Origin of the sequence: Glycomyces sp. L485 (assembly GCF_022548875.1) — a bacterium.
Taxonomy (GTDB): domain Bacteria; phylum Actinomycetota; class Actinomycetes; order Mycobacteriales; family Micromonosporaceae; genus Glycomyces.
On the sequence record NZ_JAKZEW010000035.1, the window covers coordinates 725 to 48,939 of the forward strand.

Sequence of the window (48,215 nt, forward strand, 5' to 3'; positions counted from 1 at the left end):
CGCAACGTGCTGGGGAACAAGGTGCTCCCCGCGCGAGCGGGGATGAGCCTTCAGTAACGCGATTGAAGGGAAGGGGCGCGCTGTGCTCCCCGCGCGAGCGGGGATGAGCCCTTCATAAATCGGACATCCTGAAGCGCGCTCGGCGTGCTCCCCGCGCGAGCGGGGATGAGCCGGGAGTAACCCATGGCAATACCGATCGTTACACGTGCTCCCCGCGCGAGCGGGGATGAGCCCGTAGCGACCGCGATCACGGTAGACACCGCGATGTGCTCCCCGCGCGAGCGGGGATGAGCCGTGTCTGCTTGAATGCGTAGTTGCCCGCGATTAGTGCTCCCCGCGCGAGCGGGGATGAGCCCCAATGCGATCCCGCCGCATCCGCTGCACGGATGTGCTCCCCGCGCGAGCGGGGATGAGCCTCGCCATAGCACGCGCGCGGTTAGGCACGTATTGTGCTCCCCGCGCGAGCGGGGATGAGCCACGGACAATCGACGCAAGTGATGAGCAAATTCTGTGCTCCCCGCGCGAGCGGGGATGAGCCCGGCTCCGGATTGCGAGTGTGCTGTCGGACTGGGTGCTCCCCGCGCGAGCGGGGATGAGCCCCTCGGGAAATACCCAATAGCCCGCAGGTTTCAGTGCTCCCCGCGCGAGCGGGGATGAGCCCCGTGCGGTAGTCGTCAACCGGATACACGTTCTGTGCTCCCCGCGCGAGCGGGGATGAGCCAGAATCTTACCGTCGTCCTTTTCGTACTGTCCAGTGCTCCCCGCGCGAGCGGGGATGAGCCCCAAACCATCCATTCATCCGCGCGCACTGTAGTGTGCTCCCCGCGCGAGCGGGGATGAGCCGGTTGCTAGCTAGTAGTGACCGGCCGGACCCTTGTGCTCCCCGCGCGAGCGGGGATGAGCCCGCAATTGCGCCTTGCTTAAGCAACCGTCTCCCGTGCTCCCCGCGCGAGCGGGGATGAGCCCGCTGGTCTTGACGTCCAAGCATCGGATGTCGTGTGCTCCCCGCGCGAGCGGGGATGAGCCCATCCATATGCAACGGGTTCGAATCCCGTACATGTGCTCCCCGCGCGAGCGGGGATGAGCCTTCTGCCCCAGTCATCATAATCGTCGTCATGCCGTGCTCCCCGCGCGAGCGGGGATGAGCCCATAGATATCCGCGCCACACGCAGAGAAACCCCGTGCTCCCCGCGCGAGCGGGGATGAGCCGCTATCCCACTCCTCTAGATAATTCATTAGCCTGACCGATTCATGAGTTTGAGTCGCGTTGGCGTGTCGTGACGCAAGAAGTGCCTTTCTACCTGCGATGATACTGGTTCTGAAGCCATAGTAGACATCGCCAAGAAAGGCACTCTGACGGTGAACGGTACCGGAATACGACCGCGGCTGCGGGTAGGCGGCGAGGTTGACGGCCTCGTTGGGCGTGTCGGGACGCGTCTGGTGGCCGAGGTCGCCGACCGGATCGGGTTGACCGGCGGCCTGATAGCAGCGCTCGATCCCGGTGGCAGGCAACGCGATCACGCACCGGGCCGGGTGATGTGCGATGTCGCGGTCGGCCTGGTCGACGGGGCCTCATGCATCGAGGACCTGGCCGCTCTCAGAGCCGAGCCGGACCTGTTCGGGCCCCTCGCCTCGTCCTCGACGATCTGGCGGACCCTCGACGACATCAATGGTGCGGCGTTGGAGCGGCTGCGCGCGGCGCGGGCCGCCGCGCTGGAGCGGGCGGTGTCCCTGGCCGGGTACGCGGCCATGCCCCCGCCGGTGACCGCGGCCGGAGCGCCGATTCGGGCGACGGTCATCGATCTGGACGTGACGATCACCTGCTGCCGCTCCGAGAAGGAAGGCGCGGCCCCGACCTGGAAGCGCACGTACGGGTTTCATCCGCTCCTGGCCAGCCTCGCGGACCTGGACTGCTTCCTGTCCGGGATGCTCCGGAGCGGCAACGCCGGCTCGAACACTGCAGCCGACCACATCGACGTGCTCTTCGACGCCCTCGCCGCGGTCCCGAAGGCGTGGCTCGACCACCCGGTCCGCGTCCGGGGCGACACCGCCGCCTTCACCCACGACTTCCTCGCCCAGATCCGCGCCCTCCGCCCCGACACCGACACCGACACCGATGAGCGTGCGGGGCTTGACATCCGGTTCTCGGTCGGATGCCGGGTCGACGCGGTCGTGCAAGCGGCGATCAGTGCGGTGCCCGAGGAGGCGTGGAGCGCCGCGACCCGATCCGACGGTACCGAATCGCAACGCGGCCAGACGGTCGAGATCACCGACCTGGTCCGCGCGGCCTCCCCGGCCTGGTTCAAGCCGTGGCCGACCGGGATGCGGCTGATCGCCCGCCGCGAGCGCCCCCACTCGGGCGCGAAACTCACCTTGTGGGAAGCGGCGACCGGCTGGCGCCATCAGGTGGTCGCCACCGACTGCCCCGCCTCCGAGACCGTTCCGGTCCCGCGCGAGGAAGCCGAGCACCGCCAGCACGCATGCGTCGAAGACCGGATGCGTCAAGGCAAGCAGATGGGACTGGCTCTGCTGCCCTCCCGGATCTGGGACATCAACGCCGCCTGGCTCGAACTGGTCATCTGCGCCGACCAACTCACCGCACTGACCCGGCTGCTCGGCTTCGACGACCACGACCCCATGCGACGGACCGAAATCAAACGCCTGCGCTACCGGATCCTCCACGTCCCCGGCCGCATCACCCGCACCGGCCGACAAGTGTTCCTGCACCTGCCCCGCTCCTGGCCATGGATCGAAAGCCTGCGCACCGCATGGGCCCGCATCACCGCCATTCCCATCCCGGCCTGAGCGACACCGCACGCGAACCCACCGTCGGAAACGGCCACGATCCCCTACCCCGCAAGCAAACCACCCGATGAAAGGCCACACCAGACAACCCCGCCACGGTTCCTCCTGCCCCGCAAACGAAAACGACGAACAGGAACAAACCTCTCAACCTTCATGAATAAGGCAGGTTAACAGCGCCAGAGCTACTTGAGCGAGACAATTCGGACCGTCGCGCCGAGCCCTGCCAAGGTCTCCTGGGCTTGAGCCGCGGTCGCGTGATCGACTCCAGACAGGAAGGTTGAAGGGGTGCTGTCAGCGACCGTGGCAGCGGGCTTGAATGCCATCCCCGTCAATGAGCGAATCGCTGTGATGACGCGGATTCTCGTGACACCTGCGCCCGGGTCGTCGAGAACTACCGCATACAGGCCTGAGCTGCGAGGGCGGGTGGATTCATTTGGTGATTCGAGAATCCGTTGCTTCTGTCGATCGAACTCGTCGCGGGTGATGAGGTCTCGGTCAAGAAGCTCAGCGAGTTTGGCGAGCTGATCGATGCTTGAGGAGCTGTGGGTCTCGTCCGGTGCCTGCGGGGTGGGGACATTCGGGTCGGCCGGGGTGCGAGGGAGCATCCGGCGGAGTTCGACTTGCTCTTTATGGCCGAATGTGGCCCGAAACTGCACGACTTCCCAGCCCTGAGCGCCGTACTTTCCCAGCTCTCGGTCGCGCTTCCGATAGTCGAGACCGCCTGTCCATTTTGCGCTTGGTTTTGGCACCATGACGGTTTTGTACTCGTAACGGGGCTCATTCATTGTGAGCCTCCTTGATGTCGTGCGCTGAGCCACTTGGTCTCCGTCAGGAAGCCCATACCCCCGGCGATAGCACCCGATCCCATATTCCTATGGTCGCGCGACGACGGCCATGGTGGTACCGAACGCCTCATCACGCTCTGAAATGAGCGCCAGTGGGAAACACCTCGCGCATACAAGGGCCAAAGCCTCTGTCAGGGCAATATGGCTAGGCGGTGAGTTCGGCGAGGAGCTCCTCGCCGGTCCAGTCCCGCCGCCCTCCTGCCTCGGCGTCGCGGACGAGCGCGACGAGCTGCTCGTTCGCAGGAGCCCGCGTCCCGTACCGGTCCGCCAGCGCGACGATCTCGCCGTTGAGGTAGCCGACCTCGGTGGTCCGGCCGGCCTCCAGGTCCTCCCACATCGACGAGCGAGCGAGCGGATCGATGGCGAGCATGCGGGCGGCCACGCGGGTGAAGAGCGCGTCGGGCGCGCTGAGCAGGGCGGGCATCCAGCGCGGCGGCAGCGGCGTGAGCCGCTCGGGGGCGACGCCGGCGGCGTCGAACGCCGCCAGCGCCTCCCGCTGTGCGAGCGCCAGGCATCGCCGGTAGGCCTGCTGCGAGAGCTCTTCCTTCAGTGGCAGGCCCGACAGTGCGTTGACCGCGTTGTTGAGATTGAGCAGGAGCTTGGCCGCCAGCACGGCCTCCATGTCGGGGCGCAGAACCAATCCCAGCCCGGCCCGTTCGAACGCCGCGGTCCAATCGTCGAGCGAGGGATCCGACTGGACTTCGAGTTCACCGGTGGTGGCGGCGTGGAACCAGCCCGCGCCCCGGTCCACCACGTTGAACCCGACCATCCCCGGCAGCACGGTCACGCCGGGGAGTCGGTCGTGCAGTATCTGGGCGTTGTGCAGGCCGTTCTGGAAGCTGACGACGACCGCGCCCGGTTTGAGGCGGGAGGCCAATTCGTCGCCTGCGTCGGCTGTGGCCGCGGACTTCACGGTGACGAGTACGAGATCGGCCTCGGCGGCCACGTCGGCCGCGGTCTCGTACCGCGGGGCGGGCACGTTGAGTTCGAGGCCGTGCAGGTCGGTGAGGGTGATGCCGTGCCCGGCGATCTGCCGGGCCAGCCGCTCCCGGCCGACGAACGCGACGTCGCTCCCGGCCGCGGCGAGTCGGCCGCCGACGAAGCAGCCGATGCTTCCCGCGCCGTATACACAGATCATCATGGACGGATGCTACCGCCGCCGAGGCGGCGTTCGACCGCCTCGCGGCGAGATCGGCAACCGTTTCCTATGCCGCCGCGTGTTAGCGGTGACCAAAGAATGGAGAGGGTTTGCGAATGATCGAGTCGCGAGGCAAGACCACCGAGGAGCGGTACCAGTCGGGGGAGAACTACACCGGCGCCGGCAACCTGAAGACCAGGCAGAGCCTCTACGCGTACAAGACTCCCCGGTACGACCTTCCCGCGATCGTGGCCGACCGGATCGGCGGCGAGCCAGAACGCGTCCTCGACATCGGTTGCGGCAACGGCAACTACACCCGCCACTTGCGTGAGCGGTTCCCGGTCGCGCAGGTCGTCGGTGTCGACCTCGCGCCCGGGATCATGGCGGATCTGGCCGAGCCCACGATCGTCGCCGACGTGGCGGACCTGCCGTTCGACACCGGCAGCGCCGACGTCGTCCTGGCGATGCACATGCTCTACCACGTGCCGGACATCCCGGCCGCGCTCGACGAGCTCGGCCGCGTCCTCACTTCCGGCGGGGTCCTGTTCGTCTCCACGGTCGCCGACGACGACAAGCCCGAGTTCGCCGAAGTGTGGCGCGAGGCCGCGGCCGAGGCGCTCGGCATCGACGTCGGGGACAACCGCGCGGCCGTGCTCGACCGGTTCTCACTGGCGAGCGCGGAGGCGATGCTCGCCGAGCGCTACGCGTCGGTGCGGCTGCACGACCTGCCGGGCGTCATCGACCTGCCCGAGCCGGGCCCGCTCGTGGACTTCTACCGCTCGATGAGGTCGTTCGTGGAACTCGACGAAGCGGAGTTCGAGGCGGTCCTCATCTCGGTCGAGTCGCGACTGATGCGCTACTTCGAGACCCGGGACACGTTCCGGATCACCAGCCACCCGGGCATCCTCGAGTGCCGGGACCCGCGCTGCTGAGCCGTACCGCTCCCGGTGGCTGCTGAGCGTGGACGAGGCTCGCCGCCGTGTGCTAGGGTTCCCGGCATGTCTACGGCAGTTCGTTGGTATACGCGCTTTACGCTGGCTCCGGGTGGAGCCGGTAGTCACGCGCGCTGACTAGACGAACACCCGGAGCCAGCAAGGCAGAGACGACCGTCTCTGCCTTTCGTCGTTATGGCGGGCCGGCCCGGTGTGGTAGTCCACGAGTGGATGCGGACCCGCCTCGCAGAGAAGATGGGATTCCCGCTCAATGTCAACGTCCACAGACTCCTCCCCGCAGACCAACGACCTGCACGTCGTCGGATTCCAGCCTCTGGTCTCCCCTGCCGCTCTCCGTGACGAGCTCCCCTTGGGCCAGGACCGGGCGGCGCTCGTGCAGAACGGCCGCCAGGCCGTCAAGGACGTTCTGACCGGGGACGACGACCGTCTCCTTCTCGTCGTCGGCCCCTGCTCCGTCCACGACCCGGACGCGGCCGTGGACTACGCGCACCGGCTGGCCGCGGCCGTCGCCCCGCTCAGCGACGACCTGTGCGTGGTCATGCGCGTGTACTTCGAGAAGCCCCGCACGACCCTCGGCTGGAAGGGCCTGATCAACGACCCGCACTTGAACGGCACCCATGACGTGGAGCTCGGGCTCCGTCTGGCGCGCCGGGTCCTGCTCGACGTGCTCGACGCGGGCCTGCCGGTCGGCTGCGAGTTCCTGGAGCCGACGAGCCCGCAGCACATCGCCGACGCCGTCTCCTGGGGCGCCATCGGCGCGCGCACCACCGAGAGCCAGGTGCACCGCCAGCTCGCTTCGGGCCTGTCGATGCCGGTCGGCTTCAAGAACACCACCGACGGGGACTTGACGTCGGCCATCGACGGCTGCCGGGCCGCGGCCGGCGACCACGTGTTCTTCGGCGTCGACGAGGAGGGCCGCGCGTCCATCGTGTCGACCAGCGGCAACCCCGACTGTCACATCATCCTCCGCGGCGGTCGCGGCGGCCCCAACTACGGGGCCGCGGACGTCCGCGACGCGCTCGCCCTCCTGGCCAAGCACGAGATGCCCGAACGTCTGGTCGTCGACGCCAGCCATGCCAACAGCGGCAAGGACCACGTCCGCCAGGGCGAGGTCGTCCGCGAGCTCGCCGACCGGATCGCCGCGGGGGAGCGGGGCATCGCGGGCCTGATGATCGAGAGTTTCCTGGCCGAGGGGCGGCAGGAGCCGGGGCCGCTGGAGACGCTCGAGTACGGCAAGAGCGTGACCGACGCCTGCGTCGGCTGGGAGCAGACCGAGGCCCTGCTCGGCGAGCTCGCCGCCGCCGTCCGAAAGGGACGTGCCGCGCGCGGCTGAACCGTGGCCCGACCGGGGTGCAAGGCCACTCGACTTCGTAGGCGCCCGCTGCTTGCGTTGAAGCGGGCGCTCACGAAGTCGGCACGCACCTGAGACGAGAACCGGCGGATCCGGCGCCGAGCACTACCGGCGGCCCTCGGCGAGGCGCACGAGGTGGGCGTGCGCGTACTCGCACACCACCGCGTGGCGGTAGACCGCCGCGGGCACGTCGGTGTTCGAGTCGGCGCGGATGGCCAGGTCGCCGCACTGCCACCGCAGGAACGTCGGATCACCGGTGAGGTCGGTGAGGATCGACAGGATCGAGTCGTCGAAGCGCATGGAGTGGACGGCCCGCCGGTACTCCTCGGGCGTCAAGCACAGCGCGAACGGCAGGTTCATCAGGCACAGCGCGGTCTGGATGTCCAGGTTGAGCACGCGGCGGCGGTGCGGCTCCGGGTCGAGCGGCGGCATGTCCAGGCCCGAGAAGTCCAGCCCCCGCGCCCGGACCGGCCCCGGGCCGAGCGCAGCCAGGACGTCGTAGACGTTGATGTCGTGCTCGATCACCGCCCTGTCGCCGAGCCCGGCGAGGTCGAGCGGCCGCAGCCCCACCGGCTCGATCCGGGTCCCCTCGGCGTTGCGGACGATGAAGTTCAACAGGTTCGTCTCGATGACGAAATGCCGGATCAGCAGCTCGACGGCGAGCGGGGACACGAAGCGGCGCAGGAACCACAGGCACAGGACGTCCATGGCCGTGTGCGCGGTCCAGCGGATCGGCGTGAGCCGCTTCGCGATCACGATGAGCACCGCGAGCACCCGCGAGACGGGCCTGGCGACCGGGTAAAGCCAGGTGCGGGTCCAGCGGCGCTGATCGTCGGCGACCATGCGGGCCACCGCCGGGTCGAGCGGCTTGGCCGGATCGGCGACGACCGCGTCCCACATCGACGGGTCAGACATGGTCGAGCTCCTCCAACTGGAGGGCGTAGAGCCGCGCGACGACCTTGGCGGTCTTGACGATCGCGTCGGCAGCGGCCTCGTCGACACGGTCGGAGGCGAGGATCGCCTGGAGCTTCGCGAAATGGTCGTCGTCGGCTTCACCGTGATAGGCGAGGAAGGCGACCTGGTCGTCCCCGAGGCCCAGCAGGTCCTTGAACCGCCGCGCCCACTCGGCGGCCTTGCCGGTGCCGAGGCCCTCGATGATGAACATCGCCCCGAGCAGTCCGACCGGGTCGGGTGCGCTCGCGGTGTGGAACATATAGGCCGACAGGGCCTCCGAGCCGATGTTCTTCTCGCCCGAGCGGATCTCGTCGAGCGAGCCGCCGCAGGCCACGAAATCCCGTTCGATCATCATGAAGTCGCGGTGCTCCTCGGCGGCGTGGCCGATCGCGGCGCTGCGCAGATCGAAGTTCTCCACCGAGAAGTTCGACGCGGCCCGCGAGATCCACCGCGCGCCGTCGGCGACCTGCTGGCGCAGGTTGAACAGCAGCCTCCGGTAGTCCTCGATCGTCGCCGATCCGTCGGCGAGGCGGCGCATCACCGGGACCTCGTCGAGCCGCCGCTCGAAGTCCTCCCATACCGCCTCCAGCCGGGCGAAGACGGTCCCGCGCGCAGGAGCGGCCTCGCGAACCGGCGCCGGGGCCGGCGCCTCCCGATCGGCGTCCACGCAGGTCAGGTGCGCGAATGCGAACGAGAAGCGTCCCGACTCGGGCACGGCCAGCAGGATCGTCTGGCCGGGTTCGAAACGACCCGTCCGCCAGCACTCCTCCAAGGCGATGAAGATCGAGGCCGCCCCGGTGTTGCCGCGCGACTCCAGATTGGAGAACCACTTGTCGGTGTTCAAGGCCGAGCCGGAGGAGGCGATCTGGTCGAAGATGATGTCGCGGAAGGCGTTCGTGCTGTAGTGGCAGAGCACGTGGTCGAGCCGGTCGAGGTCGACCAGGCCCAGACGCGTCAGCTCCTTGAACTCGCGCAGCCCCGCCTCGGCCAGCGCACCGAGCGCGGCGGTGTCCTGGCGCAGCCGCATCATCCCCGCGTTCTCGGCCGCCGAGGCGGTACCGAGGTCCTGCCAGGTCTGCCCGGCCACCGGCTCGCCGCCGTCGCCCATCCCGGCGCGCATGCACACTTGGTGCTCGTGCGCGAGGGAGACGCCGCGGACCCAGTCGACGCGCAGCGACGGCCGGTCCGGGCGCGGCCGGGGCTCGACGACTACCGCGCCCGCGCCGTCGGAGAGCATCCACCGCAGGAAGTGCGCGTCGGCCTCCCCACGGTTGAACCGCGAGTGGCGCAGCCACCGGCTGGACAGCTCCGAGCCGACCACCGCGGCGCGGCGCAGGTCGCCGAGCCGGACTTTCGCGGCGGCCGCGTCGAGCGCAGCGAGACTCGACGCGCACACCCCGGCGGCCGACAGCAGCTGCATCGGGCCGCCGCCGAGCCGCCCGTGCACCATCGACGCGAAGCCCGGCACGAGCAGGTCCCCTTGGGTGGTAGCGGTAGCGAGCATGTCCAGCTCGCCCGCGCCGAGACCGCGGTCGGCAAGTGCTTCGCGAAGCGCCGCGGCGGCCAGCTCCTCGTTCAGCTCGGTCGTGCGGCCCTGCGCGTCGAGCGCATAATGGCGCGAGGTGATCCCGTTGGCGGCCAGAATTCGGCGGCGCAGCCGGTCGCCGCGCTCGTCGACGCCGCCGAGACGCCCGGCGATCTCGTCGTTCGCGACCGGCGGCCCAGGAAGGTACGAGCCGGCGGCGGTGATGAAGGCGGTCTCAGTCATGCCTCCATTGAGCACCTCTGGAAGCGCCCGCGGCATCGGCTGAGGTACTCAAACCGGTGCGCGAACGTACTCAAATCCCGCCGTCGATCCCGTGCTCGATCGCATAGCGCACCAACTGGGCCCGGTTGTGCAGCTGCAGCTTGCTGAGCGTGCGCTGCACATGGTTCTGGACGGTCCGGTGCGACAGGTACAGCCGCGCCGCGATCTCCTTGTAGGTCAATCCCTTCGCGACCAGGCGCAGGACCTCGGTCTCCCGCTCGGACAGACTCGGATGCCCCTCGGGCGCTTCGGCGTTCGCCAACCGCCGATACTCGCCGAGGACCATGCCCGCCAGGCCCGGCGTGAACACCGCGTCGCCGGCGGCGACCCGCTCGACCGCTTCCACCAGCTCGGGGGCCGACGCCGACTTCACCAGATAGCCGCGCGCGCCCGACTTCACCGCCTCCAGGACGTCGGCCGACTCGCCGCTGGCCGACAGCACCAGCACCTTTGTCGGGCAGTCCTCGCCGAGCCCCCGCAGAACCTCCACACCAGACAGATCCGGCAGCTGCATGTCGAGGATCGCCACCTCGGGGCCCATCCGCCGGATCGCTGCCAGCGCCGCGCGCCCCTCGCCCACGCTCGCCAGCACCCGATGCCCGGCCTCGGTCAGGTCCCGGCTGATCGCCTCCCGCCAGATCGGATGGTCATCGACCACTATGAGCGTCGCCATCGGTCCTCCCCCGCGAGCGCGGCACCCGCATCTCGACTTCCGTTCCCTGACCGGGAACCGACTCGACGGCGACCTTGCCGCCGAGCTCGGTTACCCGGCCCTCGATCGACTGGGCCACGCCCAGGCGGCCTTCGGCCTCGGCCTCGGCGAGGCGCCCCGGCTCGATCCCCGGGCCGTTGTCCCGCACCGTCACCGTGACCGACTCGGCGTCATCCTCGACCAGCAGCCACACCCGCGTCGACGGCGGACAGTGGTCGCGCACGTTGTCGAGCGCGCTGGCGACCGCCGCGGCGAGCTGGTGGGCGGCGTGCGCGGGCAGCCGCACCGGCACGGCCGGGGCGGCGATCGTCACCGCGTCTGCGGAGTGGCGGCCGAGCAGTCCGCGCACGTCGCGCTGCCCGTCGAGCGGGTGGCGGTAGGACTCGGAGGTGATGAGCGAGCGCAGCGACGCCTCCTGCTCCCCCGCGAGGCGGCCCAGTTCGGCGGCTTCGCCGCCGATCGCGTTGCCGCGCCGCTGGACCAGCGCGAGCACCTGGAGCACCGAGTCGTGGATGTCGCGCGCGAGCCGTTCGCGTTCGCGTGCGGCGGCATTGCGCGCGGCGGCCTGGCCCAGGCGCTCCTCGGCCTCGACGCCGAGCCGCGTCAGGTGGCCGACCATGAGTCCGGTCAGGACGAGAAGCACCGCCTCGCTGAAGGTGTTCTCGCTGACGCCGCCGCGGAAGACCGTGCCGACGCCGGCGACGATCGCCCCGGCGACGACGCCGCTGCGCCTTCCCCGGGCCACCGCCCAGGCCAGTACTGCGCCGGCGAGCCACGGCCCCACGGAGACCGGCGTCGTCCGCCCCTCGACGGCGAACACCCAGGCCGAGGCGATGACCGCGGCGACCGTGACCGCCAGGTCGATGTAGAGCAGAGCGGGACGGTAGCCGCGGTGGGTGTACAGGTAGCCGACCGACCCGGTCCATGCCGCGATCGCCGCCACGAGCAGGAAGGCGAGGGCCGGACGCGCGAGAGAGTCGAACATCAGAGCGCAGAGGACCACCGGATAGCCCAGGGCGGCGAACCGGAAGACCGCGATCGCGCGCCGCAGTTGCGTCTGAATGCCCACACTGAGATTCTTTCAGTCCGCTCCCGCGGAGCTTGGACCGGACAAAGCAGCCTCGAACGGTTATCATGTGACAGAACTGGTTCCGCCGCATCAGCCCTCAGCCGAGGAGGCCGCGTGCGCGACATCTACGACCCGATGGCGGATCGATACTGGGCCGACGACCACCCGGTGCTGGAGCTCCTCCGCTGCCGCGGGCGATCGGGCGCCGGCCCCGGCGGCCACGGCGACGGCCACCGGCTCGGACTCGCCGTAGAAGGCGGCGGCATGCGCGGGGTCGTCTCGGCGGCTATGCTCACCGCGCTCGACGACCTGGGGCTCCGTTCGGCGTTCGACGCGATCTACGGCTGCTCGTCCGGCGCGGTCAACGGCGCCTACTTCACCGCGGGCGACACCTGGTACCCGCTCACCATCTACTTCGACGACCTGCTCACCAGGCGCTTCGTCGACAAGCGGCGGTTCCTCAAGGGCCGCCCGGTGCTCAACCTCGACTACGTCTTCGAAGAGGTCCTGGAGACGGTCAAGCCCCTCGACTACGAGAGGATCCTCGAAGACCCCGTCTCGTTCCAAGTGTCGGTCACACTCGTCGACGAACTGGAGACCCTCAGCGTCGACGACTTCGCCTCCAAGGACGACCTCAAGGAGGGGATCCGGGCCAGCTGCTGGCTCCCCGTCGCCGTCCCCGGCGCCGGGAGCTTCCGCGGCAGCCGCGCGATCGACGGCGCCGTCCTCACCGCTCACCCCTACGCGCTCGCGCTGCGCGACGGATGCACCCATGTGCTCTCGCTGAGCACCAAGCCGCTGCGGCCGCCGCCGAAGCGGGTCACGGCGGGCAAGCGCTTCTCCGCGACCTACATGGAGCGCATCCGGCCCGGCCTCGGCAAGGGCCACCTCGAATCGCTCGACCGCTACCGGGGCCAGCGACGGCAGCTCCAGGAGTGGATGACCGAGCCCGGCCCCGGCCCGTACGTCCTCGACTTGGCCCCGCTGCCGTGGATGGCCGAGGTGGGCCGCCAGGAGCTGGCCCTCGACAAGATCATGGCGGCGGCGCGGCAGGCCCACGCCGTCATGGCCGCGGCCGTCGAAGCCGTACCCGTCTCCGAGCTGCGCGACGGCCGCTTCGCCTCCCTGCCCAGGTTCGTGAACGTCAGGGAGAACCGAACAGAAAGCCGAGATTGAATCCCGCACCAAAGCGGTCAAGTGCGGCTACGAGTTCCCGTGGCTCCGTATCGGCCTCAGCCGTGCCGTCCTGGCAGCCGAACGCCTCGACCACCCAGAGGCCGCCGGGCGGGCGCTATGGCGCTTCTCCAACAGGTTCCGATCGACTAAGGCCGACCCCGGCTCGCGCGGTCTCAGCGCATGCGCAGCTGTTGGATCGTGTTCGGGTAGTCGCCGAAGGCCCGCTCGACGTCGCCGGTGGACAGGCCGTACCGCGCCAGCTCGTATTCGTGGGCGCGGCCGATGCCCGGGCCGGCCAGGGCCGCGTCGAGGTTCGCGGCGTCCGCATCGGTCCACCGCGCGCCGATCCGCTCGTACAGCATCGGCGTGCCGCCGAACGGGTCGGCCATGAGGCTCGCGTACGGGATGTCGATGATCGACTCCCGAGGCAGGACGGTCCGGGCCTTGCGGGCGCGCTCGATCGAGTCGGCCGTCAGCTCCAGCCAGGTCGATCCGATCCGGTGCAGGTCGGGGCCGCGGACGTGGAGCGCCATCGACGTCTCCACCAGGCTGCACAGCGAACCGATGACGGTGACCGGGTCGCGGTGGATCCACACGATCACCGCGTCGGGGAACGTGGCGCGGATGAGCGGGAGGTGGTCGAGGTGGGCGGGCGAATCGAGGATCCAGCGGGCCGGGGCCCGCCCGTGCTGGAGGACTTGGAGGGCCCGCTTGAGGTAGTCGTAGTCGGGCGCGAAGTCGTGTCCGGCGAGCCGATCGCGGTAGTCGGGCATGTCGGCGCGCCTGAGGTGGTGGGTGCCGTGGGGGAGCAGGTGGATGCAGTCGTCGGGCTTCGCGGGGTCGAAGCCGTGGGCGGCCGCGTACTTCGGCGCGAGGCGCCGCGTCGACTTCAGCAGCTGCGCCAGCGATTTGACGCGCTGCTTCCGTTCCCGTTCGGGCTGTTCGAGGTCGGTGTGGAACATCTCCCACAACAGCGGCGCGCGATGCCCGGCGGCGCGTGCGATGACCTCGCGGGTGAGTGTGGTGGCGGTGCGGGGGAGGCCGACGATGAAGACCGGGCTCGCGATGGGCTCTTCGCCGATGGCGGGCCGCTCGCGCAGGAGCCGCATGACGCGCAGCCGGTTCTGCACGCGCAGTTGGAGGTCGGCCAGGGCGGTCTGCCAGCCGACGGCGGTCATGTTCTCCACTTTGGAGTAGGAGTGCAGGAGCGCGCGGAAGCCGTCGAGGAAGGCCTCGTCGCCCTCGACGGTGCCGCCGCCGGCCTGCTCGGCCTTGGAGAGGAGGAGGTCGAAGACATGTTCGGGGGTGCGCTGGCCGGCGACGGTGGGCCCCAGCAGGGCGTTGAGGAGTCGGGTGCTGGTCGGTATGCTCGGCATACGTTCCTCCATGTCTGCCGATAGTCGGGGATCGGAGACATTCTCTCACAACACTCTGTAGTGGTTCGATGTCCGAAAGGTTGCCGAAAGCGGCGCAACGGCGACGCTGCGGGTCTGCAATGAGCATGCAAGCCTGGTTGCGGGGTCGTGTTCGCGCACCGGGACACCGAGTTTGTTCGGGTGGAGCGGGTGTACGCGCTCTGGGCCGGAGCTACGCGGAGGTGACAACCGCGCCCGCGATGAGCTGTGCGATGCCGTCGCGCTCCGCTTGCCCCGTGAGCATGGCGGGCGTCGGTCGGTCCATATCAGTCTCTGCCTCAAGGAGGCGGTGATCGGCTCAGGCGGCCTCACAGGGTCGGGAGGATCCGTTCGAAGAACTCCCGGTCGCCCTCGAAGATCGGCACCATCGCGAGGAACTCCTCCGGAGTGACCCACTGGGTCTCACTCACTTCGCCCGGATCGGGGACCACCTCGCCGGGCTCGGCCTCGGCCGTCCACCAGTGCAGGACGAACGAACCGTCGTCGGTCGACGACTCCCAGACCTTCGCCGAGGGCGCCACTTCGAGTCCGACCTCTTCTCGGACCTCGCGGACGAGCGCGTCCGACTGGGATTCGCCGGGCTCGATCGTGCCGCTCAGCGGCGCCCAGTATCCGGGCCTGCGAGCCTCAGGGCCGCGCCGGATGACGAGCACTTTCCCCCCGCGCCTGAGGACCGCGACGATCGCCTCCCGGTTCGAGGTCACCACCTCTTGCGCTCCTCCCGCCAGGAGCGCATCGGCTCGGGCAGCTCCATGCGGGCGAACTTCCCCGTCCAGTCGGCCGCCTTGTAGCCGATGTCCAGGTCGGTGTGGTGCAGTTCGACCTCGGTCAGGCGCCGGGGGAGGAGCAGCGCTGCGCTGAACAGCGGGCCGTCGAGGACGCGCACCTCGGTCCGCCAGGCGGCGTCGGTCAGCGACTCGGCCTCAGCGGCGAAGGCCTCGGCGGACTCGGCGACGTCATCGCGCAGGTCGTCCGCCGAGCGCCCGGCGCCCGCCTCGATGTCCGCGTCCCGCGCTTCGGCGCGCACGTAGGCCGGGGTCTCGATTCCCGTCCGGGCCCAGTCGAGGAGGTTCCGCATTGCGTCGGCGTTCCTGGCGACGTGGGTGAGGAGGTGGCCCCGCGTCCATCCCGGCAGGAGCGACGGCCGGCGCACCTCGTCATCGGTCAGGCGCCCGACTGCGGCGACCAGTCGGTTGGTCGCGACTTGCAGTGCGCTCAGCAGCTCGGCTCGTTCGGTGGTCATGATCGCATCGTATCGACCTTCCGGCCTCGCAGGGAAGTCCAGCTCGACTCCAGCCCCGCGAGGTCGCGTCGGGCGACCCGCCCACGCCGATGCCGTGCGGGGTGAGTTTCGCGGCGATGACCGCGCCCGACGTGACCGCTTCGAGGCAGCCGGTGTTCCCGCAGCTCAGCCGTGCCAGCGCCGCCACAGCGCGGCGTAGGAGCCGCCGCGCGCGAGCAGTTCGTCGTGGGAGCCGAGCTCGGTGATGCGTCCGCGCTCGACGACCGCCACCCGATCGGCGTCGTGAGCGGTGTTCAGCCGGTGTGCGATCCCGACCACGGTGCGACCGGCGAGGATCCGGCTGAGCCCTTGCTCGATGCCGCTGGCGGCGTTGGGACTGAGCATCGAGGTCGCCTCGTCCAGCACGATCACCTCCGGCTTGGCCAGGATCACCCGCGCCAGCGCGACCTGCTGGATCTCCGCGGGTGTGAGCGCGTGGTCGCGTCCGCCCACTTTGGTCTCCAGTCCGTCCTCCAGCCGCCCGGGCAGATCACCGGCGCCGACGGCCTCCAGCGCTTCGAGCAGGTGGCCGTCCTCCGCATCCGGCGCGCCGAGCCTCAGGTTCGAGGCGAGCGTGTCGTTGAACAGGTGGTACTCCTGTGTCGCGAGGATGATGAACCGACGCAGCGTGTCCTCGTCGATCGTCCCGGCCTCGGCCCCGCCGAGGTGCACGGCCCCGCGATCGGGCCGGTGGATCCCCGCCATTAGACGCGCCAGTGTGGACTTGCCCGCGCCGGTCGGGCCCACCAGGGCCAACCGCTCGCCTCGCCGCAGTACCAGGTCGACGCCGTGTAGGACCGGCCGTTCGGGGTCGTAGCCGAAGCCGACGCCTTTGAGTTCGATGATCTCCTCCGCCTCGCGGTCCGGCAGCCCGCCGCCCTCGATCGCGTTCTCGGCCTGCACGCCGACCAGGCGCGCCAAGGAGACGCCGCCGATCTGGACCTGCTGCAGCGAAATGATCATCTCTACGGCCGGGGCGACCGCGAGCTGCATGATGAGCACGACCGTGGTCGTCTCCGCCAGTGACAGCCGCCCGGTCGCCGTCAGGTACCCGCCGACGACCAGTACCGTCAAGCACGGCAGGAACGCCGAGAAGTCCAGGACTGGAAACAGCACCCGCTGCAGTCTCATCATCCGCATCCGTGCGGCGTACTTGCGGTCGATGGCCTGGTCGGTGAGGGCGACGCGCCGCCGTTGCCAGCCGAACGCCTCGACGGTCTTGATGCCGTCGATCGTCTCGGCCACGGTCGCGGTCAGGTCGGCGCCGGCCGCCTGGACGGCGTGGAACGCCTCGAATGCACGCTTGAAGTACCAGCGCAGCACCAGGAGCATCGGTGGCACCGCCACCAGGATCGTCAGCCCCAGCACCGGCGAGACGACGAACGCGCCCGCGACGTAGACCAGCACCGAGACGAAGCCGGTGAAGAACTTCGGCGCGGCCGAGGTGATCGAGTGCTGGAGCTGGCCGACGTCCAAGTTGGTCCGTCCCAGCAGGTCACCGGTTCCGGCGGCCTCGATCTGCCCGGGAGGCAGCGCGAGGACCCGCTCGAGGAACTCCTCTCGCACGTCGGCACCGACCTGCTCGCTGAGCACGGCCAGCTGCCGGTGGGCGGCCCAGGCCAGGCCTGCCTGGACGAGCACGGAAGCGAGGATCAGACCCAGCTGCCACGGCAGATCCGAACCGGGGTCGGGGCCGCCGGCGGCCCAGGAAGCGAAGCCTTCGGTCATGATGCCGACGACATAGGGCGCGCCCATCGCCGCGAGCGCCGCCATGATCGTCAGCGCCACGATGAGTGCGAACCGCCATCGGTGACGGCCGACGAGCTCGCGCAGGTAGGCACGGGTCTGCTTCGGAGCGGCGACGGGCAGCTTCTGGATGATCATCGGGTGACCGCCTCTCGGTACTCGGCCTGCCGCAGCAGCTCGGCGTGGGTGCCGGCCGCGACCCCGTCGGCGACGAACTGGACGCGGTCGCAGACGGCCAGCAGCTGGGGGGAGTTGGTGGCGATCACGGTGGTCCGACCGCGACGGTGGCGCACCAGGCGTTCGGCGATGCGCGCCTCGGTCTGGGCGTCGCAGGCGCTGGTCGGATCGTCGAGGAGGAGGATCTCGGGCGCGGCCAGCAGCGCGCGGGCGAGCAGCAGTCGCTGGCGTTCGCCTCCGGAGAAGTTGCGTCCGCGCTCGCCTACCAGTGTTTCGAGGTCATATCCGCTGTCGGGGACCTCGTCGCTTTCGACCAGGGAGAGGTCGACGCCGACGATGTCGACAGCAGAGGCGGTGTGGACGGCCCGCATGATGTCCGCGTCGGTCTGCTCGCCGTCCACGTCGAGCTGCTCGCGCAGCGGCCCGCTGAACAGTTGAGCGTGGGTGTCCAGCAGGTGGATGCGCGAGCGCACGATCGCGGTGTCGAACTCGCTCAAGGGGATCCCGCCGATCGTCGCGGGCGTTGCGTCGCCGTGGCCGCCGAGCCGGTCGAGCAGGTCGTCGGCGCCCATGCCGTCTTTGACGGCGACGCCGGTGACGAGCCCGGCCTCGGCGGTGACGCCGGTGCCCGGATCGTGAAGCGTCGCTTCGCTCGGCCAGCCCCGCATCCCGGATGCGACCGGTCCGTCCTCCTCGGGGATGCCGTGGACCCGGCGGGCGGCGACGATGGCGCCGGTGAGCGCGTCGACGCTCATGATCGCGAATCCGAGGGGGCGGGCGAGCGCGACGAGGTAGCCGAACAACGCCACGAACTGCCCGACGGAGATGACGCCGTCCAAGGTCATGCGCGCGCCGAGCCAGAGGATAACGAGCAGGAGCGCACCGGGCAGGGCCAGTCGCGTGAATTCGAGCCAGGCGGCCGCCGTCCCGACGCGCACCCCCGCCAGGCGGGTCTTCTGGGAGGCTGCGCGGTAGCGGCCGGTGAAGTGGGCCTCGCCGCCGATGCCGCGCAGTACCCGCAGCCCGGCGACGGCGTCGACGCCGATGCCGGTCTGCTCGCCGAAGCGTTGGCGGCGCACGCCGCCGCGCGACTCCAGGAGCAGGAACAGCGGGCGCAGGATCATGAACATGGCCGGCAGGCCCAGGCCGACGGCGAGGACGAACCACCACGACTGGGTGGCCAGGATCGCCAGCGCCAGCGCGAATGCGAAGACCGAGGAGATCAGCCGGCCGGTCATCATGGACAGGAAGCTGAGCGAGGTGGCGTCGGAGGCCGAGACCGAGACGAGCTCGCCGGCGTCGGCGCGCTGCTTGAGCGGTGCCCCTACGGCGACGACCGCGTCGACCAGGCGCCGTTGGACGCGGAACTCGGTGTCCATGAAGGCGTACATCATGTAGATGAAGCTGATCACGCCGGTGAGCGTGGTGAGGCCGATGAGGACGGCCAAAGCGCCTGACCACCAGTACAGGGCGGCGCGGTCGTCGGCGACGAGGCCGTCGTCGACGGCGCGGCCCACGACGTAGGGGATGAACTGCTGGCAGCCGAGGAACACGCAGGTGACGATCGTGTTCACCAGGACGAGCTTCCGCTGGGCGCGCAGCAGCCAGCCGATGACGGCGAGGGCGGGCCTGGAGTGGCCCAGCGGCTTCCCGGGGTCGCGGGGTGGGGTGAATCGTGCCATGCGCTCCGCTCTCACAATCGCCGTCGAGGGCGAGCGAACGCTATCAAGACTCGGTGGCCGCTGGGAATCCGTTTTTCGGCACGTGGACCGCTGGGCCCGTCCAGGCAGAGCTGCGCACTACGGACGCGTAAACCCCGGCCGATCCGCTCAGGCGAGTCTCGGGATGACTGCGATCGCGCCCTCCCTGTCGTCGACCACCTCAAGATGATCAAACCTCGAATTTCTAAGAAGGCTCCTGATCCAATGACCCGATCGGGAGCCGACTCCGATGAGATGTCGGAAAAATGCAGGTGCGGCACGCCCGCGACTATGGGAAGCTCCAGCCCGTGGAGTACTCGCGAATAGACGGCGTCGACGGCATCCGGTACACGAAGCGCTTGCGGCTCGAACCGGTCGGCCCCGTCAAAGCCCGCGACCTGTGGCTTGTGCAAAGCGACGACGGAGTCTGGCCCTGGTACGCCGGCGAGAAGCCGGGCTTGGAGCAGGCGCAGTAGCGGGCGAAGCATATGGGCGAATCGTGGTGTCTCCACGGCGTGCACAAGTGGATCGCATACGACCGGGCGAACGGCGAGGCCGTGGGCCGAGGTGGACTGTCCCGCACACCAGTCGACAACGACTGGGTTCGCGTTCGAGGTCCTTGGGATGCAGGCCGTGGTCTCGTGCACCGCCAGGCACAACATTCGATCGCGCGCCGTCATGGAGCGCATCGGTATGCGGTACGCAGGCGAGATCCGGACGCACGGCAGGGTAGAGGGGATGGAAGGGGAACAGGAGGACGCGCCGTTCACGGTGCATATCCTGCTGCGCCAGGACTGGGCCCGAGCGGTCGAGGCGGCGACGTGCGGTCTCGGCCTGTGACGCCCAAACCACACGTCTTCCGATGGTTGCTAGAGATTTTTACTGATGCCGCTGGTCAGGTCCGTGACCGTGATGTCGGAGAATTCGACGGTCATGGGCGGCGAGCAGTTCGGCTGGAATGAAGCGGTCGTCGTCAGCGAGAAGACCGCCTTGCCGTTCTGCACGGTGAAGACGCCTTCGGCGAAGACGCTCGTCTTGTTCGAGGCGTTCGGGTTCTTGCCTCCGTTGTTGACGCATTCGGCCGTCGCGGAGATCTGGACTTCCACCTCCGGCTCGTTGCCGAGCCCGGCGATCTTTCCCGAGACGGTCAAGGTGCCGTCCGACACGATGGCCGAGGCGCCGACGAAGTGCGGGTTCCCGGCCCACGCGGCGGATGGACCGGCGAACAGCAGCGCAGCCGCGGCGAATGCCACAATGATGAACCTTTGCATGATGTCGTCCTTTTAGGTTGTGATTGCGACGGCCGTGCGCGGTCGCCGGTCACCCGCGGAGACCGACGGACTCCAATGCAGAGAACAGCGGCCGCAGACAGCTCTGGCATCAGAGGTCGCTGGACGAGGCGCAGGCGCCGTGCGGCCTGGTCGGTCTCGGTGCTCACGCGCCCGACCTGTTCGCGACTCCGATCAGCGGACAGAATAACACTGTCGGTGATCTTTATCTCTCTGATAGTGACGATGGCGAGTCGACTTCCGCACGCGATTGCAGTGCCGGCGAAAGCGAGCCGAGCAGCACTGGCATGCACCACAAGCGAGCCGAAGCCCCTTCGGTCAGGCGAGCTTCGGTACCGCCGCGGCCAAGAGCTCGCGGACCTTGCCGAGGTTGGCCTCGAACACCTTGAACACGGCCTCCTGCGTGACCGCCTCGACGTCGGGGTCCTCGTCGAGCCCGGCATCGTAGTCGGTGACCAGTGCGATGCCCGCGAACGGGATGCCCGCCTCGGCCGCGAGAGGGGCCTCGGGGGACTGGGTCATGTTGACCACGTGCCACCCGGCGGCGCGGTGCCAGGCGGACTCGGCGCGGCTGGAGAACCGCGGGCCGTTGACCACCACGACTGTGCCGCCGTCGTGCGCCGTCACGCCCACCTCGGCCGCCGCGTCGAGCATGACGCGCCGCAGCCGCGGGTCGTACGGTTCGGCGAACGGCGCATGCACGGGCCCGTCCTCGAATTCATCGTAGAACGTGGACGCCCGCCCCCACGTGCGGTCGACGACCTGGTCGACCACGACGAACTCGCCCGGCCTGATCTCCGGGCGCAGCGACCCGGCCGCGAACGGCGAGATCAACGCCCGCACACCGAGTTGCCGCATCGCATCCACATTCGCTCGGAAGTTGACCTTGTGCGGCGGGAAGCGGTGGTCGGCGCCGTGCCGCGGCAGAAACGCCACCCGCACCGAGCCGAAAGCGGCGATGGTCACCGGCGCCGACGGCGCGCCCCAACGGGTGTCGACCGCAACGGTCTGGGCACCATCGGCGAAGGCGTAGAAACCGGTGCCGCCGAAGACGCCGATGTCAGCGCGGGCCTGGGTCTGGTCGTTCAACGAACACTCCTCAACGATTGACTGCGGATTCGCGGGCGCGCGCCAGTTGCACCCGCATGTCCTTGACGGCCCTCAAGGTGCCCCCGACCGTGCCGGTCACCTTGCTCCTGCCGACCCTCGGCCGATACGGGACCGGGGTCTCGGCGATGCGCCACCCGTCGAGCCCGGCGCGCAGCACCATTTCGAGCGGCCAGCCCGAGCGCCGGTCGGCCAACCCCAGACCGAGCAGCGCCTCGCGGCGGGCGGCCCGCATCGGGCCGATGTCGGTGACCTCGGCGCCGCACAGGCGCCGCACCCGCCGCGCCAAATACCGGTTCGCGAGGCGGTTGTGCAACGTGATCGCCCCGGCCTCAGGGTCGCGCGCGCCGAGCGCCAGATCGGCCTCGCCCCCCAGCACCGGTTCGCAGACCCGGCTCAGATCACCCGGATCGAGCGAGGCGTCGCAGTCCATGAACGCCACGACCGGCGCGGTCGCGGCGGCGAGCCCCGCATAGCAGGCCGCGCCGAAGCCGCGCCGCGACTCGGACACCACCTCGGCACCGAGCGAGGCCGCGACCTCGGCCGAGCCGTCGTCCGAACCGTTGTCGACCACGATCGGCCGATAGCCCTCGGGCATCCGCTCCAGCACCCACGGAATCCCCTCACGCTCATTGAGCACCGGCAGCACCACGTCCACCCTCGCCGTACTGAGCAACTCCCCGACCCGCCGCGCGGTGCGCGTGCGCGGCGCGAGCCCGGCGACCGCCAGCGCGTCCTCGGCCTCGTCAAGGTCGCGCAGCACCGGCAGGTCGGCGACGGTCAACCCCAGGGCGTGCAGCTGCTTCCGCTGGATCAGACCGGTGTCGTTCCTGCTCATCGGCACGTTCCGGAACGCATCGGGATGCGGCCGGGCCATCGCCAGCGCCCACCAACCGCCGTCCTCTGCCAGCCCCAGCGCCGCCTCGTACCCGCCGTCGACCACGACGGCCAACGACTCGTCGAGCAGCTCGGGCGTCACCTGCGGCGTGTCCATACCGATCTGCAGACCGGGACCGCCCGAGTGCGCCCACGCCGCGGCCAGCCGCTCGTTGAACGTCCCGCTCACCTGCGCCACCACCTCGAAACCCTCGGGGAGCCAAGGCCCCGGCTCGCCCTCGAGCGCCACGATGCGCCTGTCGGCACCGCAGGCGGCGACGGCTTCGAGCGTGTCCGCGAGCGACGCCTCCGCGACCGACGCGGCCTCCACATCGGTCAGTGGGGGAGAGAGCCTGGTCTTCACCCGGCCGGGCACCGGCGACTTGGCCAGGACGAGGAGATGGGTCCGCTGCATGCGACCGATGGTACGTTTCGCTCCAGTACAGCGGGGCCGGCAGAACCTTACGGTCCGCGAAAGTCTCGGCCCAAAGGATGACGGGGGGACCGGCGATCGGTCATCGTAGGCATATGAGTTCTGACGCCGACCCGCGTGTCCTGGTCGTCGACGACGATCCCGCGCTGGCCGACGTCGTCGCCCGCTACCTGCGCCGCGAGGGCTTCGAGGTCGACTACGCCTCCGACGGCGCCACCGGTCTGCAACGCGCCCTGTCCACCCTCCCCGACCTGGTCGTCCTCGACTTGATGATGCCGGGCATGGACGGCTTCGAGGTGTGCCGCCGCCTGCGCCGGTCCACCTCGATCCCCGTGGTCATGCTCACCGCCCTCGGCGAGGAGAACGACCGCATCAGCGGCCTCGACCTCGGCGCCGACGACTACATCACCAAACCGTTCTCGCCGCGCGAACTCGCCGCCCGCGTCCGCGCCGTACTGCGCCGCGCCGGCGGCGCCACCGGTCCGGCCGAGCTCCTCACCGGCGGTGGCATCGAGATCGACACGTTCGCGCACGAGGTGCGCCGCAAAGGCGAGCCCGTCACCCTCACCAGCAAGGAATACGACCTGCTCGTGTGCTTCCTGACCAGCCCCGGCCGCGCCTGGAGGCGCGAAGAGCTCCTGGAGACGGTGTGGGGTTGGCGCATCGGCGACACCTCCACCGTCACCGTCCACGTCCGCCGCCTGCGAGAGAAGGTCGAAGACGACCCCTCCGCGCCCCGCCACCTCAAGACCGTGCGCGGCGTCGGCTACCGCTGGGAGGACTGATGCGACGCTACCTGGGTTCGGTCCTGTTCCTGGCCATCGCGATCCTCGGGGCCGGGGCGATCGCGGTCGCCTTCGAGTTCCCCGCCGGCGACATCATCGTCCTCATCTCCATCGCCGCGGTCGCCTCCGCGGTCGCCAGCCTCATCGGCGGCGTCGTGCTGCGGCTGCTGCGCAGCCGCCCCGCCCGCGTCCAGACGATCACCGTCGCGCTCTCCTCGGTCCTGGTCGCCGCGACCGGCGTCGTCACCGCCGCGCTCGCCATGTTCATCTCCCTGCACGACCTGGTCGTGCTGTTCGTCGTCCTCATCGTCGCCTCGGGCGTCGCCCTCGGCGCGGCCTGGCAGCTCGGCGACGACATCGGAGCGGGCGCCAAGCAGGTCGGCGACTACGCCCGCACCATCGTCGGCCGCGACGGCAGCGTGAGCGCCGAGCGGGCCCCGTCCGTCACCGGACCCGGCGAGCTCGCCGCGCTCGGCGCCGAGCTCGCCGACGTCTCCAGGCGCCTGGAGGAGTCGCAGCGCCGCGAAAGAGCCCTGGAAGCTTCACGACGCGAACTCATCGCCTGGGTCTCCCACGACCTGCGTGCACCCCTGGCCACGATCCGCGCGATGACCGAGGCCCTCGACGACGACGTGGTCGACGACGACGCCACGGTCAAGCGCTACCACTCCCAGATCCGCACCGACGCCGAACGCCTCACCGCCCTCGTCGACGACCTGTTCGAGCTCTCCCGCATCAACAGCGGTTCGCTCCGGCTCGGCACCGAGAAAGTGGACCTGTGCGACGCCGTCGCCGACGCCCTCGCCGGCGCCAGCGCCGCGGCCGAGATCAAGGGCGTCAACGTCCGCGAGCGCATCGGCGCCGCACCGCCGGTCGAGGTCTCGGCCCGCGAGTTCTGCCGGGCCTTGGACAACCTCGTCGACAACGCCATCCGGCACACCAGCCCCGGCGGCACCGTCGTCATCGAAGCGGCCGGAGACGGCGACGCCGCCCTCGTCCACGTCACCGACGAATGCGGCGGCATACCCGAGACCGACCTGCCGCGCGTGTTCGACATCGCCTTCCGCGGCGACGAGGCCCGAGGGCGCGACGACCGCGGCGGCGGACTCGGCCTCGCCATCACCCGCGGCCTCATCGAAGCCCACGCCGGGACCGTCTCGGTCGCGAACTCGGGCCGCGGCTGCCGGTTCACCGTCCGCCTCCCTGCCGGGAGCAGCCGGTGACGGACCGACGCAAGGCGGCCCTGACCGCCGCCGCCCTGGCCGCGTGGGCGCTGCTCCTGGTCGCAGCGTGGCTGCTTGGCCAGTACAAGGTCGCCATCACTGAAAAGAGCCTCAAGCTCGGCGCGATGCCCCTGTTCGGCCGGTGGGAATGGCACTTCGAGCCCCGCCTGCTCGTGCCGGTCGCCGTAGGCGCGCTCATCATCGCGGTACTCCCGGCTATAGCCCGGGACCGGCGCTGGCGCCTTGCCGTCGCCGCCACCGCCCTCGCCGGGATCGCCATGAGCCTCGCGCTCGCCTACGCCCACTCACACCCAGGCACTTGGGAGGACCTGCACCACCACTACGGCGACCCGATCCACTTCGTCGACGACGCAGGGGGCGTCCGCCCGTTCCTGGAGACCTACACCGACATCCAGCGCACCGGTGCGTTCCCGATCCACCTCCAGTCCCACCCGCCGGGCCTGGTCCTGTTCCTGTGGGCCGCGGCGCAGATCGGCCTCAAGGGCGTCCTGTTCGAGAACACGGTCACGATGCTCGCGGTCGCCGCCGCGATCGTCGCGGCACTGGCCATCGCCCGCGACGTCGCCGGTGAACGCCTCGCCCGCAGGGCCGCGCCGTTCCTGGTCGTCGCCCCCGCCGCGTTCTGGCACACCAACGCCGACATCGTCTTCGGCGGCGTCACCCTCACCGCGCTCGCCTGCCTCATCCTCGCGACCGGCCGCGAAGGGCCCAAAGCCGTCTGGCTCACCGTCGTCGGCGGCCTCCTCGCGGGCGCCGCACTCATGCTCTCCTTCTCGATGGTGCTCCTCGCGATCCCCCTCGTCGTCGTCGCGCTCCGGCGCCGGCGCTGGATCGTCCTCGCCGCGGGCGGCGCGCTCGCCGCACTCGTCGTCCTCACACCGCTGGTGTGGGGCTACTGGTGGCTCGACGGCCTCCAGGCCACGCGCGAGCGCTATTACCACGGCGTCGCCTCCGTGCGCGGCTACTGGTACTTCCTCATCGGCAACCCCGCAGTGTTCGCGCTCGCGCTCGGGCCCGCGACCGCCGTCGCGCTCGCCCGCCTGCGGGACCGGCGCATGTGGATCGTCGTGGGATCGTGCCTCGCCGCGGTCGCGCTGGCCGCGCTCTCGGGCATGTCCTCTGCCGAGACCGAGCGGATCTGGCAGCCGTTCATGCCGCTGGTGCTGCTCGCCGGATGCGCCCTGAACCGGCCGAGGGCCTGGCTGGCCCTCCAACTGGCCGTCGCCGTCGTCCTCGCCGCCGCCCTGCGCGTGCAGTGGTGACCCGAGAGAAAGGCAGAAACCCATGCGAGTACTGGTGACCGGCGGGGCCGGATTCATCGGGGGTCAGATCGTCGAGCAGCTCGCCGCGCGCGGCGACCAGGTCGTCGTTCTCGACTCCCTTGCCGCGCACGAGGAACCGCCCGAGCACTTGCCGGACAGCGTTGAACTCCTCGTCGGGGACCTCGGCGACGAGCGAGCTCTTCGCCGGGCGGTCGAGGGCGTCGACGCGGTCTGCCACCAGGCCGCCCGCGTCGGCCTCGGCGTCGACTTCGACGACGTGTCCGACTACGTCGCCGACAACGACCTCGGCACCGCGAATCTCCTGCGCGCCTTGTGGCGACGCTCCTTCACCGGCCGCCTCGTAGTGGCCTCCTCGATGGTCGTCTACGGCGAGGGCCGCTACCGCTGCCCCGAGCACGGCGACGTCCGCGCCGAACCCCGGCGCAGGGACGACCTCGACGCCGGTCGCTTCGAACCCCGCTGCGGATGCGGCGCGGACCTCGAATGGGCGGCGGTCCGCGAGGACGCCCGACTCGACCCCCGCAACGTATACGCCGCCACCAAGGTCCACACCGAGCACCTCTCGTTCCTCTATGGACGGGAGTCCGAGGCCACGGTGTGCGCCCTGCGCTATCACAACGTCTACGGCCCCCGCATGCCCCGCGACACCCCCTACGCCGGAGTCGCCAGCATCTTCCGCAGTGCCCTCGAAGCAGGCAAGGCCCCCCGCGTCTTCGAAGACGGGAACCAGACCCGCGACTTCGTCCACGTCCGCGACGTCGCCCGCGCCAACCTCCTCGCCCTCGACTCCGCGTGGACCGGCGCGGCCAACATCGCCAGCGGCGAGCCCCACAGCGTCGGCGACATGGCGCGCGCCCTCGCCGCCGGGTTCACCGAGGCCACCGAACCGGTCGTGACCGGCGAATACCGGCTCGGCGACGTTCGCCACGTCGCCGCCTCGCCCGATCTCGCCGCGGAAGCGCTCGGCTTCCGCGCCGAGACCGGGTTCGCCGAGGGCATGGCCGACTTCGCCCACGATCCCCTCCGCTGACCGTTCCACAGTTCTCACCGGCCGGGGGTCTCCCCTCTCGCCCGGGGAACCCACGCGCCGTGGCGGTCACTCGTCGGGAACGAAATCGCCTGCCATGGCGAGGATCTGGACCGCCGCCTGTCCCCACTGGGCGATCTCGTTGGTCGCGATCCAGTACCAGGTGCTCGGGTTGAGCGTGTCGGCCACCTCTTCGGCCTGCCGGTCGGGGTCCGGGAAGATCTCCCAGCTCTTGATCGGGTTCCGGAACCGGTGCCAGGCGTGCTCGGCCTGCGACTCATCGCCGGTCCGGAGGTAGACGAACGCGTTGGCGCGCGCATAGGCGTACAGGAACAGGTCGGCGAACCGGCCTCCGTACTCGGCCTCCTGCTCTTGGCGGCTGGCGGTGTAGAAGCGGGAGTAGCGCAGCCAGTCCGCCTCGAACTCGGGCATGTCGACAGTCAAGATGAGCTCGGCGCAGATCTCGATGCGGCCGAACGCGTTGGCGAGGTTGCTGCGCTCGACGACCGGCTGCTGGGCGATGGCGTACCGGCGCGTCTCCATGTTGTACTTGGCCGATCCCTGCGCGAAGCCGTTGGGCTGGGCCGCGATGGTCTCCATGGTGCCGAGGACCTTCTCGCGGCAGGCCTCCCAGTCCGGTCCGCGGCGCTCCCACTCGGTGAGCCAGGCCGCGGCCAGGGCCGCCCAGCTGGTGCCGAAGCTGATGTCGAGCGCCGTCGGGTCCGGCACGTAGTCGTCCTCGGGGTCGCGGATCTTGCGGCCGGTGTCGAGGACCAGCGCGGTCTTCTCGCTGTCGGAGAGCAGGTGGAGCAGGTCCCCGGTGCGCTCGTCGGCGGTGAGGTAGTAGAAGTACCGCCGGTAGTTGGCGTTGGAGATGCGCACCTGCTTGGACGAGTCGCCCCAGTGCTGGACGCCGTGCCGCGTGCCCAGGCCCGCCCACTCGCCCAGGTGGTAGACGTTGACCTCGCTGGTCTTGCGGGTCATCGCCTCGGCGAATCGGAAGACGTCGGCCCGGTTGGAGTGCAGATAGGCCTGCCACAGCCACATGTCCGGGGAGATCTCGGAGTTGTCCCAGGCGTAGCCGCCCACGTCGTACTTCCAGGTCTGCCGGTCGGGGTCCATGGAGTGCATGACGTCGCCGTAGTCCCAGAACCCGTACCAGTGCCGCTCGTCCTGCTGGCTCCGGTAGTAGTCGAAGAAGAAGTCGAGCGAGTCCTCGACTTCGGCTTTCACCGGGTGCGAGCGGTCGACCGGGCCGAACATCCCGCCGAAGGCGCCGGCCGCGGCCATGTGCTCGGTCGGGGCGATCACCTGCGGCTGGGCGCGCACGACGTCGGCCATGTGCCCGAGACGTTCGCGACTCGGGGTAGCCTCGGTCACCCAGAACTGGAGCTCGGTCGTGCGGGCGACGCCGTACGGGGTGCCGAATCCGGGCTCGTAGTCCTCATAGGTGATGTCGAGGGCGTCGAGCTGTTTCTCGTAGGTGTCTTGGCCCATCCCGTCGTGGTAGAACCGGTTGTCCATCGGCTGGGCCTCGGGCGACCACATCCACAGCGTGACGGTGGCGGTGTCGGTGTGGGCGTCGCGGATGTCGAGTCCGGTGGGGTGACGCTGCCAGAAGTCCTTCATGCCGAAGGCGAAGCCGCCCCATGGGCCGCCGAGGTAGCCGAAGCCCGAGGCGCGGCCTCCTTGGTCGACAGGGACCCAGCCGTGCCCGGCCTTGGTGCGCTTGCGGATCGAGAAGCCCTCGCTGGTCAGTTGGGAGAGCGAGTAGTCGCCCCAGGTGGGGATCCAGTGCAGGCGCGCGGTCACGCGCTGGTCCCATGTGGAGGGATCAGGCAGGGCCTGTCCGGCGATCTGGGCCCGGCGCGGCGCGTCGCCGGGGTTGCGGCGCAGGCCGGTGATGCCCTTGACGGCCTCGGTCAGCTGGCCGTGGCCCTCGCCGACGAAGCGGACGTGCCGGTCGTAGAGTTCGTCGGTCAGTGCGACCTTGAAGCGGACGCCGAGACCGGCGATGAACGCCTCTGACCCGTCGGAGTCGTATATGAAGTTGTGGACCATCCGGAAGGACTCGCCGCCGGCGTAGAAGTACAGGCGGACGGTGAACGGCAGCCAGGACTTCTTCCCGCCCTCGTTCTTGCGGTGGTGGCCCTCGACCCGCACCACGGCCCGGACCGGGCCGTCCTGCTCGACGGTCACCTCCTCGACCTTGCTGGTGTATCGCTCGCGGGTGACCGAGGAGGTCTCGGGGTCCGGGGCCTCGGCCTGGGTGATGTTGACCAGGTGGCCGCAGGTGACGATGGTGCGGTCGCCGCGCTTGACGTGCTTGATCAGGTCGGTGCCCCACTTGGCGATGCGGGCGGTGATCACGCCGGTGTCGATGTCGATGTGCTTCCAGGACTCAGAGACGGTGACCGGAGTCGAGGGCGATGCGGGCTCGCCGGCGCTGAGCGTGAGGTGTTCGGCGGTGGCGTCGGGTCCGACGGCATGGCCGGTCCACTTCAGGGACCCGTCGGGCCAGTAGGCGAGCGGCCAGGTCTGTACCGGGACGTCGGCGCCGTCGTCGCCGACGAGTTTGAACTGCTGGTCGCCGGGGAACCGGCCCCGCCCCCAGGGAACGCCCCAGGTCGAGCCGGGGGTTTCGGCGGGTTTGCCTTCGAGCCAGGAAAGGTCGGCGAAGTCGGGGCCCTGCGGCGCGGATCCGCCGCCTCCGGCGAGTTCTTCGGCGCTCGCGGGCGAGCCGTCGAGCAGTGAGGCGGCCGCGGCGACTCCTGCCGTCGTCGCGAGTACGTTGCGACGGCTCATGCCGCCGAGGGAGTCGTCGGATGAGGGTGGCGGTCGGAGTGGTTGCGAAGGGTCGGACATGGTTCCTCCAGACCAGGACCGGCATCACTGCCGGTTAAAACGTTTGAACACTTGGATATCTCAATATAGTGATCCATCGATCAGTGGTCAAGCGATTGCCGGAGGCTGGTCGCGGACTTGCCCATGGCGGCCTCGAACTCGGGTTCGAAGTGTCTTCACTCGATCGTTTGAAGCCTCTTGAAAATGTCAAAGACCTGGTTAAGGAGGCATTGCCATCGAGAAGAGTCTATGTTTGAATATTTAGGACCGAGATTCTACGAGATCCGGCGCAGGCCGTTCTCCGCCCACTGACCGGCGCTCGATCGGGGCCCGGGGCGCAGCGGCAACTCATCAGCATAGCAATGTGAGAGCCAAGATCGGGAGCAGCAGTGAAAACGTTTACGAGATTTCGGGCCGTGGTGGCGACGGCCGCAGCGGCCGCCGTCGCCGCGGCGACGACATGGGTGCTGGCACCCCATGGACACGCCCAAGAGGGCCGACACGAGGCGGAGGGCCCGTCGGCCGTCTGCGAAGGAACCGTCGATTCGAACCACTCCGGCTACTCCGGAGACGGGTTCTGCAACACCCCCAACACCGCCGGCACCGCGGTCGAGTTCACCGTGAACGCCCCGGCCTCGGGCGCGGCGAGCCTCGAGATCAGGTACGCCAACGGTGCGAGCCAGAACCGTCCGGCCGACGTCTCGGTCAACGGCACTGTGGTGCGAACCGGGGTGGCGTTCGCGAGCACCGGTGCGTGGAGCTCCTGGTCCACGAGCACCGTGACGGTGCCGGTGTCGGCCGGGTCCAACACCGTTCGGATCGCTGCGACCGAGTCGTCCGGCCTCGGCAACATCGACTACCTCGACTTCGCGATGAGCGACGACCCCGAGCCGTCCGAAGGCCGCCGGATGGAGGCACTCGACCGGGGTGTCGTGGCCGTGCGGTCCAGCAGCACCGACGTCCTGGTCAGCTGGCGGCTGCTGGGTCTCGACCCCGAGGGCATCGCCTTCAACGTCTACCGCTCGACCGGCGGGGGCAACGAGGTGAAACTCAACTCGAGCCCCCTGACGGGAGGCACCAACTACGTCGACTCGGCCGCGAACCTGTCCCAGTCGAACACCTACCGGGTCGCCCCGGTCGTCGACGGCGTCGAGCAGGAGCGCAGCCCCGGGTTCACGCTGTCGGGCAACCACGCCCAGGAGCCGGTGGTCCGCGTTCCGCTTCGCGACGGCGGCCCGATCCAGTTCGTCTGGGTCGGCGACCTCACCGGTGACGGCGCGTACGACTACGTGATCGACCGCCAGACCTCCCCGCAGAGCATCGAGGCCTACTCGAGCGACGGCGACTTCCTGTGGGAGGTCGACATGGGGCACAACAGCATCGACCAGAACAACATCGAAGGCGGCTCGTCCACCATCGACGTCGGCCACAACGACGGCGTCACCGTCTACGACTTCGACGGCGACGGCCGCTCCGAGGTCGCGGTCAGGATCGCCAACGGCGTCACCTTCGGTGACGGAGCCAGGTTCAACCACGGCAACGACACCGAGCAGTTCATCGCCTTCCTCGACGGCCGGACCGGCGCGCTGCGCGATGCGGCGCAGGTTCCGACCGACTACATCTCCGACGGTCCGATGTACGCCCGGTTCGCCGCCTGCTACCTCGACGGCACCACCCCGAGCCTGGTCGCCTACATGAAGAACCGGGTCGGCAACGGTGGCTTCAACCTGATGGTGACCGCCTGGAGCTTCGACGGCGCCAATGCCGACATGCAATGGAAGTGGCTGCGCAACGGGAACCACCCCGACGGGCACAACAGCCGCTGCATGGACGTCGATGGGGACGGCACCGACGAGTTCATCGAGATCGGATTCGTCCTCGACGGCGACGGCACCCTGCGCTACTCACTGGGCGGCCAGGGAATCGTCCACGGCGACCGGTTCCACATCGCCGACATCGACCCGTCGCGACCGGGCCTGGAGGGATACGCCGTCCAGCAGGACAATCCCAGCGGCCTGCGCGAGTACTACTACGACGCCGCGACGGGCGAGATCATCTGGCGGCACACCCGAAGCGGCACCGCCGATGTCGGCCGCGGCATGGTCGGGGACATCGACCCGCGGCACCCGGGCATGGAGGTCTGGTCGTTCGACGGCCTCTACAACGCCCCGAGCAACCAGCTCACCGAACCCGACACCAATCTCCAACCATGGCCGCAGATGGGCCTGTGGTGGGACGGCGATGTCACGATGGAGCTGTTCAACGACGGCAAGATCGAGAAGTGGAACCCGAACAGCCCGACCCCGACCAACAGCGTGCCGCGGCTGGTGTCCACCTGGAACTACGGCGGGGTCGTCGGACCCCGCGGCCAGCCCGGCATCATCGCCGACATCTTCGGCGACTGGCGGGAGGAGGTCGTGCTTCCCAACGGACAGTCCAACGAGCTGGTCGTTTACACCACCGACCGGCCGACCGACATCCGGCTGTACACCCTGGCGCACAACCCGGCCTACCGGAACGATATGACAGTCAAGGGCTACATGCAGTCCCATCATGTGGACTACTTCCTCGGCGCGGGCATGAGCACGCCGCCAAGGCCCGACATCTTCTACTGAACGAACGGGGCCGCAGCGACCCGGCTCGCTGCGGCCCTTTGATCAAACGTTTACGGAAATCGACGATTCTCGAAGTGGAAATGTCGCGAGAGGATCTTGACAGTACTGGAAGACGCGCCTTACCTTGACAAAGGCAAGGAGTTGAAACGGTTTAAGTCTCTTCATTCGGAAGTCGACGCCACCGGCCGACTTCCCCGGCAGGGGCCGAGACGACGACCGCGCACAAGGCCCGCGCAAGCGGGACCCCTCAAACAAACGGGAGACGATCAACGGTGATCCGCAAGACGTACCAAGCAAGACGAAGGACGATCCTGACCGGGGCCGCGGCTGCGGCGACCGTCGGTGCGGCCGCCGCCTGCGGCGACGGCGACGGCCCGGCCGGCACGGCCGACGATCCGATTACCATCGGATTCGACTGGTGGGGCAACGAAACCCGCGCCGATCTCACCACGCAGGCGCTAGCCCTGTTCGAGGAAAAGAACCCCGGCATCAAGGTCCGCCCGAACTTCTCCGACTACGCCCCGCACTGGGAGAGCCTCACCACCCGGATGGCCTCCCAAGACCTGCCCGACGTGTTCCAGATGGACTACCCCCGCCTGCTCCAATTCGGCGGCACCGGCATGCTCACGCCCCTCGAAGGCCTCGTCGACACCTCCGACTTCCGCGGCAACCTGCTCGACACCGGCATGGTCGACGGCGAACTGCTCGCTGTCCCCGTGGCGGGCAACACCAACGGCCTGATCTACCGCGACGACTGGTGGTCCGAGCACGGACTGTCGGCACCCGAACCGGGATATACCTGGGACGACTACAGCGACGCGATCGCGACCCTGAGCCCTGCGCTCGGTGAGGAGAAATGGGCCGCCGAGGACTGGACGAACTCCTACATCTTCTTGGAGATGTGGCTGCTCCAGCAGGGCTCCTTCTTCTACTCCGAAGACGGATCGCAGCTCGGTTTCACCAAGGAGCAGCTCGTCGAGTGGTGGAGCATGAACTCGTCGCTCAAGGCCGACGGCCACCTGCCGCCGGCGGACGTGGGCTCCGAATGGGACGCCGGTGGAATGGAGGCGGACGCGATCGGCTCGATGATCCGCTGGGACAACGCCCTGGCCAACGTCTGGCCCTTCGTCGAGGACAACGGCGGCACCGTCGCCATCGGCGCCCCTCCCACCCTCGACCCCGGCAACCTCGGGATCTACCTCAAGCCCTCCATGCAGCTCGTGATCGCGGCGAACTCGAACCATCCCGAGGAGTCGGGGAAGCTCATCGAGTTCCTCCTGATGGACCCCGAGGCCGTCAAGATCCTGGGAACCAACCGTGGCATCCCCGCCACCAACACCGGTCTCGCAAGCGTCGAGCTCGACCCGGCCTCGCAGGCGATCGTCGCGTACGAGGAGAGCGTCGCGGCGCACCTCGGTGCGCCCCCGCCCCCGCCGCCCGCCGCCGCCGGCGGGGTCCAGGTCAAGTACACCGAGCTGGTCGAGCAGGTGCAATACGAGGAGATGACCCCCGAAGAGGCCGCCGAGCGGTTCTTCACCGAGGCGGAGACGCTCTTCGCTGCCGAGCAGTAGGAACCGAACCGCAACTTCACAGGAAGAGGTCGCCGCCAGGTGTCACGACTCGAACTGCCCCCGGTCGACGGGCTGGGAGCCCCGTACACCGGATGGACACGGGCGCACTGGGAGGCGGTGGCCGACCACCTGCTCGACGCCGTCGACCCGTACGCCACGCCCGACTTCGCCCAGTTCCGCCTGCCGGGACGTCCCGGCCAGGCAGGACTGGCGAGCGACGGGCTGGAGGGATTCGCGCGGACCTTCCTGTTGGCCGCGTTCCGCATCAGTGACCTCAAACGGTCCCCGGGCGCGGAACGCGACCGTGCGGCCGACCGGTTGCTGGAGCGCTACGCGCGGGGTCTGGAGGCCGGGACCGCCCCCGGCGGCCCGCACTCCTGGCCCGAGATCGCGGACTGCTCCCAGCAGATGGTCGAGGCCGCCTCGATCGCGATCGCCCTGCACGAGACCAGGCCCTGGCTGTTCGACCGGCTCGGCGCGGCCGTCCGCGAACGGGTTGTGGCCTGGCTCGCCGGCTCCATCGGCAAGCGGACCCGCAACAGCAACTGGGTGCTCTTCCCGGTCGTCATCCAGCAGTTCCTCGCCTCGGTCGCCGGGCCGCACGTGCCCGAGGAGATCAAGGGAGGGCTCGACCGGATCGAGCAGTGGTACGTGGGCGAGGGCTGGTACACCGACGGCGACGGGCAGAGCTTCGATTACTACGGCGGCTGGGCGATGCACCTGTACCCGCTGATGTGGGCGCGCATCTCCGGCGACGACGAGCGCGGGTCGCTGTACCGCGATCGCCTGCGACTCTTCCTGGAGCAGTACCAGCACCTGTTCGCGAAGGACGGCGCGCCGCTGCACCAGGGCCGGTCGCTGTGCTACCGGTTCGCCAACGTCGCCCCACTGTGGCTGGGCGAGCTCGCCGGCGCCAGCCCGTTTCCGCCCGGACGGGTCAGACGCCTGGCCGACGGCGTGCTGCGGCACTTCGTCGAGCACGGCGTCCCCGATGAGAACGGGCTGCTCAGTCTCGGCTGGCACGACCGGTTCCTGCCCTCGACCCAGGCCTATTCCGGTCCGGCCTCGCCGTACTGGGCCAGCAAGGGATTCCTCGGCCTGCTCCTGCCCTCCGACCATCCGGTGTGGACTGACATCGAAGTCGAGGCCCCTGTCGACGGCGGCGACCGGACGGTTGCGATGCCCGGTCCCGGCTGGCTGCTGCACAGCACCCGCCACGACGGGATCGTGCGGGTCCTCAACCACGGCAGCGACCGGGCCCGCCACCAAGGCGCCGACGGCGTCGACGACCCGCACTACACCCGGTTCGGGTACTCCTCCCACACCGCGCCGGACACCGAGGACCAGGCCAGGCGCAGAGCAGTCGACAACCACGTGGCGGTCCTCGACGGGGACGGAGGCGTCTCGCGTCGCCGCCGGATCGAGCGCATCGGCGTCCACGACCGCTTCGCCGCCTCGGCGTACGAAGACGATCTGCCGTCCGGGCCGGTGCGAGTGGAGACCGCTGCGGTCGTGCGCGGCGCCTGGGAGATCCGCATCCACCGTGTCAACGCACCGGCCGGATCGACTGTCCGGGACGGCGGCCACAGCCTGGCCGATGCGCACCCGCCACTCGTGAACACGGACCGGACCTGGGCACTCGCCACACGGCCGGACGGTTTGACCAGCGCGATCATCGCACTGCATGGATTCGCGTCGGCGGGTGTGTCGCGTGCGGTGGCCGCCAACGCGCTCGGCCAGTGCTCCGCGGCGCCCTACCTCGTAGCACCCGACCATCCGGAAGGCGCCACGGTCCACGTCTCGCTGGTCGTGCTCACCGGAGACCGGGTCGACCCAAAGGCGCTGCAGGACTCGATAGGAGTGACCGTCGAGGCCGATCAGGTGAAGGTTCGCTTCCCGGACGGCGAAAGCGTCGAAGTGACCCTGGGAGGCGAACCGTCCTACACCCGTCGTCCGGCCGACTCGGAAGCTTCGGTTCGCTGGCCGGGGGCGACGCCCCGGGTTTGACACTCCCCGGACCGGGGACGATCATTGTTTCCGTAACCGTTTCAAGGATTTCCGATCGACAAGGTGGGTGCAGTGGCGCGGAAGGCGAGCAGACCTGAGGACGGTGCGCGTCAATCCACCATTCGAGAGGTGGCCGAGCACGCGGGCGTCTCCGTCGCCACGGTCTCCCGGATCCTGTCCGGCAACTACCCGGCCTCGCCGGCGACGCGGAGCCGGGTCATGCGCGCGGTGAAGGAACTCGACTACGTCGCCAACGTCCACGCGCGGGCCCTCGCCGGATCAAAGCACAAGAGCATCGCCATCATCGTCAACTCGGTGATCTCGCCGCACTACGCGCACGTCGCGCAGGGGGTCCAGACCATGGCGGCCGAGGCTGGCAGGCTGTGCCAGATCGGCACCACCGGCGGCGACGCCGAGCGTGAACTCGACATGGTGCGGTTCATGCGCGAGCAGCATCCGGAGGCGGTGATCCTGGTCGGCAACGTGAACGCCGACGACGAGTACCGGTCCCGCATGAGCCGGTACGCGCACGCGCTGGAGGCCATCGGCTCCCGGCTGGTGCTGTGCGGCCGGCCGCCGCTGGGCCCGGACGTCCCCGCGGTCGTCGTCGAATGCGACTACACCGGAGGCGCCTTCGCCGCGACCAGCCACCTCCTCTCGGCCGGCCACCGGCGCATCCTGTTCCTCGGCCAACGCCCCGGCTACACCACCGCCGAGGCCCGGATCGCGGGCTACCGGAAGGCCCTGGCCGCGCACGGTGTGCCGAACGATCCGGACCTGGAGGTCGACGGCACCTTCGAACGGCACGAGGGCTACCGGATGACCAGGGAGCGCCTGGACGCCGGAACGCCCGACTTCACCGCGGTATTCGCCTGCAACGACCAGATCGCCGCCGGTGCCCGGCAGGCGCTGCTCGAACGCGGTCTCGGCGTCCCCGACGACGTGTCCATGGTGGGCTTCGACGACCTGCCCCCGGCGATGGACATCGACCTGACCACCATCTACCAGCCCCACGAGGAACTGGGCCGCACCGCGGTCCGCCTCGCCCTGGAGCATGCCGAGAACGGCGGACCTCCGCCTCGCACAGTCCTGGGCACCCACCTGGTGATCCGGGGCTCGGTCCGCCCTCTCCTCCCCGCCCAGCGATAACGAGTCCGCCGCCGCGGCTCGGCTGGTCCCGGCCGGTGCAACGCCCATGCGGCCCGAGCTGCCCTCAGGCCTCGTGAACGTTTCGATTCTTGTAAGGTCCGAGCAGGCCGATCCATGCTGTACTCAGGACATGAAGGCAACAACCCCGTTCGCACCGTCGCGACTGAGCGGGTGGCTCATCGCCGCCGCCCGCATCGGAGTCGCGCTGATGTGGATCGACAACGTCTCCTGGAAGACCCCGCCGGGCTTCGGCGAGGGCGACCCGCCCTCGACGCTCTACCGTTGGACCCTCAACGGCGTCGAATACGAGGTCCTCGCCCCTTGGGCCTGGTTCATCGACACCGTCGTCGTACCGAACTTCACCGTCTTCGGATGGCTCGTCCTCGCCCTTGAGGCCTCACTCGGCGCATTCCTCCTCATCGGACTTTTCACCAGACTGTTCGCACTGCTCGGCGTAGTCCAGAGCCTCGCCATCACCTTCTCGGCCTTGAACGCCCCGCACGAGTGGTACTGGGCCTACCTGCTCATGATCCTCATCCACCTCCTGCTCTTCGCGACCGCGGCCGGACGCTACGGCGGCATGGACGGGGTAATGCACTCGCACTGGGGCCACCGCGGGGGCCGACTCCACCGACTCATGAAGGCGGCGTCATGACCACGACCCACGATCTCGACCGGGCCGCGCTCACCTTCGGCCTCGCCTCGCTCGCCAGCCTCGTCTTCGTCTTCGAAGGACTCGACGAGTTCCGGTTCATGACCGTCGGCGGCCCGGCCGCCGCCATCGCCGTCGTGCTCGGCGGCCTCGCCGTCGCCGCCGGACTCACCGGTATCCGAGTCCTCGCACTCCTGGCCGGCCTCGGCTTCGGCACCGTGGCCGTCCTCCAACTCGTCGCCACCGCCACCGGCGGCGACTGGCTCGGGGGCAACCTCAGCACGATGGCGTTCTGGCTCGGACTCGCCGTCGGCCTGCTCGTGATCGGCACTGCGCCGAACGTCACGGCAGCCGCCGCTGAAGGGAACTAGATGGACTCCACGTTGCGCACGTGGACAGAGCGGTGGCCGGATCGATAGTTGGAGCCTCGGTCGCCGACGCCGGCATTGCCATGGTCGAGCGTCGGCACGAGCGGTCCGGCCACCTTCTGCTCTCGGTGGACGACGTCATCTGGGAATCGCGCGGTCTATGCGGTGACCTCGCGGCCCCCAGCGGCGCGACCGGGCGCCGGAAAGGGCGCGGAGAAGCCCGCGCACGGGAACGAATCTCTGCTAGACAGACCGTATGACGGGAAAAGCCTCCAAGCTGCCGACGCGAAGAAGTCTGTCCCAGACCCCGCCTGTGCAGGCCGGACTCTTCCTCGGCGTCGGGCTCGCCTTCGCCGCCGTGCTCGTCTGGGCGGTGATCGAGCTCAAGACGCTCATCATCGTCCTGGTGGTAGCGGGCTTCCTCGCCGTCGGCCTGAACCGGCCGGTGCGGGCGATGACGCGGCGGGGCCTGCCCCGTTGGCTCGCGCTGGTCGTCCTCGTTCTCGGTCTGGTGCTGGTGTTCTGCGGCGGCTTCGCGCTCATCATCCCCGCGATCGTCAGGCAGACCACCGAGTTCGCGGCTGCCGCCCCCACTTACTACGACCAGGTCATGGCCAGTGGCTTCGCCCAGCGCTTCGGCGGCGAGTCGCGAGTGCTCGAACGGCTCCAGGGTCTGACCACGGCCGAGAACCTCTCAACGGCGGCCGGCGGCCTACTCGGCGGGGCGGTGTCCGTGGCGACCGTCGTCGGCTGGACGTTGACCGCCCTGATCCTGTCGCTGTTCATCCTGGTCGCACACGACCGCATCCGGGACAGCGCGCTGCGGTTCGTGGTGGCCTCCAAGCGCGCTCGGGCAGGGGAGATCCTCGACCGCATCCTCTTGCAGGCGGGCGCCTATCTCATGGGCGCGTTGACGATCGCCATCGCGGCCGGGGGAGCGGCCTGGATATTCATGGTGATCGCGGGCATCCCCTACGCCGCGATCCTTGCCTTCATCGTGGCCCTGACCGACCTCATCCCTCAGGTCGGGGCGACGATCGGCGCCGCCATCGTCACCTTGGTGGCCCTGACGGTCTCGCCGATGACCGCGGTCGCCGCCGTGATCTTCTTCGTGGTCTACCAGCAACTGGAGAACTGGATCATCTATCCGACAATCATGGGCAGCGCAGTCAAGGTCTCCAACCTCGCGGCGCTCGTGAGCGTCCTCATCGGCGCCACGCTCTTCGGTGTGGTCGGGGTGATCCTGGCCGTCCCGTCCTACGCCGCGATCCGCCTGGTGGTCCAGGAGCTCGTGCATCCGCGGCTGGACGCACACTGACCGCGCCGAGCGGTCTCGTCACGGCGTCCATGGAGTTCCCCTGCCGACCGCGATGACATAGGGCGACATGCCCAGAGGCAGTGGACTACCCGGTCTCGTGATCCGGCCCGTAAGGTGAAGGGGCCGCGACCATCACGAGACCGGGACAGCGCACATGCCGATCATGACCAAGGCCCGCCGGGCGTACACCGTCTGGCGCTTCGGCGGCTACGCCAGGAACCGCCGCGACGCCGTCGCCAGCCTCTGGACGCTGCTCAGGCGCCTGCCGCGCAACCGCCCCATGCGCGACAGCGACACCGGCACCGTCTATGTGCTCATGTCCCCGCCGTCCGACGACGACGCCATCTACCCGTGCGCCGTCGAGACCGCCGAGGGCGGCGCCCGGACGCTGTGCGTCTACGACTCGATCCGTCGACGGCCCGCCGACGCCCCGGTCCCGCCGCTCCTTCGCACCGCCAGGCCATTCCTCGCCGGCGAGGTCGACCACGACTCCGTCCTGTGGCACCTGCCCGAGATCTTCTCCTTCGACGACGTCCGCAACGTCTCCGACGCGGAACTCGAAGAGCTGCACGGGCGGCTCCTAAGCCTCTACGACGCCTACCAGGCAATTTGAGCCTATGCGGCGCGAATCACGCTTGCAAGGTGCCTTCCAGCGGCCGTATGCTGGCCGTGCGGCTCCGGTGCCGCCACGCCTTCCCGAAGAGAATCGGAACCGCCCGTGCTCGGAACCGTCGACCTGTGGACCTACATCGCCGCCACTGCCCTGATCATCCTGCTGCCCGGCCCGAACTCGCTGTACGTGCTCTCGGTCGCCTCCCGGCGGGGCCGCAGGGACGGCTTCGCCGCCGCCGGAGGCGTGTTCTGCGGCGACTCGGTCCTCATGATCGCCTCGGCCGCCGGCCTGGCCTCGGTGTTCGCGGCCTCGCCGATCCTGTACAACGCCGTCCGCTGGGCGGGGATCCTCTACCTGACCTATCTCGCCACCAGTCTCGTCCGGGCCGGGTGGAAGTCCTGGCGCGCCGCCAGACGCGGCGACTTCCCGCAGGGCGCCGAAGGCGGATCCGCGGTCGCGACCGCCGTTCGGACCGAGCGGCCGTTCGTGCGGGCGCTCGTCGCGAGCCTGCTCAACCCCAAGGCGATCCTGTTCTTCGTGGCGTTCTTCGTCCAGTTCGTCGACCCGACCTACGGCTATCCGGTGCTGAGCTACCTGGTCCTGTTCGTGATCCTTCAGACCTGCTCGATGGTCTACCTTTCGACACTCATCGTCAGCGGGGACCGATTCGCGCGGCTCTTCCGCGAGCGCCACGGCCTCGCGGCCGCAGGGAACGGCCTGGTCGGCGCCGTCATGATCGGTTTCGCCGCGAAGCTCGCCACCGGCTGAACGCCTGCTAGGCGCGCCCCGCGCCCGTGCCGGTCAACGGGCGGCAGCGCGGTCGAGATGGCGGGTCTCGCCGAGTCGGACGACCATGCGTCCTCGGTAGAAGTCGTCCTCGCACAGTTTGGTGATGCTGCCCGAGGGCGCCTTGAAAACGACATGGCCGAGCGAGGCGATCGGCATCTTGATCCAAGCGGCCACCACGAACGTCAAGGCGAAACCGTGGGTCACGATGACCTGGTGTTCACAAGGGCGATGGAGGATCTCGTCCATGGCCGCGTAGATGCGCTGTGCGACAGTGGCCTTGGATTCGGCCCCGGGCACATCAGTGTGTTCCATCCGCTCTCCGACCGCCGGCGGTGGGACGACGAGCCGATCCCACTCCTCGTGCGGCCTTCCCTCGGCCTGGCCGAACGACATCTCCCGCAGCCTGGGGTCGAGCACCGGCCGGACGTCGAACCATTCGGCGATCACCTCGGCCGTCTGCGCGGTGCGTCGCAGATCTGAGGAGAACAACTCCACCTCGGCGCCATCGGGCACATCGGCCAGCAGCGCCTGGCCGATGGAGTGCGCGGCGCGGATGCCGTCAGGCGTGAGCTGCGAGTCGTGCCACCCGCCGATCAAACCTTCGACATGGTGGGACGCTTCGGGGTGAGTGATGACGTAGAGAGTGCGCACCGGCACAAGCCTTTCATGGCGTCGTGGACCGCAGCAGGTGGAGTGGAGGAGGCCGCCGACTGCGGTGGCCTCGCCGGGACCGTTGCAGATCGGCACCGCCGCGGTCGCCTGCTCGATGTGAACCGAGATGTCCAGACCCGCGACGAGTTCCGCAGGGGCGAGTGCGAGCCGTTCCTGTGCCGCATGGAGCACAATGTAGAACGCGGGACGCTGTTGTCGAGGTCGTAGACGGACTTCCGCCACCCTGAGACTGAGGAGACCCCCATGCAGCAGGCCATGATGCGCGCAGTTCAGTTCGACCGGTACGGACCGCCGGAGGTGTTGGGGGTTCGGGAGGCGCCCAGGCCCGTGCCGAAGGCGGGGGAGGTGCTGGTGAAGGTCCACGCGGTCAGCGTCAACCCGGTCGACTCCAAGATCAGGTCCGGGTCGCTGCGCCTGCTCACCGGCCGGCGTTTCCCGAGATCGATCGGCGTCGACTTCGCGGGCGAAGTGGTCGGGCTCGGCCCAGGCGTCGACGAAGCCCTTGCCGGCAAGGCGGTATGGGGCGCCACCAAGCCCTTGTCGATCGGCGTCACCGCCGAGTACCTCGCGGTCGACGCCCGATGGTGCGGCCCCGCGCCCTCGGGCGTCGACTCCGCCGGCGCCGCCGCCCTGCCGCTCGTCGGCATCTCCGCCGTCATGGCGCTCGATGCGGTCGCGATCGAGTCCGGGATGCGACTGCTCGTGGTCGGAGCCTCGGGCGGTACGGGGAACGCCGTCGCGCAGATCGCAGCCGCGAAGGGCGCCCGCGTGGCGACAGTGTCGAGCCGGGCGAACCTGGACTTCTGCCGCGAGTACGGCGCCGAGGAGGCCTACGCCTACGACACGGGCGACGATCTCGGCGGGAGGCGATTCGACGCCATCGTCGACCTGGTCGGCACCGCGGTCGACCGCCATCGCGGGCTGCTGCGCCCCGACGGCCGGATGGCGACGCCGGCGGTCAAGGGCATGCCCGCCGCCTACGCCTCGGCCCTGCTGCCAGGCCCCCGTGTCCGGGTGGTCCAGATGAGACCCGGCAGGGCGCACTTGGACCGCCTCGCCGCACACGTCGAGCGCGGTGAGCTGCGGCCGGTGATCGGCCGGTTCTACGCCCTCGACGAGATCGTCGAGGCGCACCGGTCGATGGACACCGGCCACAGCCGCGGCAAGCGCGTCATCCTCATCGCCGACTAGGCGCCGCGGCGCCGCCCGAAGCGGCGACATCGTCCGCGACGGCGCAGCCGACCAGGAGCACCGGGTTCCCGGCGGCCGCCAGCGCCTCCCCGGCGCCGAACGGGGCGGCCGGGATGAGCGGCCCGCGGCGTCAGGGGTTGACCCGGGCGACTGCGATTTGTAAGGTTCTTATAGATCGATATATTGAAACGATTCAGTGAACTGGGGGCGCCGTGTCCACTGGCGCAGACGAAACCGATCCCAAACCGGTCGTCTCACTGGCCGGCGTCACCAAGGCCTTCGGCGCCGTCCGAGCACTGCGCGGTGCCCGCCTGGACCTCTACCCCGGCGAGGCCCACGCCCTCGTCGGCGAGAACGGCGCCGGCAAGTCCACCCTCATCAAGATCCTCGCCGGCCTCTACCGCCCCGACGGCGGGCGTATCGAGATCGACGGCGTACCGACCGCGTTCGCCGACACCGCCGCCGCCATGAACGCCGGGATCGCCGTCATCTACCAGGAACCCGCCCTCTTCGGCGACCTCACCATCGCCGAGAACCTCTTCATCGGCAGGCAGCCCCGGGTCCGCTTCGGACTCATCGACCGCCCCGCCATGAACCGCCGCGCCGCCGCCCTGTTCGACCGCCTCGGCGTCCCCATGGACCCCGACCGGCCCGCCAAGGGCCTGTCCATCGCCGACCAGCAGATCGTCGAGATAGCCAAGGCCATCTCCCTCGACGCTCGCGTGCTCGTCATGGACGAGCCCACCGCCGCGCTCTCCGGCGTCGAGGTCGAGCGCCTCTTCAGCGTCGTCAGGGCCCTGCGCGACGACGGCGCGGCCGTCCTGTTCATCTCCCACCGCTTCGAGGAGGTCGAGGCCCTGTGCCAGCGTGTGACCGTCATGCGCGACGGTGCCCACGTCTCCACCGACCCCATGGACGAGGTCACCGTCGACCAGTTGGTGCGCCGCATGGTCGGCCGCGAGCTCGGCGCCATGTTCCCCAAACAGGACGTCGAACCCGGCGAGGTCGTCCTCGAAGTCGAGGGCCTGAGCCGCGCCGGGATCTGCCGCGACATCACCTTCGAGGTCCGAGCCGGTGAGATCGTCGCGCTCGCCGGTCTCGTCGGCGCAGGTAGGAGCGAGGTCGTCCAGGCCGTGTTCGGGATCGAGCCGCGCGGGGCAGGACGCGTCCGCGTCGCCGGCCGTGAACTGCCTTCGGGCAACCCGCGGGCCGCCATGCGCGCCGGCGTCGCGCTCGTGCCCGAGGACCGCCGCCAGCAGGGCCTCCTTCTCGACCTGTCCATCATGCGCAACGCCACTTTGACCAGGCGCGGCCGCCTGTCCCGCTTCGGCTTTCTCGTCGGAGGGGCCGAAAGGCGCGCCGCCGAGAAGTGGACCGCGCGACTGAACACCAGGTACGGCAGGCTCACCGATGCGGCCGGGACCCTCTCGGGCGGCAACCAGCAGAAGATCGTGCTCGCCAAATGGCTCGCCACCGGACCCAGGGTCCTCATCGTCGACGAGCCCACCCGCGGCATCGACGTCGCCACCAAGGCCGAAGTCCACCGTCTCCTGTCGTCACTGGCAGCCGAAGGCGTCGCCGTCATCATGGTCTCCTCCGAGCTTCTCGAAGTGCTCGGCATGGCCGACCGCGTCCTGGTCATGCGCGAAGGCCGCATCGCCGGGGAGCTCGACCGGTCCGACGCGACCGAAGAGGCGGTCATGCTCCTGGCCACCGGGCGGGAGTCCGTCGCATGAGCACCCTCGTCAAGAGCACCGCCAACGTTCCGGCCGCCAAGACCGGATCGACGGCGCTCGACCTCGTTCTGCGATTCCGCGCGCTCGGCCTCGTCATCGCCCTGGCCGCGCTCATCGCGGCGACCACCGCCGTCAACCCCCGGTTCCTGAGCGCCCAGTCGCTCCGCGACCTCCTCTTCGCCGCGGCCATCACCGTGCTGCTCGCCTGCGGCATGACCGTCGTCGTCCTCACCCGCGGCATCGACCTGTCCGTCGGATCCGTCCTGGGGCTGTCGGCCTACGTCACCGCGAGCGCGCTGAGCGAATCCGGCGCCGCGACACCGGTCGCGATGCTCATCGGGCTGGCCGTGGGCGCCGCCTGCGGGGCCCTCAACGGCGCCGTAATCCACTTCGGACGAGTGCCGCCGCTGGTGGCGACCCTCGGCACCCTCTACGTCTTCCGCGGCACCGTCTACTTCCTCGCCGGAGGCTCGCGCATCAACGCCTCCGACCTCCCACGCGGCTTCCTCGACTTCGGCAACGGCACCGTCCTCGGCGTCCCCTACCTGTTCTGCGTCGCCCTCGTCGTGCTCGCGGCCGTCGGCGTCTTCCTCGGCCGCTACAGGGCCGGGCGCGACCTCTACGCCCTCGGCTCGAACCCCGAGGCGGCCCGGCTGGCCGGCATCCGGGCCGGGCGGCGCCTCATGACCGCCTACATCGTCTCCGGCGCCCTCGCCGGTCTCGGCGGCGTGCTGTACGCGGCCCGCTTCGGCACCGTCGACGCCTCCGCCGGTTACGGATTGGAACTCAACATCGTCGCCGCCGTGGTCGTCGGCGGCGTCGCGATCTTCGGCGGCTCCGGAACCGTCCTCGGCGCCGCCCTCGGCGCGCTCCTGCTGGCCGTCATCAACAACGCCCTGCCGGTGCTGCGCATCGACCAGTTCTGGCAGCAGGCCATCGTAGGCGCGCTCATCCTCGCGGCGATCGCCCTCGACCGGCTCGTGAGCCTCCGGGCCTCCCGCGCACTGCGAACGAAGGGGTCCCATGTCGACTAAGCTCCGCGATACGGCGGCGGTGCGGCTCCTGACGACCTGGGACGCCGCGATCATCGCCGCCACCGTCGTCTTCCTCGCCGCCGCCGCCCAGACCGTCGAGCACTTCGGCACCGCCCGCAACGCCGGGTTCATCGTCCTCGACCTCGCACCGATCCTCATACTCGCCCTCGCGATGACCCTCGTCGTCACCACCGGCGAGATCGACCTGTCGGTGGCCAGCACCGTCGGCCTCACCAGCGCCGCCATGGGAGTCATGTGGAACGCGGGGATCCCGCTGGAGACGATCATCCCCGCCGCGATCGGGATCGGCGCCTGCCTCGGCGCCGTCAACGGCCTGTTCATCACCGGCTTCGGCCTGCCATCGCTCGCGGTCACCATCGGCACCCTCGCGCTGTACCGCGGTCTCGCGTACGTCCTGCTCGGCGACACCGCCGTGGCAGACTGGCCGCGCGCCTTCACCGGCTGGACCCTCGGCACCGTCGGCGAGACCGCGATCCCGAACGTCCTCATCCCGATGGCCGCGCTGGTCGCCGTTTTCGGGATCGTCCTGCACGCCACGGCGATCGGCCGGTCGATCTACGCGTCGGGCGCCAATCCGGTCGCCGCCGCCTACGCCGGGATCGCGGTGGGGCGCTTGAAGTTCTGGCTCTACGTCACCTCCGGCGCGATGGCCGGGCTCGTCGGCGTCCTGTGGACGCTGCGGTACTCCTCGGCCCGCGCCGACAACGCCTACGGCCTCGAACTGACCGTCGTGGCGGTCGTCCTGCTCGGCGGCGTGTCGATCTTCGGCGGCAGGGGCGCGCTGCCGGGCGTCCTGGCCGCCGTGGTCCTGCTGACCGCGCTCCAGAACGCGCTGCGCCTGGCGCACGTCTCGACCGAGGCGCTCACCGTTGTCACCGGCTCGCTGCTCATCGCAGCCGTACTCGCCCCGAACACCGCAAACGCGATCAGAGGCGCCCTGCGCGCCAGACGAAGTCGCACCGCATGAAAGGGAATCCCATGTCTCGCAGACGAATCCTCCGCACCACCGCCCCGCTGCTCGCCGTCGCTCTGCTCGCCGCCTGCGGCGGCACAACGCAGGGCGACCAGGACGACGGCGGCGGACCCGGCGGCACCGACGCAACCGCCGACCCGAACGCCGAATACCGGACCGGCCTGTCGGTCGCGATGCTGCCCAAGTCGGTGAACAACCCGTACTTCGAGGCGTCCAGCAGCGGCGCCGAGAGCGTCGTGAACGAGCTGGAGGGCGCCTACGAGTACACCGGGCCCTCCGACGCCTCCGCGTCCTCCCAGGTGAGCTACATCGACACGCTCAGCCAGCAGGCGACCGACGTGGTGCTGCTGTCCGCCAACGACCCCAACGCGCTGTGCTCTTCGCTCGAACAGGCCAGGGGCGGCGGCACCGTCGTCGTCACCTTCGACTCCGACGTGGACCCTGGCTGCCGAGACCTGTTCGTCAGCCAGGTCGACAGCGACGAGGTCGGCCTGACACTCCTGGAGATGACGGCCGAGCAGATCGGCGGTGAGGGCGAGGTCGCGGTCCTGTCGGCGACGGCCAACGCCACCAACCAGAACGCCTGGATCGACGCCATCGGGGCCGAGCTGGAGTCGAACGCCGACTACGCCGGGATCGAACTGGTCGACGTCGTCTACGGCGACGACGAGGACGAGAAGTCGTTCTCCGAGACCCAGGGCCTCATGCAGGCCCACCCGGATCTGAAGGCGATCATCTCGCCGACCACCGTGGGCATCGCCGCGGCGGCGCGCTACCTGTCGGGCTCGCAGTACCAGGGCGAAGTGGCGCTGACCGGTCTCGGCACCCCGAACCAGATGCGCGAGTTCGTCGAGGACGGCACGGTCGCCGAGTTCGCGCTGTGGGACCCGACCGCGCTCGGCGAGCTCGCCGCCTACACCGGCGCGGCCGCCGCGTCGGGCATCATCACCGGTGCCGAAGGCGAGGTCTTCACCGCGGGCGACCTCGGGGAGTACACCGTCGGAGCCGACGGCGTCGTCACGCTCGGCCCGCCGACCAGGTTCAACGCCGACAACATCGACGAATTCGACTTCTGACGCAGGGGGACGGCACCATGGCCGCCATGGAATACGAAGCGGTGAAGGAGGATCTCAGGCGCGCCTACGACGCGAACGCCGAGGCGCGAGCGCGCATGGAGGACACGCCGTGGAAGCGGGCCGAGCGGGCCCGCTTCGCGGCGCACCTGAGGGAAGACGGCCTGTCGAGCCTGCTGGAGATCGGGGCCGGCCACGGCGTCAGCGGCCGCTACCGGTTTTCCGGAGAGGGCTTCGTCCTTTGTTTAGGGCGGAGGTGGATCCGGGTCGATTGCCTGCTCGACAGTCCCGCGGAGCGGGACTGTCCGAACCGTTGGGTTTTCGGAATTGTCGTACCCCTGGTTTATCTTCGATCTGTGCTCCTTCGTTACCGGTACCGGGTGTATCCGACCGCGCCGCAGCGGGTTTCGCTCGC

40 protein-coding genes, 1 pseudogene and 1 CRISPR repeat array are annotated in these 48,215 nt (G+C 69.6%); of the genes and pseudogenes, 25 read left to right on the forward strand and 16 right to left on the reverse strand.

From position 1 onward, the window contains the following. Positions 1–21 precede the first annotated feature (21 nt). Positions 22–1,209: a CRISPR direct-repeat array (repeat unit 28 nt; unit sequence GTGCTCCCCGCGCGAGCGGGGATGAGCC). 150 nt (positions 1,210–1,359) lie between these two features. Continuing rightward, positions 1,360–2,805 (forward strand): IS1380 family transposase, encoded by a 1,446-nt coding sequence (locus L0U85_RS15635; protein ID WP_347177458.1) that lies wholly within the window; start codon positions 1,360–1,362, stop codon positions 2,803–2,805. Positions 2,806–2,987: 182 nt separating this feature from the next. Here L0U85_RS15635 and L0U85_RS15640 read toward each other — a convergent pair whose 3' ends face one another. Continuing rightward, the gene (locus tag L0U85_RS15640) at positions 2,988–3,590 is read right to left on the reverse strand and encodes a ribosomal protein L7/L12 (protein WP_241378692.1); all 603 of its coding nucleotides are present in this window, start codon (positions 3,588–3,590) and stop codon (positions 2,988–2,990) included. A 205-nt stretch (positions 3,591–3,795) separates the two neighbouring features. Continuing rightward, positions 3,796–4,791: a 2-dehydropantoate 2-reductase gene (locus L0U85_RS15645; RefSeq protein ID WP_241378693.1), complete on the reverse strand. Its 996-nt coding sequence runs from the start codon at positions 4,789–4,791 to the stop codon at positions 3,796–3,798. 113 nt (positions 4,792–4,904) lie between these two features. Here L0U85_RS15645 and L0U85_RS15650 point away from each other — a divergent pair, with 113 nt between their 5' ends. Continuing rightward, a complete protein-coding gene (locus L0U85_RS15650) occupies positions 4,905–5,720 on the forward strand; it encodes a class I SAM-dependent methyltransferase (RefSeq protein WP_241378694.1) in 816 nt (271 codons plus the stop codon). A 271-nt stretch (positions 5,721–5,991) separates the two neighbouring features. After that, positions 5,992–7,074, forward strand: a complete 1,083-nt coding sequence (locus L0U85_RS15655) for a 3-deoxy-7-phosphoheptulonate synthase (protein ID WP_241378695.1) — start codon at positions 5,992–5,994, stop codon at positions 7,072–7,074. A 123-nt stretch (positions 7,075–7,197) separates the two neighbouring features. On the opposite strand, the gene L0U85_RS15660 is transcribed toward L0U85_RS15655, so the two are convergent. The 4 genes from L0U85_RS15660 to L0U85_RS21410 all read right to left on the reverse strand — a co-directional run bounded on the left by L0U85_RS15660 (position 7,198) and on the right by L0U85_RS21410 (position 11,634). Then, entirely contained in the window at positions 7,198–8,007 is an 810-nt protein-coding gene (locus L0U85_RS15660) for a hypothetical protein (RefSeq protein ID WP_241378696.1), read from the reverse strand. Next, positions 8,000–9,814 carry an iron-containing redox enzyme family protein gene (locus L0U85_RS15665; RefSeq protein WP_241378697.1) on the reverse strand — a complete coding sequence of 605 codons (1,815 nt, stop codon included), beginning with the start codon at positions 9,812–9,814 and terminating at the stop codon, positions 8,000–8,002. Before L0U85_RS15665 ends, L0U85_RS15660 begins: the two co-directional genes overlap by 8 nt. A 70-nt stretch (positions 9,815–9,884) precedes the next feature. Continuing rightward, the gene (locus L0U85_RS15670; RefSeq protein ID WP_241378698.1) at positions 9,885–10,526 is read right to left on the reverse strand and encodes a response regulator transcription factor; all 642 of its coding nucleotides are present in this window, start codon (positions 10,524–10,526) and stop codon (positions 9,885–9,887) included. Then, entirely contained in the window at positions 10,501–11,634 is a 1,134-nt protein-coding gene (locus L0U85_RS21410; protein WP_241378699.1) for a DUF5931 domain-containing protein, read from the reverse strand. The genes L0U85_RS15670 and L0U85_RS21410 overlap by 26 nt, the downstream gene beginning before the upstream one ends. Before the next feature lie 114 nt (positions 11,635–11,748). Between L0U85_RS21410 and L0U85_RS15680 the strand changes: the two genes are divergently transcribed. Then, positions 11,749–12,810, forward strand: a complete 1,062-nt coding sequence (locus L0U85_RS15680; RefSeq protein ID WP_241378700.1) for a patatin-like phospholipase family protein — start codon at positions 11,749–11,751, stop codon at positions 12,808–12,810. Between the two features lie 173 nt (positions 12,811–12,983). Here L0U85_RS15680 and L0U85_RS15685 read toward each other — a convergent pair whose 3' ends face one another. The 5 genes from L0U85_RS15685 to L0U85_RS15705 all read right to left on the reverse strand — a co-directional run bounded on the left by L0U85_RS15685 (position 12,984) and on the right by L0U85_RS15705 (position 19,112). Next, positions 12,984–14,186 (reverse strand): sulfotransferase, encoded by a 1,203-nt coding sequence (locus L0U85_RS15685; RefSeq protein WP_241378701.1) that lies wholly within the window; start codon positions 14,184–14,186, stop codon positions 12,984–12,986. A gap of 347 nt (positions 14,187–14,533) precedes the next feature. Next, on the reverse strand, positions 14,534–14,929 hold the full coding sequence (locus tag L0U85_RS15690; protein ID WP_347177459.1) for an NUDIX hydrolase: 396 nt from the start codon (positions 14,927–14,929) through the stop codon (positions 14,534–14,536). Further along, on the reverse strand, positions 14,926–15,468 hold the full coding sequence (locus L0U85_RS15695; protein ID WP_241378703.1) for a maleylpyruvate isomerase N-terminal domain-containing protein: 543 nt from the start codon (positions 15,466–15,468) through the stop codon (positions 14,926–14,928). The genes L0U85_RS15690 and L0U85_RS15695 overlap by 4 nt, the downstream gene beginning before the upstream one ends. A gap of 165 nt (positions 15,469–15,633) precedes the next feature. Further along, positions 15,634–17,391 (reverse strand): ABC transporter ATP-binding protein, encoded by a 1,758-nt coding sequence (locus L0U85_RS15700; RefSeq protein WP_241378704.1) that lies wholly within the window; start codon positions 17,389–17,391, stop codon positions 15,634–15,636. Then, positions 17,388–19,112 (reverse strand): ABC transporter ATP-binding protein, encoded by a 1,725-nt coding sequence (locus L0U85_RS15705; protein WP_241378705.1) that lies wholly within the window; start codon positions 19,110–19,112, stop codon positions 17,388–17,390. The genes L0U85_RS15700 and L0U85_RS15705 overlap by 4 nt, the downstream gene beginning before the upstream one ends. Before the next feature lie 284 nt (positions 19,113–19,396). On the opposite strand from L0U85_RS15705, the gene L0U85_RS15710 reads away from it, so the two are divergent. Next, on the forward strand, positions 19,397–19,606 hold the full coding sequence (locus tag L0U85_RS15710) for a hypothetical protein (RefSeq protein WP_241378706.1): 210 nt from the start codon (positions 19,397–19,399) through the stop codon (positions 19,604–19,606). Positions 19,607–19,823: 217 nt separating this feature from the next. Further along, positions 19,824–19,970 carry a hypothetical protein gene (locus L0U85_RS15715; RefSeq protein WP_241378707.1) on the forward strand — a complete coding sequence of 49 codons (147 nt, stop codon included), beginning with the start codon at positions 19,824–19,826 and terminating at the stop codon, positions 19,968–19,970. A gap of 29 nt (positions 19,971–19,999) precedes the next feature. On the opposite strand, the gene L0U85_RS15720 is transcribed toward L0U85_RS15715, so the two are convergent. From L0U85_RS15720 to L0U85_RS15730, 3 genes are all read right to left on the reverse strand, one after another. Continuing rightward, positions 20,000–20,401, reverse strand: a complete 402-nt coding sequence (locus tag L0U85_RS15720) for a hypothetical protein (protein WP_241378708.1) — start codon at positions 20,399–20,401, stop codon at positions 20,000–20,002. Positions 20,402–20,737: 336 nt separating this feature from the next. Beyond that, positions 20,738–21,508: an S-methyl-5'-thioadenosine phosphorylase gene (locus L0U85_RS15725; protein ID WP_241378709.1), complete on the reverse strand. Its 771-nt coding sequence runs from the start codon at positions 21,506–21,508 to the stop codon at positions 20,738–20,740. 10 nt (positions 21,509–21,518) lie between these two features. After that, positions 21,519–22,817 (reverse strand): DUF2064 domain-containing protein, encoded by a 1,299-nt coding sequence (locus tag L0U85_RS15730; RefSeq protein WP_241378710.1) that lies wholly within the window; start codon positions 22,815–22,817, stop codon positions 21,519–21,521. A 113-nt stretch (positions 22,818–22,930) separates the two neighbouring features. Here L0U85_RS15730 and L0U85_RS15735 point away from each other — a divergent pair, with 113 nt between their 5' ends. Genes L0U85_RS15735 through L0U85_RS15750 form a run of 4 tightly spaced genes read left to right on the forward strand, consistent with a single transcriptional unit; the run spans position 22,931 to position 27,177 of the window. Then, on the forward strand, positions 22,931–23,620 hold the full coding sequence (locus tag L0U85_RS15735; protein ID WP_241378711.1) for a response regulator transcription factor: 690 nt from the start codon (positions 22,931–22,933) through the stop codon (positions 23,618–23,620). Next, a complete protein-coding gene (locus L0U85_RS15740; RefSeq protein WP_241378712.1) occupies positions 23,620–24,843 on the forward strand; it encodes a HAMP domain-containing sensor histidine kinase in 1,224 nt (407 codons plus the stop codon). The genes L0U85_RS15735 and L0U85_RS15740 overlap by 1 nt, the downstream gene beginning before the upstream one ends. Continuing rightward, positions 24,840–26,126, forward strand: a complete 1,287-nt coding sequence (locus tag L0U85_RS15745; protein WP_241378713.1) for a glycosyltransferase family 39 protein — start codon at positions 24,840–24,842, stop codon at positions 26,124–26,126. The genes L0U85_RS15740 and L0U85_RS15745 overlap by 4 nt, the downstream gene beginning before the upstream one ends. 22 nt (positions 26,127–26,148) lie before the next feature. Beyond that, positions 26,149–27,177: an NAD-dependent epimerase/dehydratase family protein gene (locus L0U85_RS15750; RefSeq protein ID WP_241378714.1), complete on the forward strand. Its 1,029-nt coding sequence runs from the start codon at positions 26,149–26,151 to the stop codon at positions 27,175–27,177. 66 nt (positions 27,178–27,243) lie between these two features. On the opposite strand, the gene L0U85_RS15755 is transcribed toward L0U85_RS15750, so the two are convergent. After that, positions 27,244–29,979, reverse strand: coding sequence for a hypothetical protein (locus tag L0U85_RS15755; protein ID WP_241378715.1), 2,736 nt, complete (start codon positions 29,977–29,979; stop codon positions 27,244–27,246). Between the two features lie 455 nt (positions 29,980–30,434). On the opposite strand from L0U85_RS15755, the gene L0U85_RS15760 reads away from it, so the two are divergent. The 9 genes from L0U85_RS15760 (at position 30,435) to leuE (ending at position 41,079) form a co-directional block, all read left to right on the forward strand. Next, a complete protein-coding gene (locus L0U85_RS15760; RefSeq protein WP_241378716.1) occupies positions 30,435–32,633 on the forward strand; it encodes a carbohydrate-binding protein in 2,199 nt (732 codons plus the stop codon). Between the two features lie 272 nt (positions 32,634–32,905). Next, positions 32,906–34,204, forward strand: a complete 1,299-nt coding sequence (locus L0U85_RS15765) for an ABC transporter substrate-binding protein (RefSeq protein ID WP_241378717.1) — start codon at positions 32,906–32,908, stop codon at positions 34,202–34,204. Between the two features lie 39 nt (positions 34,205–34,243). Beyond that, on the forward strand, positions 34,244–36,211 hold the full coding sequence (locus L0U85_RS15770; RefSeq protein WP_241378718.1) for a DUF2264 domain-containing protein: 1,968 nt from the start codon (positions 34,244–34,246) through the stop codon (positions 36,209–36,211). Between the two features lie 129 nt (positions 36,212–36,340). Continuing rightward, on the forward strand, positions 36,341–37,360 hold the full coding sequence (locus L0U85_RS15775) for a LacI family DNA-binding transcriptional regulator (RefSeq protein ID WP_241378719.1): 1,020 nt from the start codon (positions 36,341–36,343) through the stop codon (positions 37,358–37,360). A gap of 130 nt (positions 37,361–37,490) precedes the next feature. After that, the gene (locus L0U85_RS15780) at positions 37,491–38,015 is read left to right on the forward strand and encodes a TQO small subunit DoxD (RefSeq protein WP_241378720.1); all 525 of its coding nucleotides are present in this window, start codon (positions 37,491–37,493) and stop codon (positions 38,013–38,015) included. Further along, a complete protein-coding gene (locus L0U85_RS15785) occupies positions 38,012–38,383 on the forward strand; it encodes a hypothetical protein (RefSeq protein ID WP_241378721.1) in 372 nt (123 codons plus the stop codon). Before L0U85_RS15780 ends, L0U85_RS15785 begins: the two co-directional genes overlap by 4 nt. Before the next feature lie 253 nt (positions 38,384–38,636). Continuing rightward, positions 38,637–39,698, forward strand: coding sequence for an AI-2E family transporter (locus tag L0U85_RS15790; protein WP_241378722.1), 1,062 nt, complete (start codon positions 38,637–38,639; stop codon positions 39,696–39,698). 154 nt (positions 39,699–39,852) lie between these two features. Then, on the forward strand, positions 39,853–40,311 hold the full coding sequence (locus L0U85_RS15795; RefSeq protein WP_241378723.1) for a hypothetical protein: 459 nt from the start codon (positions 39,853–39,855) through the stop codon (positions 40,309–40,311). Between the two features lie 105 nt (positions 40,312–40,416). Continuing rightward, complete coding sequence (gene leuE, locus L0U85_RS15800) at positions 40,417–41,079, forward strand: leucine efflux protein LeuE (protein ID WP_241378724.1); 663 nt, start codon at positions 40,417–40,419, stop codon at positions 41,077–41,079. Positions 41,080–41,112: 33 nt separating this feature from the next. Here the strand turns inward: leuE and L0U85_RS15805 are convergent, their stop codons facing one another. Beyond that, positions 41,113–41,751, reverse strand: a complete 639-nt coding sequence (locus tag L0U85_RS15805) for a histidine phosphatase family protein (protein WP_241378725.1) — start codon at positions 41,749–41,751, stop codon at positions 41,113–41,115. Between the two features lie 264 nt (positions 41,752–42,015). Between L0U85_RS15805 and L0U85_RS15810 the strand changes: the two genes are divergently transcribed. The 6 genes and pseudogenes from L0U85_RS15810 to L0U85_RS15835 all read left to right on the forward strand — a co-directional run. Continuing rightward, positions 42,016–42,963, forward strand: a complete 948-nt coding sequence (locus tag L0U85_RS15810) for an NAD(P)-dependent alcohol dehydrogenase (RefSeq protein ID WP_241378726.1) — start codon at positions 42,016–42,018, stop codon at positions 42,961–42,963. 212 nt (positions 42,964–43,175) lie between these two features. Beyond that, positions 43,176–44,699, forward strand: a complete 1,524-nt coding sequence (locus L0U85_RS15815; protein ID WP_241378727.1) for a sugar ABC transporter ATP-binding protein — start codon at positions 43,176–43,178, stop codon at positions 44,697–44,699. After that, positions 44,696–45,733, forward strand: a complete 1,038-nt coding sequence (locus L0U85_RS15820; protein WP_241378728.1) for an ABC transporter permease — start codon at positions 44,696–44,698, stop codon at positions 45,731–45,733. Before L0U85_RS15815 ends, L0U85_RS15820 begins: the two co-directional genes overlap by 4 nt. Next, complete coding sequence (locus L0U85_RS15825; protein WP_241378729.1) at positions 45,723–46,721, forward strand: ABC transporter permease; 999 nt, start codon at positions 45,723–45,725, stop codon at positions 46,719–46,721. The genes L0U85_RS15820 and L0U85_RS15825 overlap by 11 nt, the downstream gene beginning before the upstream one ends. Positions 46,722–46,732: 11 nt before the next feature. After that, positions 46,733–47,803 (forward strand): rhamnose ABC transporter substrate-binding protein, encoded by a 1,071-nt coding sequence (rhaS, locus tag L0U85_RS15830; RefSeq protein WP_241378730.1) that lies wholly within the window; start codon positions 46,733–46,735, stop codon positions 47,801–47,803. 26 nt (positions 47,804–47,829) lie between these two features. Beyond that, positions 47,830–48,215, forward strand: a pseudogene (locus L0U85_RS15835) (hypothetical protein); the annotation flags it as partial.

Bases quoted from the DNA above. Each gene is read 5' to 3' on its own strand.
- L0U85_RS15640 (WP_241378692.1), bottom strand. From the start codon at position 3,590: ATGAATGAGCCCCGTTACGAGTACAAAACCGTCATGGTGCCAAAACCA.
- L0U85_RS15645 (WP_241378693.1), bottom strand. From the start codon at position 4,791: ATGATGATCTGTGTATACGGCGCGGGAAGCATCGGCTGCTTCGTCGGC.
- L0U85_RS15650 (WP_241378694.1), top strand. From the start codon at position 4,905: ATGATCGAGTCGCGAGGCAAGACCACCGAGGAGCGGTACCAGTCGGGG.
- L0U85_RS15655 (WP_241378695.1), top strand. From the start codon at position 5,992: ATGTCAACGTCCACAGACTCCTCCCCGCAGACCAACGACCTGCACGTC.
- L0U85_RS15660 (WP_241378696.1), bottom strand. From the start codon at position 8,007: ATGTCTGACCCGTCGATGTGGGACGCGGTCGTCGCCGATCCGGCCAAG.
- L0U85_RS15665 (WP_241378697.1), bottom strand. From the start codon at position 9,814: ATGACTGAGACCGCCTTCATCACCGCCGCCGGCTCGTACCTTCCTGGG.
- L0U85_RS15670 (WP_241378698.1), bottom strand. From the start codon at position 10,526: ATGGCGACGCTCATAGTGGTCGATGACCATCCGATCTGGCGGGAGGCG.
- L0U85_RS15685 (WP_241378701.1), bottom strand. From the start codon at position 14,186: ATGCCGAGCATACCGACCAGCACCCGACTCCTCAACGCCCTGCTGGGG.
- L0U85_RS15695 (WP_241378703.1), bottom strand. From the start codon at position 15,468: ATGACCACCGAACGAGCCGAGCTGCTGAGCGCACTGCAAGTCGCGACC.
- L0U85_RS15700 (WP_241378704.1), bottom strand. From the start codon at position 17,391: ATGATCATCCAGAAGCTGCCCGTCGCCGCTCCGAAGCAGACCCGTGCC.
- L0U85_RS15705 (WP_241378705.1), bottom strand. From the start codon at position 19,112: ATGGCACGATTCACCCCACCCCGCGACCCCGGGAAGCCGCTGGGCCAC.
- L0U85_RS15710 (WP_241378706.1), top strand. From the start codon at position 19,397: ATGCAGGTGCGGCACGCCCGCGACTATGGGAAGCTCCAGCCCGTGGAG.
- L0U85_RS15715 (WP_241378707.1), top strand. From the start codon at position 19,824: ATGCGGTACGCAGGCGAGATCCGGACGCACGGCAGGGTAGAGGGGATG.
- L0U85_RS15720 (WP_241378708.1), bottom strand. From the start codon at position 20,401: ATGCAAAGGTTCATCATTGTGGCATTCGCCGCGGCTGCGCTGCTGTTC.
- L0U85_RS15730 (WP_241378710.1), bottom strand. From the start codon at position 22,817: ATGCAGCGGACCCATCTCCTCGTCCTGGCCAAGTCGCCGGTGCCCGGC.
- L0U85_RS15735 (WP_241378711.1), top strand. From the start codon at position 22,931: ATGAGTTCTGACGCCGACCCGCGTGTCCTGGTCGTCGACGACGATCCC.
- L0U85_RS15740 (WP_241378712.1), top strand. From the start codon at position 23,620: ATGCGACGCTACCTGGGTTCGGTCCTGTTCCTGGCCATCGCGATCCTC.
- L0U85_RS15750 (WP_241378714.1), top strand. From the start codon at position 26,149: ATGCGAGTACTGGTGACCGGCGGGGCCGGATTCATCGGGGGTCAGATC.
- L0U85_RS15755 (WP_241378715.1), bottom strand. From the start codon at position 29,979: ATGAGCCGTCGCAACGTACTCGCGACGACGGCAGGAGTCGCCGCGGCC.
- L0U85_RS15780 (WP_241378720.1), top strand. From the start codon at position 37,491: ATGAAGGCAACAACCCCGTTCGCACCGTCGCGACTGAGCGGGTGGCTC.
- L0U85_RS15785 (WP_241378721.1), top strand. From the start codon at position 38,012: ATGACCACGACCCACGATCTCGACCGGGCCGCGCTCACCTTCGGCCTC.
- L0U85_RS15790 (WP_241378722.1), top strand. From the start codon at position 38,637: ATGACGGGAAAAGCCTCCAAGCTGCCGACGCGAAGAAGTCTGTCCCAG.
- L0U85_RS15795 (WP_241378723.1), top strand. From the start codon at position 39,853: ATGCCGATCATGACCAAGGCCCGCCGGGCGTACACCGTCTGGCGCTTC.
- L0U85_RS15810 (WP_241378726.1), top strand. From the start codon at position 42,016: ATGCAGCAGGCCATGATGCGCGCAGTTCAGTTCGACCGGTACGGACCG.
- L0U85_RS15820 (WP_241378728.1), top strand. From the start codon at position 44,696: ATGAGCACCCTCGTCAAGAGCACCGCCAACGTTCCGGCCGCCAAGACC.
- L0U85_RS15825 (WP_241378729.1), top strand. From the start codon at position 45,723: ATGTCGACTAAGCTCCGCGATACGGCGGCGGTGCGGCTCCTGACGACC.
- rhaS (WP_241378730.1), top strand. From the start codon at position 46,733: ATGTCTCGCAGACGAATCCTCCGCACCACCGCCCCGCTGCTCGCCGTC.